This window comes from Xanthomonas sp. WHRI 10204 (assembly GCF_040202875.1).
Taxonomy (GTDB): domain Bacteria; phylum Pseudomonadota; class Gammaproteobacteria; order Xanthomonadales; family Xanthomonadaceae; genus Xanthomonas.
In genome coordinates, this window is sequence record NZ_JBEGDW010000002.1 from 1 (window position 1) to 57671 (window position 57671).

The 57671-nt window shown below is 63.8% G+C and carries 38 protein-coding genes and 2 tRNA genes (1 of these 40 running past the window's edge); 18 read left to right on the plus strand and 22 right to left on the minus strand.

Annotation, left to right across the window (positions count from 1 at the left end):
* A partial coding sequence (locus ABQZ00_RS10780) for a two-partner secretion domain-containing protein (protein ID WP_323538339.1) occupies positions 1-11906 on the minus strand: 11906 nt, incomplete at its 3' end.
* Between the two features lie 70 nt (positions 11907-11976).
* Positions 11977-13677, minus strand: a complete 1701-nt coding sequence (locus tag ABQZ00_RS10785; protein WP_323538338.1) for a ShlB/FhaC/HecB family hemolysin secretion/activation protein — start codon at positions 13675-13677, stop codon at positions 11977-11979.
* A gap of 816 nt (positions 13678-14493) precedes the next feature.
* Here ABQZ00_RS10785 and pgaA point away from each other — a divergent pair.
* Genes pgaA through pgaD form a run of 4 tightly spaced genes read left to right on the plus strand, consistent with a single transcriptional unit; the run spans position 14494 to position 20032 of the window.
* Positions 14494-16452: a poly-beta-1,6 N-acetyl-D-glucosamine export porin PgaA gene (pgaA, locus tag ABQZ00_RS10790; RefSeq protein WP_323538370.1), complete on the plus strand. Its 1959-nt coding sequence runs from the start codon at positions 14494-14496 to the stop codon at positions 16450-16452.
* Positions 16434-18332, plus strand: coding sequence for a poly-beta-1,6-N-acetyl-D-glucosamine N-deacetylase PgaB (gene pgaB, locus ABQZ00_RS10795; protein WP_323538337.1), 1899 nt, complete (start codon positions 16434-16436; stop codon positions 18330-18332). The genes pgaA and pgaB overlap by 19 nt, the downstream gene beginning before the upstream one ends.
* Before the next feature lie 3 nt (positions 18333-18335).
* Entirely contained in the window at positions 18336-19589 is a 1254-nt protein-coding gene (pgaC, locus tag ABQZ00_RS10800) for a poly-beta-1,6-N-acetyl-D-glucosamine synthase (protein ID WP_228325365.1), read from the plus strand.
* Entirely contained in the window at positions 19586-20032 is a 447-nt protein-coding gene (gene pgaD, locus ABQZ00_RS10805) for a poly-beta-1,6-N-acetyl-D-glucosamine biosynthesis protein PgaD (RefSeq protein ID WP_115561893.1), read from the plus strand. The genes pgaC and pgaD overlap by 4 nt, the downstream gene beginning before the upstream one ends.
* Here pgaD and ABQZ00_RS10810 read toward each other — a convergent pair.
* From ABQZ00_RS10810 to ABQZ00_RS10830, 5 genes are all read right to left on the minus strand, one after another.
* Positions 19970-20602, minus strand: coding sequence for a phage portal protein (locus ABQZ00_RS10810; protein WP_323538336.1), 633 nt, complete (start codon positions 20600-20602; stop codon positions 19970-19972). The genes pgaD and ABQZ00_RS10810 overlap by 63 nt on opposite strands.
* Positions 20603-20924: 322 nt before the next feature.
* Complete coding sequence (locus tag ABQZ00_RS10815; protein WP_323538335.1) at positions 20925-22340, minus strand: KAP family P-loop NTPase fold protein; 1416 nt, start codon at positions 22338-22340, stop codon at positions 20925-20927.
* A gap of 39 nt (positions 22341-22379) precedes the next feature.
* Complete coding sequence (locus ABQZ00_RS10820; protein ID WP_323538334.1) at positions 22380-22835, minus strand: hypothetical protein; 456 nt, start codon at positions 22833-22835, stop codon at positions 22380-22382.
* Positions 22817-23938, minus strand: a complete 1122-nt coding sequence (locus tag ABQZ00_RS10825) for a hypothetical protein (protein WP_323538333.1) — start codon at positions 23936-23938, stop codon at positions 22817-22819. Before ABQZ00_RS10825 ends, ABQZ00_RS10820 begins: the two co-directional genes overlap by 19 nt.
* Positions 23939-24479: 541 nt before the next feature.
* Positions 24480-24553: transfer RNA gene (locus tag ABQZ00_RS10830), tRNA-Arg, on the minus strand.
* 135 nt (positions 24554-24688) lie between these two features.
* Here ABQZ00_RS10830 and amaB point away from each other — a divergent pair.
* From amaB to ABQZ00_RS10870, 8 genes are all read left to right on the plus strand, one after another.
* Positions 24689-26221 (plus strand): L-piperidine-6-carboxylate dehydrogenase, encoded by a 1533-nt coding sequence (gene amaB, locus ABQZ00_RS10835; protein WP_323538332.1) that lies wholly within the window; start codon positions 24689-24691, stop codon positions 26219-26221.
* 327 nt (positions 26222-26548) lie between these two features.
* Positions 26549-26833 carry a DUF4190 domain-containing protein gene (locus ABQZ00_RS10840; RefSeq protein WP_055854845.1) on the plus strand — a complete coding sequence of 95 codons (285 nt, stop codon included), beginning with the start codon at positions 26549-26551 and terminating at the stop codon, positions 26831-26833.
* Positions 26834-26835: 2 nt separating this feature from the next.
* Positions 26836-27603: a class I SAM-dependent methyltransferase gene (locus ABQZ00_RS10845; protein ID WP_055854842.1), complete on the plus strand. Its 768-nt coding sequence runs from the start codon at positions 26836-26838 to the stop codon at positions 27601-27603.
* Positions 27604-27607: 4 nt separating this feature from the next.
* Entirely contained in the window at positions 27608-28663 is a 1056-nt protein-coding gene (locus tag ABQZ00_RS10850; protein WP_115553608.1) for a quinone-dependent dihydroorotate dehydrogenase, read from the plus strand.
* Entirely contained in the window at positions 28660-29712 is a 1053-nt protein-coding gene (gene murB / locus ABQZ00_RS10855) for a UDP-N-acetylmuramate dehydrogenase (protein WP_115561889.1), read from the plus strand. Before ABQZ00_RS10850 ends, murB begins: the two co-directional genes overlap by 4 nt.
* Positions 29706-30617, plus strand: coding sequence for a DMT family transporter (locus ABQZ00_RS10860; protein ID WP_055854833.1), 912 nt, complete (start codon positions 29706-29708; stop codon positions 30615-30617). Before murB ends, ABQZ00_RS10860 begins: the two co-directional genes overlap by 7 nt.
* Positions 30618-30816: 199 nt before the next feature.
* Complete coding sequence (locus tag ABQZ00_RS10865) at positions 30817-31494, plus strand: aspartate/glutamate racemase family protein (RefSeq protein WP_503064288.1); 678 nt, start codon at positions 30817-30819, stop codon at positions 31492-31494.
* A gap of 162 nt (positions 31495-31656) precedes the next feature.
* The gene (locus ABQZ00_RS10870; RefSeq protein WP_323538330.1) at positions 31657-32961 is read left to right on the plus strand and encodes an MFS transporter; all 1305 of its coding nucleotides are present in this window, start codon (positions 31657-31659) and stop codon (positions 32959-32961) included.
* Between the two features lie 443 nt (positions 32962-33404).
* Here ABQZ00_RS10870 and ABQZ00_RS10875 read toward each other — a convergent pair whose 3' ends face one another.
* Together ABQZ00_RS10875 and ispG are read right to left on the minus strand one after the other, a co-directional pair.
* Positions 33405-34103, minus strand: coding sequence for a phosphatase PAP2 family protein (locus ABQZ00_RS10875; RefSeq protein WP_115511908.1), 699 nt, complete (start codon positions 34101-34103; stop codon positions 33405-33407).
* Positions 34084-35349 (minus strand): flavodoxin-dependent (E)-4-hydroxy-3-methylbut-2-enyl-diphosphate synthase, encoded by a 1266-nt coding sequence (gene ispG, locus ABQZ00_RS10880; RefSeq protein WP_311239582.1) that lies wholly within the window; start codon positions 35347-35349, stop codon positions 34084-34086. Before ispG ends, ABQZ00_RS10875 begins: the two co-directional genes overlap by 20 nt.
* A gap of 120 nt (positions 35350-35469) precedes the next feature.
* On the opposite strand from ispG, the gene ABQZ00_RS10885 reads away from it, so the two are divergent.
* A complete protein-coding gene (locus ABQZ00_RS10885; protein ID WP_115511910.1) occupies positions 35470-36696 on the plus strand; it encodes an ATP-binding protein in 1227 nt (408 codons plus the stop codon).
* Positions 36693-37259 (plus strand): response regulator transcription factor, encoded by a 567-nt coding sequence (locus ABQZ00_RS10890; RefSeq protein WP_055854817.1) that lies wholly within the window; start codon positions 36693-36695, stop codon positions 37257-37259. Before ABQZ00_RS10885 ends, ABQZ00_RS10890 begins: the two co-directional genes overlap by 4 nt.
* A 53-nt stretch (positions 37260-37312) precedes the next feature.
* Here the strand turns inward: ABQZ00_RS10890 and ABQZ00_RS10895 are convergent, their stop codons facing one another.
* Complete coding sequence (locus ABQZ00_RS10895; RefSeq protein ID WP_323538329.1) at positions 37313-38305, minus strand: glycoside hydrolase family 5 protein; 993 nt, start codon at positions 38303-38305, stop codon at positions 37313-37315.
* A gap of 465 nt (positions 38306-38770) precedes the next feature.
* Between ABQZ00_RS10895 and ABQZ00_RS10900 the strand changes: the two genes are divergently transcribed.
* Entirely contained in the window at positions 38771-40585 is a 1815-nt protein-coding gene (locus tag ABQZ00_RS10900; protein WP_503064273.1) for a putative bifunctional diguanylate cyclase/phosphodiesterase, read from the plus strand.
* Between the two features lie 205 nt (positions 40586-40790).
* On the opposite strand, the gene ABQZ00_RS10905 is transcribed toward ABQZ00_RS10900, so the two are convergent.
* Both ABQZ00_RS10905 and ABQZ00_RS10910 read right to left on the minus strand, forming a co-directional pair.
* Positions 40791-42353 carry a sodium/sugar symporter gene (locus tag ABQZ00_RS10905; protein WP_055854870.1) on the minus strand — a complete coding sequence of 521 codons (1563 nt, stop codon included), beginning with the start codon at positions 42351-42353 and terminating at the stop codon, positions 40791-40793.
* 259 nt (positions 42354-42612) lie between these two features.
* A complete protein-coding gene (locus ABQZ00_RS10910) occupies positions 42613-45225 on the minus strand; it encodes a glycoside hydrolase family 3 protein (protein WP_323538327.1) in 2613 nt (870 codons plus the stop codon).
* Positions 45226-45660: 435 nt separating this feature from the next.
* Between ABQZ00_RS10910 and ABQZ00_RS10915 the strand changes: the two genes are divergently transcribed.
* The gene (locus ABQZ00_RS10915; RefSeq protein ID WP_323538326.1) at positions 45661-47616 is read left to right on the plus strand and encodes a PhoX family protein; all 1956 of its coding nucleotides are present in this window, start codon (positions 45661-45663) and stop codon (positions 47614-47616) included.
* A gap of 75 nt (positions 47617-47691) precedes the next feature.
* Positions 47692-47916, plus strand: coding sequence for a hypothetical protein (locus ABQZ00_RS10920; RefSeq protein ID WP_323538325.1), 225 nt, complete (start codon positions 47692-47694; stop codon positions 47914-47916).
* A 740-nt stretch (positions 47917-48656) separates the two neighbouring features.
* On the opposite strand, the gene ABQZ00_RS10925 is transcribed toward ABQZ00_RS10920, so the two are convergent.
* The 8 genes from ABQZ00_RS10925 to pcnB all read right to left on the minus strand — a co-directional run bounded on the left by ABQZ00_RS10925 (position 48657) and on the right by pcnB (position 55539).
* The gene (locus ABQZ00_RS10925; RefSeq protein ID WP_323538324.1) at positions 48657-49283 is read right to left on the minus strand and encodes an ATPase; all 627 of its coding nucleotides are present in this window, start codon (positions 49281-49283) and stop codon (positions 48657-48659) included.
* Positions 49284-49286: 3 nt separating this feature from the next.
* Positions 49287-49631 carry a type II toxin-antitoxin system prevent-host-death family antitoxin gene (locus ABQZ00_RS10930; RefSeq protein WP_323538323.1) on the minus strand — a complete coding sequence of 115 codons (345 nt, stop codon included), beginning with the start codon at positions 49629-49631 and terminating at the stop codon, positions 49287-49289.
* 279 nt (positions 49632-49910) lie between these two features.
* Entirely contained in the window at positions 49911-51425 is a 1515-nt protein-coding gene (gene pgi / locus ABQZ00_RS10935) for a glucose-6-phosphate isomerase (RefSeq protein ID WP_115561880.1), read from the minus strand.
* Positions 51422-51802 carry an aspartate 1-decarboxylase gene (panD, locus tag ABQZ00_RS10940; protein ID WP_055854797.1) on the minus strand — a complete coding sequence of 127 codons (381 nt, stop codon included), beginning with the start codon at positions 51800-51802 and terminating at the stop codon, positions 51422-51424. The genes pgi and panD overlap by 4 nt, the downstream gene beginning before the upstream one ends.
* Before the next feature lie 190 nt (positions 51803-51992).
* Positions 51993-52835: a pantoate--beta-alanine ligase gene (gene panC / locus ABQZ00_RS10945; protein WP_323538322.1), complete on the minus strand. Its 843-nt coding sequence runs from the start codon at positions 52833-52835 to the stop codon at positions 51993-51995.
* Positions 52832-53647 (minus strand): 3-methyl-2-oxobutanoate hydroxymethyltransferase, encoded by an 816-nt coding sequence (gene panB / locus ABQZ00_RS10950; RefSeq protein WP_115527635.1) that lies wholly within the window; start codon positions 53645-53647, stop codon positions 52832-52834. The genes panC and panB overlap by 4 nt, the downstream gene beginning before the upstream one ends.
* Positions 53648-53682: 35 nt before the next feature.
* A complete protein-coding gene (gene folK, locus ABQZ00_RS10955; protein WP_323538321.1) occupies positions 53683-54168 on the minus strand; it encodes a 2-amino-4-hydroxy-6-hydroxymethyldihydropteridine diphosphokinase in 486 nt (161 codons plus the stop codon).
* A 3-nt stretch (positions 54169-54171) separates the two neighbouring features.
* Entirely contained in the window at positions 54172-55539 is a 1368-nt protein-coding gene (pcnB, locus tag ABQZ00_RS10960) for a polynucleotide adenylyltransferase PcnB (RefSeq protein ID WP_115511921.1), read from the minus strand.
* Positions 55540-55588: 49 nt separating this feature from the next.
* Between pcnB and ABQZ00_RS10965 the strand changes: the two genes are divergently transcribed.
* Positions 55589-55663, plus strand: a tRNA-Glu gene (locus ABQZ00_RS10965).
* A 441-nt stretch (positions 55664-56104) separates the two neighbouring features.
* Here ABQZ00_RS10965 and folE2 read toward each other — a convergent pair.
* Positions 56105-57028, minus strand: coding sequence for a GTP cyclohydrolase FolE2 (gene folE2 / locus ABQZ00_RS10970; protein WP_323538320.1), 924 nt, complete (start codon positions 57026-57028; stop codon positions 56105-56107).
* 36 nt (positions 57029-57064) lie between these two features.
* A protein-coding gene (locus ABQZ00_RS10975; RefSeq protein ID WP_323538319.1) for an N-acetylmuramoyl-L-alanine amidase crosses the window boundary here: on the minus strand, positions 57065-57671 show its 3' portion. It continues 545 nt past the right edge of the window; only the last 607 of its 1152 coding nucleotides appear in the window; its start codon lies beyond the right edge, outside the window; its stop codon occupies positions 57065-57067.

Genomic DNA, 57671 nt, shown 5'->3' on the forward strand with positions numbered 1-57671 from the left:
TGCGCCGCGACATTGCTTGCGGTCAGCGTGATGTCGCCCTGCGTGGTGGTCAGGCTGGCATTGCCGCCCACCGACAATTGCGTGCCGGTGATGGTGTCTGTCTGCCCGTTGCCGGTGCCTTGCTGGTTGTAGTTGCCGTACGGCAAGCCGGCGGCATTGTTGAAGCCCCAGCCCTTGCCGTTACTGGCGTTACCACTGGACTGGGTGTTGTGCGCGACATCGAACACGATGTCCTTGCTGGCGAGCAGCAGCGCATTGCCCTCCGCAGACATTTGCGTGCCCTGGCTGGTGATCGAGCCATCGCTGGCGAGCAGGGTCAGGTTGCCGCCGGCCGCCAACTGGCTGACGCGCGCGTCGCTGGTGCTCTCGTTTTGCGATGCATTGGAGCGGTGGCTGCTGGCCTGGATCACCACTGGGGTGATGGCGGCCATGGTGCCGGCCGCTGCGCCTTCGGCATCACGACTGATCTTGCTCATGGTCGAGCCGGTATCGACCATGTTCTTGGTGGTCGAATCGCGTGCGCTGCGGTACGAGGCACCCGGGTCGTAGGTCACGCCCACCGAGAATCCGCTGGATTTACTCGACTGGCTGGACTGCGACTCGACCGTGTCCTGGCGCGCCAGCAGGGCGATGTCCTTGGCTGCCAGCGTCAGATCCTTGCCGGCACCGATGTCCGAGGCGGCAATGGTCAGTTGGTTGCCCGCGCTGATGACGAGATTGCCATCGGTTGAGCCAACCGAAGATGCAACTTGAGTGACCGATTCAGATGAATTCTCGCTATTGCTGCGCGCTTTGCTGTAACCAATGCTGGCAACACCACCGCCAATGCTGCCGGTCAAGCCGGATCGCTTCTGGCTGAAGCTATGTGCTTCGCTGCTGATGTCCTGCGTCGACTCGATGGTGACATTGTTGCCTGCCGCCAGACGTACATCGCCATTGGCAAGCACGGTTGAGCCGACCACTGCCACATCGTTACCGGCAGAGATATTGACGGACTCGCCGCTCAGCGCCGTACCGATCGCAAACGTGTCCTGCCACTCATCATGCGTCGTCGTGGTCTTGCTGGAGAACGTGCCCTTCTTCTTCTTGGTCATGTCCTGCACGGCATCGTGCTGCTCGCTGGCGGCGAGCAGGTTGACGTCGTTGCCGGCAGCCAGAGTGATGCCACCTTCCTTGGCGGCCGCAGATGCGGCGGTCAGGGTGATGTCGTTACCGGCCTGCATGGCGAGATTGCCGCCGGCACTGAACTCGGTGCCGTAGACGGTTTCGTCGCTCGTCGCGGTGGTCTGCTTGAAGCGCTTGCGCGTTTCCAGGGTGTTGCTGGTGTCCACCGTCGTCAGCGTGCTGGCATTGATGTCGTTGCCGGCGCTGATGCCTAGGCCTTTGCCGGCGTCCAGCTTGGCCGCGACCAGATTGACGTCATTGCCGGCGCTGAGGATGAGGTTGCCGCCGGCCGTCAGTGCTTGCTGATCGATGGTTTGAGTCGTGGTTGTCGTGGTGACGCGGGTTTTGCCGTTGCGTGTCTTATAGCTGTTGGTTTCGCTGTCGTTGAGCACCGACTCGACGTTGAGATTGTTGCCTGCAGCCGCGATCAGATCGCCGCCGGCGCTGACGTTGGCCTGACGGATGGTCAGGTCGTTGCCTGCGGTGAGTTGCAGGCTGTCGCCGGTGCTGATGGTGGTACGCGTGGCAACCTTGCCGTCCAGACCGGTGGTCGGGGTCAGCGAGAGGTCGTTACCCGCCTGCAGCGCGGCGCTGCCGCCGGCCTTGATGGTGACGCCGTGCAGTTGCAGGTCGTTGCCTGCCGAGACGATCAGATCCTTGCCGGTGATGACCGACACGGCATCGCCGCCGCGCAGCAAGCCGTTATCGTCGCGCAACGCGCTTGGGGTAAGGCTGAGGTTGTTGCCTGCGATCAAGGCCGCACTGCCGTCGGCCTGCACGCGGGTACCGGTCAACGTCATGTCGTTGCCGGCAAACAGTTGCAGGGTGTTGCTGGCAGTAATGCCCGACAGGATGCCGACGCCGTTGATGGCCTTGGTTGCTTCGCTAATCAGATTGTTGCCAGCGACCAGCGCCACATCGCGGCCCTGGATCTGGCCCTGATTGAACAGGTCGTTACGTGCTTCCAGCGCCACGCTGCCGGTGCCGCTGATGCGGCCCTGGTTGAGCAGGTTGCCTGCGGTGATGCTGACGTCGGCACCGGCGATCACGCCCTGGTTGCTCATGGCATTGGTGGCGTTGAGCTCGACGTTGCCGCCAGCTATCAAGGCGCCATTACCGCGCAACTGCAGCGAGTTGGAGGCCAGATACACCACCGGTACCAGCACCTTCTGGCCCTGGTAGTCCTGCTCCACCATCCACACGATGTCTTGCGTCAACGCTGCCGCCTGGGCGGCGGTCAAGCCCACGCCCATGCTCAGCTGCAGCTGACCAGCGGCCGCGACACCCGACTCCAGCAAGGCGCGGTACTGCGCCACGCCATCGGCGTAGTTGCCCAGATAGCGGCGGCCGGTGAGCTGGGTGATCTGGTCCAGCACCAGGCGCTGCTCGTAGAAGCCATCGCCCAGACGGGTCTGGGTCCACTCCGGGTCCACGCCCAGCTTGTCCAGCAGGAAATCGCTGCTGATGAAGTTGTCGTAATTGACGAAGCGCGGGTCGGTCTCGATCAGGTAACGACGGCCCGGCCCATTGCTGCGCCAAGCGTTGATGCCGCTGAGGCCGACTGCCGCGCGCCCCATGGCAGTGCGATCGGTGGCGTTGCCATTGGACAAGCGATACAACCCGCCGATGGGCAGATCGATCTGCGTCAGCGAGGTCTGGCCGCCGCCAACGATGTTGGTAACCGGAATGGTGGCCGGATCGATGCGGGTGCGGCTTTCGCCAGCACCTGCAACGACGCCGGTACCGGTAGCGGTGGTCTGCACGTTGGCCTGATCAACGGTGCTGCGCACCAAGCCACTGTCATTGGACATGACCGGTGCGACTGACATGGCGACGATGCCGCCGGATGCCGCAAGCGACGCATCCTGCGTATTCGCACCAACCTGCGCACCCGCGTTGCCGGCGGTGTTGCTCACCACGCTGATGCTGGCTGCGCCGCCATTGGCCCGGCCGATGACGGCCTGACCACCGACATTTGCCGCGGTCTGCCGCGTGCGGCCGCTCAATCCACCTTGTGCGCTGACGCCGTTGAGCGAGGCACCGCTGATGTTACGGCCATCGCTGCCGACGGCGCCGTTGCTGATGTTGGCGCCATTGATGCTGACGCCTTGGCCGCCGGTCATGCTGGCGCCTAGGGCAATATAGCTACTGCTCGTGGTCGAGGAATTCAGCCTCTGGTCTTCTTCCTCGTAATAGCAGACGACCTTCTGCCCCACCGGCTGCATGCAGTCGTTGGTGATCGCAGTAACGATATGTTCGACATCACTCTGGCGAACCGTCTGGTTTAACGCGAGCGCCTGGTTGAACAATTGCTCGCTGCCGGCAATCATGTTGTCCGAGAGCCCACCAAGACCCCGTTGATTTGCTGCGAAAAGCCCAGCAGCGGCGATAGTGGATGCATTATTTGTGACGCTACCGGAGAGCAGGATGTTTCCGCCTGCAGCAATCTTTCCCTCAGCGCTTGCCGATGACAGCTGTTCCTGCTGGATTACTTGGTAGTTGCGATAAATACCCGGCGCGAGCCCCCTGTAAGGGTAAGGCGCACGCGCACCCTGCAGATTCCTGATTGCTTTGCCTTCGATGAGCTCGCCACCCGAATACACATCGTCGCCAGGATCGGTAGAAACGCTGGTCGTATTGATCACCCGCCGCCGATTATTCAGCTGACTAGCCGCAATCAAAATACTTCCATCGGCCTCAATGCTGCCCGACAGGTTATTCACCACACCGGTGCGCGAGACCAAGGTGCCACCACCATCCTGCGCACCACCAATGGCGATATTGCGCAGGCTGAAAATGCGGGCGTCGCGGTTGAGCAGTTGATCGCGCACGATCAGGTTCATGTTGCCGGTGGAACCCAGCAGGGCCGAACCATAGGCGGCGTTGTTGGTCACACCGCCAAAATCCGCGCCGTTGACCAACGTGCCGGTATTCACCGACACATTGCCGCCGACGATGCTGCCGGTGTTGTAGACACTGTTTGCCACCAGCGAGAGCGCGGCGTTGCCGGAAATACTGCCGGCGTTGTCGATGACATTGCCGCCGTTGAGGCGGGTATCGTTGGACAGGATGTTGGCGCCGGCACGGTTGGCGATACTGCTGGCGGTGATGTCCAGGCGGCGCGCTGCCTTGAGCGTGGCCTCGTTGACCAGGTTGCCGCCCACACGCAGGTTGAAATCGCCATTACTGGTGAGATCTGCGCCGGCGCGATGCGTGTAGTCGCTGCGCAAGGTCAGATCCAGCAGGTTCTGCGCCAGAATGCTGCCACCACCGTCGAACCCGACGGTATCGATCACCACATCGCCAGCGCCGCCGGTGATGCTGCCCGCGCCGATCTGGCCACCGGCATTGCTCAGGCTCTGCAGGTTCAGACGAACTGCCTGCTCGGCTTTGATCCTGCCGTTCTGATTGTTCAGCGTGGCGCCTGCGCGCTGCAGCAGGAAGCTTGCGCCGGCATAGATGTTGCCGCCCTGATTGTTCAAGGTGTTGGTATTGGCGATCAGGTCGCCGCCTGCCACAAGCTGCCCGCTGTTATTGGCAATACTGGCGGCATCGATCACCACGCTGCCGCGGCCACCGAGATTCCCACTGGTATTGGTCAGCGCACCGCCGGTGCTGATACGCGTCAGACCGCTGCCATTGTTGACGATGCTGCCCTGCGTATTGTCGATCCGTCCGCCCGATACGGTGAGCGTGTTACCGGCGTCGAGCTGGCCACCGCTGTTGAGCAGCGCGCCTGTCACCGCAACATTGAGATCGCGGCCCGCACTGAGTTTGCCGCTCTGGTGATTGTCCAGCTGGCCGCGTGCGGTGACGCTGAGGTCGCGCCCGGCTTGCAGGCTGCCACCGGAGCTTGCGATGTTTTCCGCAGTGATCACTGCATCGGTACTGGCACCGATGATGCCGGTGCCATTATCCAACCCACGAGTGAGCTCGACGCGCAGACTGCCGCCCGTACCACCGCTGCTCACCGCCTGCAGCGTGCCACCGCTATTGCTGAGGCTATCGGCACGCAACGTCATCGCGCCACCGCTGGCCTGCAATAGGCCGCTACGGTTGTCGACAGCACCACCGCTTTGCACCGTCAAACCGCGTGCAGCGACCGAACCACCAACATTATTGAGGCTGGCCGCAGCAAGCGTTGCATCACCAGCGGCAGCCACCGTGCCACCCTGATTGTTCATGCCGCTGCTGGCGCCGATGTTCAGCGTCCCCTGCGAGACGATGCGACCGTTGGCATTGCCCAATGCGCCACGGCTGGTGACCGACGCAGTGCCGGTACCGGCGTGCTCGATCCGTCCCTGCGCATTCTCAAGGCTTGCGGCAGTGATGGTCAGATCCTGCCCATTGCTGGCCAAGGTTCCCAACGTGTTGTCGATTGCGCCACCAATGCTGACGCGCGTCGCGCCTGCACCACTTTGAACGAGACGGCCGCCGGCATTGTTCAAACTGCCGCCATCGATGCTGAGCTGACTGGCCTGGAGTTGGCCGCCAGTCGTCGTGAGACGGCCGTTATCGATGGTGCCGCCTGCCTGCACAGTCAGCGTGCCGCCGGCGAGCAGATCACCGCCACGATGGTCGAGGCTACCGCCGGTGGTCAGCGCGACATTGCCGGTGGCGCGCGTGCTGGCGCCAGCCAGCTGCAGCTGGGCCCCCTGCGCGAGCAGATTGCCGCCCGCCAACAACTTGCCCGAGGCACTCAACTGGCGATCGGCGACCAGACTCAACGTACTGCCAGTTCCCAGGTTGCCATCGCCGGCAATGCCTGCACCAACCGTACCGGCGATGCTGATTTCGCCCGCACGCAGGCTCAGATTTCCGGCGGCGGTGGTCTGCCCGGCGTTTTCGATACGCGCGCCTTGCAGTCCCACCGTCTCACCACTGGCGACGCCCTGCTGACGCACCACGGCGTCGCTGGCCAGCGTGATCTGCTGGCCGCGCAGCTGACCTGCAACGGTCAGATCGCTTTTCGAGCGCAGGTCGAGCGTGCTGCCTGCACTCAGGGTGCCGCTTTGCGCCAACGCGCCGTCGGCTTGCGCAGAGAACGCGCCCGCCGCCGCCAGGCTGCCGTCGAGCTGCAGGTTGCCACGGCTGATCAAGGCGACATCGCCGCGCTCGCTACCGAGCTGACCAGTGCTGGCGAGCTGCGCGGCCTCCACACGCAGGCCGTTGCCGCCAATCAAATCGCCGCGATTGTCCACCGCACCTGCGGCGGTCAGACCCAAGCGCTGCAAGCCGTACGCCTGACCGGTCTGACGCAGCGAACCGACACCAAGCGTCAATTGATTGCCTGCGCGCATCGCGCCGGCATTGTCGAGCAAGCCGGCGATAGACAGCGTGGTATCGCCTTGCGCCAGCAGCACGCCCGTGGCGGTGTTGCTTGCACTGGCTGCGGTGACGGACAGATTCTGGCCGGCGACAACCTGCGCCGCGTTGGTCAATGCGCCGGCCGCGCTCAGCACGACTGCGCGATCAGCCTGTGCCACTCCGGCCACTGCCAGGTTGCCCGTGCTGCGCAGGCTCAAATCAGTGCCCGCATCCAACGCGCCGCGGCTGTCGATCGCCGCGCCATCAAGACTGATCGCACCGCCGCCTTGCAGGACAGCAGTTTGTCCGGTGGTGACCGTCGCGCCGCGCAGGGTTGCGTTGCCGCCAGTGGCGGCCTGCCCGTTCAACGCCAGCGTGCGCTGCGCCTGCAGGTCGAGGGAGGAAGCCGACTGCAACGTGCCTGCTGCAACCAGATCGCGCCCTGCGTGCAATGCGACCGACTGCGCCTTGAGCGATCCACCTTGCTGCAGGTCACCAGCAGCGGTTGCCTGCAACGTGGTTGCGGCAGCCACAACACCTTGCAACGCGATGTCGCCGCGGCTGACCAGCGTGACGTTGGCTGTTTCACTGCCAAGCTGCCCGCTGCTGCGCAGGGTGCCTGCGTCCACGCTCAACGCGTCCTTGGCGATCAGGTTGCCGCGGTTATCGACCAGCCCGGTCGCCGTGACAGTCAACGCCTTGCCAGCAATCGCGGCACCGCTCTGGTCGATGCTGGTGACGGTCATGCGTAAATCGCCACCGCTTTGCACGCTGCCTGCGTTCTGCAATGTGCCAGTGGTGAGTGTGACGCCACCCTGTGCAGCCAGCGTGCCCGTGGCAGCATTGCTGATAGTGCCTGCCTGCACCGATAGGTCACGGCCTGCGATGACCTGACTGGCGTTGCTCAACGCGCCGTCGGCACTGACTACGACGTCGCGGTTGGCTTGCGCCACGCCTGCCAATGCCAGTGCGCCGGTACTGCGCAGACGCAAGTCGCTGCCGGCGTCGAGCGTGCCGCGGCTGTCGATGGCCGCGCCCTCCAGGGTGATCGAACCAGCGCTTTTCAGCACAGCAGCAGTGCCGGTGGCGATGCTGTTGCCACGCAACGCGGCATCGCTGCCTGCCTGTGCCTGACCATTCAAAACCAGCGCACGCTGCGCCTGCAAGTCCAGTGTGGAAGCTGACTGCAGCGTACCGCCGGCAGTGAGATCGCGCCCCGCTTGCAGGCCAACTGTCTGCGCGGTGAGCGAACCAGATTGCACCAGGTCACCCACTGCAGTGGCCTGCAGCGTGGTGGCGGCAGAGACGAGGCCTTGCAGATCGATCGCATTCTGGCTGATCAGCGTCAGCGCGCCATTCACCGAGCCAAGCTGGCCGGTGCTGGTAATGCTGCCGGCGGCGATGCTCAGATCCTTGCCGGAAACCAGCTGACCACGATTGTCGAATGCGCCAGTCGATGCGATCGAGATCGCATCTCCGCTATAGAGTCGGCCGCGCTGCAACAGCGATCCTGTCGACAGCGCCAGCCCACGCTCGCCGTGCAAGGTACCGCTGTTGTCCAATGCGCCAGCGACCTCGACACGCAGATCGCGCATCGCACCCAGCGTCGCATTCGTCAGGTTTTCGGCGCTGGCCGCCTGCACACTGAGGTCGCGTGCGGCGACAACCTGCGCGCCATTACGCAATGCATTAGTAGCAGTCAGCGCGACGTCGCGTCCGGCCTGGGCGACACCGCCCAATATCAGATCGCCTGCGCTACGCACGCTCAGATCGGTTGCTGCATCGAGCGAGCCACGGCTATCGATCGCCGCGCCATCCAAGGTGATGGTGGCACCGCTCTGCAGGACAGCCGTGCTGCCAGTGGCGATGGTTGCGCCCTTGAGGACGGCGCTGCCCGTGCTAGCTGCCTGACCATTCAAGGCCAGCGTGCGCTGGGCCTGCAGATCCAGGGTGGATGCAGAATTCAGGGTGCCGCCGAGAGTGAGATCGCGGCCAGCCTGCAGTGCAATGGACTGCCCGTTGAGCGCGCCGGCTTGCTCAAGATCACTGCCGGCGATAGCGCGCAGCGCGGTTGCCGCGGCGACCACGCCACCCAGCTGCATGACGTCCTGGCTCGCCAACGTCACATCCGCACGTTCGCTGCCCAACTGCCCGGTGCTGCGCAGCGTGCCTGCATCGATCTGCATCGCATCCTTGGCAACCAGCGTGCCGCGATTGTCCAGCGTGCCCGCTACCGCAACCGTCATTGCCTTGCCTGCAGACACGCTGCCACGCTGGTCCAGCGCTGCCGCGGTGAGCTGCATATCGCCACCGGCCTGCACGCGGCCGGCGGTGTTGAGCTGCGCCGTGGTCGTCAGGGACACATTGCCCTCGCCTGCCAATACGCCAGCGGCGGTGTTGTCCAGTCGTTGCGCCTGCACTGTCAGATTGCGGCCTGCGACGACCTGCGCGGCATTGCTGACGGCGTTGGCCGCGCTCAGACGCACATCACGTCCGCTCTGTGCAATGCCAGCCAGGGACAGATCGCCATCGCTGCGCATTTGCAGATCGCTGCCTGCGTCGAGTGTGCCGCGGCTATCGATTGCGGCGCCGTCCAACGCGATCGCACCGCCAGCCTGCAACACCGCACCCTGGCTGTTAATCACGGTGGCTGCACGCAATGCAGCAGCGCCACCCACCTGGCCTTGTGCGGCAAACGTCAGCGTGCGCTGCGCCTGCACATCCAGCGCGGATGCAGCACGCAAAGTGCCGGCCGCAGTGAGATCGCGTCCGGCAGCGAGGACCATGGTTTGCGCGGTCGCGGAACCTGCTTGTTGCAGATCGCCACCGGCCGTGGCCTGCAGCGACGTCCCCGCAGCGACCATACCCTGCAATGCGATGTCGCCATCGGTGGTCAGGCGCACCTCTGCCGCTTCGCTGCCGAGTTGACCGGTGCTGCGCAAGCTACCTGCCTCGATCTGCAAGGCGTTCTTGGCCACGATGTTGCCGGTGTTGTCGAGCGCACCTGCTACCGACGCCGACAGCGTATTGCCCGAACCGACCCGGCCACTCTGGGTCAGCGTGTCAGCGGCGAGCTGGAGTGCATTGCCGGCATAGAGGCTGCCGGCGTTATCGAACGCACCGGTGGTGCGCAAGCGCATATCGGCATCGGACGAAAACGCAGCGCCCTGCGCATTACGCAGCGACGCCGCATCCACCTGCAGTGCACCTGCTGCAACCACGTTAGCGCGATTGTCCAGCAGCCCATCTGCCTGCAAGGTAGCAGCGCCTGCACTCTGCACTGTGCCGCTCAGAGCCAGATCGTTAGTGCTTGCAATCCGCAGATCGCCGCCTGCATCGATCACGCCATCATGATCGACCGTGGAGCCGCGCAATTGCAGCGCGCCGCCACTGCGCAGCTGCCCACGTTGACGCAATGCACCGTTCGCCTGCAGGTCGAGCACACCAGCCGACTGCACGATGGCATCACTGCTCAGCGCGCCGCCGGTGGCGATGTTCAGTGCACCACGCGTGCTCTGCAACGTGCCGGACACCGCCGCATCGCCGCCGCTGCGAAGGTTCACGCTGGCGGCATTCACCGCACCGGCAATCCGTGCATCCGTGCCGGCATCCAGTGCCAGCGTGCCGCCTGCCACCGTGTTCCCGCTCAAGCTCAAGCCAGCGCGGCTGCGCAGTGTGGCGTCGCCGCGTTGGCTACCGATGTCGCCGCGGCTTTCCAGCTGTGCGGCGTCCACGGTCAATGCATTGCCGGCGACGACGGTCCCGGCGTTGACCAGCCCGCCAACCACGGTTGCCTGCACGTCACGCGCGGCAGACACGCTGCCGGTGGTGGTCAGATTATTGGCTTGGACACGCAAGTCGCGCCCTGCATAGCCGCTGCCGGCATTGCTCAACGCGCCGGCACTGCGCAGATCCAGATCCGTGCCAGCCGAGACGGCGCCGCGTTGCGCAATATCGATCGCAGCGGCGTTGAGCACGAGCGTATCGGCAGCGATCACCCGACCCTGCACATCCAGGCGGCCACCGGCCTGTATCTCTGCAGCCTGCCCGGCCTGGGCCAACCCGCCCATGCGCACATCACCGCTGCCGACCACACGCAGTGCGGACGCTGCATCCAGCGTCCCCAGCGCATCGATGCTGGTTGCGTTCAATGCAATGGTGCTACCGCTCTGCAAGGTGCCGGTCAATGCAACGCGATTCGCGCGCAGCGTTGCACCCGTGCCGCCATAGGCCACACCGCCGCTGCGCAACACGCCGTCAGCGCCAAGCTCCAGCGCACCGGTGGTATGCAGACTGCCATCGGCCGTCAATTCGGAGCCGAACAGACGGATCGCCCCCGCGCTGCTACGCCCGGTATGGCTCAAAGTACCGTCGGCCTGCGCAGTCAACGCGCCAGCGGCCACCAGGTCGCCGGCAAGACGCATGCCTGCGCCGCGTAAGCTGACATCGCCCTGCTGCGAGCCAAGCACGCCACGTTGGTCAAGATCACCGCTTGCCCGCACGTTCAAGCCATCGCGTGCCACGGCGGTGCCGCTCAGACTCACCTGCCCAGCGCTGTCGATCTGCAGATCACCGCTCTGCGCGGCCAGGGTGCCGCGGCTGACCACGCCCACGCCGGCTTCGGTAGCGATCAGACGGATGCGGTCGGCATACATGCCGCCCAGTTGCGCGACATCGATGCCGATCGACGGCGCAGCACCATCGGTACCAGGCAGCACGTCGAGCAACATGCCGTCGTAGTTGACGCGCCCTGCGCCTGCGCTCGCGACCAATTCCTTGGTCCAGATCGACCCATTGACGCTGAGCTGACGCGACAGCAGATCCAGACGATCCACATTGAAGGCGTCAAGACCATTGCTGCCGATGCTGAGCGCACCGCCGGTGATGGTGAAACCAGTCAATGCGCCATCGCCGCCCAGGTTGGGCGTGCCGGTGGTCAGCGTGACGCGCGAGGTATTGAGAAATCCGCAGCCATCGCAGGAAATGCCATTGGGATTGGCAATGACCAATTGCGCCTTGGCGCCGGCGATTTCGGTGTAGCCCTGCAGGCGGCTGCTGGCAGAGGTGACCTCGTTGAGGATCAACGATGCAGCACCACTGCGCTGCAGATTATTGTTGCCGGCCACATAGCCGCCCAGCTCGGTCTTGGAGATCTGCGCGCTGTTGTTGAGGATCAGCCCGTTCGGGCCGACGTTGAAATTGCTGTAGCGATTGTGCGAAATGCCGCGCGCATTGGGGGCGACGATATCCACCACAGGCACACCGTTGGCTGCTACCTGTTGGCGGGGTGTCTGACCACCGGGGTTCGCCGTCGGCGCAACCTGCGCCCACGCCGGAAACGATGTCCAGGTCACGGTGAAGCACAGCAGCAGCGCCAACGCGCGCTTGCTTTGTTCGGCTACGTAACCACGCACGCTCATCGCTTCGGTGTCCATCGTTTCTCTCTCGCCGCCCGCAGGCGTCATCAATCAACAAGCGCGCCGCCGGCTGGCAGCGCGATCCATGTCAAAACTGGTAGATCACACGCGCGCCGTAGGCCGGCTGCGCACTTCCAAATCCATCGGGCCGGTGGATCGCCCAACCGGCAAATGCATCGATGCTGGCGCCGAACCAGCCGCCGCGCAGCCCCACCGCGCCACCGACCAGACTGCGACTGCGCAGCCCGCTGGCGCTGGTGCCATCGATGCGTCCCGCGTCCAAACCCAGGTAAGGCGTGAGCCCGATCTGCTGCACCGGAAAACTCAAGGTATTGCGCCAATACGCGCCTTTTTCGGCACCCAGGGTCGCTTCGCCATCGAAGCCGCGCACGCTGTATCGGCCGCCAATCGTGAAGAATTCCGAGCCAAGCAACAGCTCGCCTGCGGTCTGCGCGCGCAGGCTGCTTTCCCAGGCCATGGGCACCGACCCCAGTTTGAACGGCAGCGCAGTGCTCACATCCAGCGTGGTCACGCCATATCGAAAGCTGGGGAAACCGATCTGCGGGTCATAGCCGGTCCACTGGCTGTTGAACCACGGAGTGCCGCGTCGGTGTGCGATGCGCACGTCCAGCTGCATCGCGCCCAGGTAACGCCGATGCGTGAAATAGAACTCGGCACTACTGGTATCGCGCCGCTGGATACCGATCTCCACGCCGTCCAGATAGCTGCGCGCACGCCGCCGCCCCACTGTTACACCTGCAGAAGTCTTGCTGGTGCCATCGCGATGCAAGACGCGCTGGATGTCCAGCTGGGCATTGCTGGATTCGCCGCTGGACTGGAAGGTCTGCAAGAACCCGTCCACGCGCTGGTGATAGCGGTACGACGACGCCGAGAGCGCAACCGTCCACCAGCCCCACGGCAGGCTGTAGCTCAGACTGTTGCCACGGGTGCCGCGCTCTTCATCGCGTGTCGCCAGATCGTGGCTGTAGCCGACACTTAGCAGGTCGTTGAGCCCCAACGGATTGTCTAGCGACACATCCAGCCCGCCCTGCACGCGGCCGGTGGCTTCCACGCCCGAATCCTCGGCGTTGACCACACCGCGCCAACGCCGCCCATGCTGCAAGGTGATGACCAGATCCGATTCGCCCGGCGCTTCGCCCGGTGCGATATCGATCTTGGCGTCCTGCGATGGCAGGCGCTTGAACTGCTCCACGGCTTGTTCGATCGCGCGCAGATCCAGCAGATCGCCAGTGCGCAATGGCAAGGCGGTCTTCCAGTGCGCACCGTCGGTATCAGACACCACGCGTACCGCACGCAAACGGCCCGGCATCAGTTCGAAGCGCAACTCTCCGCGCGATAAATCCTGCTCGGGCACGCCGATGCGTGTTGTGACAAAACCGCGCGCGACCAGCCGATCCAGTGCGCGACGGCGAATGACATCAATGCCGATGCGGCCGATGCAGCGCCCCTCGTAACGGCGCAGCGATTTCCACAGCCAAGCGAACCGCGCAGCATCCTGGCCCGCGCCCGACAGGCGCACACGCGTGATCGAAAAACACAGCGCTTCTTCGGGAAGCACAGTGCTGCGTACGTCCACGCGCTCGGCATCCTCGCGCGGGCCGGCGAAAGGCGCCTGGCGCTCCTGCTCCTGCCGACGCTGAATCTCTTCGGCCTGGCGCAGTTGCTCCTGCCGGTCCAGGCTGGTCGGTGCCGATTGTTGTGCAGCCGCCAGCCCGGCGACCGCCCATAGGCAAGCCGCCAGCGCCAACGGCGCCGATCGCATCCACATCTGTCATGCCCCCTGTGCACCGGTCAGACCTGGGCCTGCCGTTGCTCACATCGCCGCACCTGGCTGCCAAAACGGCAGCACAACCCTTGGGCACGGCGAATGCGGCGCCACTGTGCTGCAGCGTTAAGAGCAGGTCAACGCAGCGTGTAGGGGTCACCCTGTAAGAAAATGCCGACAAATGCATTTATGTGACAGAAATCACTTAAATACCGGACGCCACCGTAAGACGACCGGCACGCCATCGTGCAGTCAATGCCGCCCAGGGGCGACAAGTTCCGCCAACGCGCATCTATTTATGCAATTACAGGGATGCCTTGATATGCATATGAATGCGCGGTTGGCAGTTTGCTGGGCTCCGGGCTTGCCAGCCCGCTTGCTCCAACGCGGCAATTGCGTCGGACTCAGCGTGAGGCTCCATCTTGCGCTTTAACCATGCGCTCAGCGCCGGATGTACTTTCAACAGGCGAATCTGAGCATTGCGTCGGCTCCGTGCTGCACGCGTGCACCCGCAACCTCCGTTTGTGCCGAACTGCGCATTTATGCCAACCGATCTCAAGTAATCAACATCTCATCAACATAGTGATGACATTAGCTTTACACGGGCATACGCAGTATCGCCGCACTTCATAGCTGGATCGCTTGTGAACTTCTCTTCCCCCCTGTTTGCACATGCACGTGCAGCGCGGTCGTCCTGACCGTACAGGCGCACTCACTCCCCTGATCAGCCTTGCCTTGTTTGCCGCATGTGTGCCCTTGGCGCACAGCGGCGAAGTGCGGTCGACAGATGTGACTGGCGCCTCCATCGCCCTTACGCCCATGCAGCAAGCCGAGCAATTGCGCGGCCAGCAGCGCTATGCGGAAGCGCTCGCCATCTACGAACGCGTGTTGCGTGCAGACCCGCGCGACAAAGGCGCGTACACGCTGCGTGCGCTCACGCTCAGCGATCTGGGCGGCGCGCAGCTTGCCGCAGAAGCGATGTGGCGCCATCCGGACTGGTTTTCGCAGCAGGAGCGCGAGCGCATCGACAACGATCGCGTCGCGCGCATGATCGGCTGGGCCAGCGCCGAGCCGGTCGATGCCGCGCACCGCTATGCCGAGACCGATCAGGCGTTGGTCAATGTGGCGCGCATCGAGCGCGACGCGCCACCACAGGTGGCCTGGGAAGCGACGCGGTTGCGCATCGACAGCCTGGTTGCCCTCAATCAGCGTCAGCGCCATCGCGACGTGGTTGCCAACTATCAAGCATTGCGTGCGCAAGGCATTGAGGTGCCCAGCTACGTGCTGCCGACCGTTGGCGATTCGCTGATGGGGCTGCGTCGCCCTGCCGAAGCCGAAACCGTGCTGCGGCAAGCGCTGCAACACAGCCCGGACGACTTCAACACACAACTACTGCTCGGCTACGCGTTGCTGGAGCAAGAACGCTTCGATCAGGCGATGCCGTTGTTCGAACAACTTGCGGCCACGCAAGCGCCTTGGCCACGTCGCGCCGGCGCAACCAGCGGCTACGAAAACTGGGACCGCTTCAGCGCCGATGTCGCACTGGCGACTGCGCGCTCTGCAGCCAACGACAACCGCGGTGCGGACCAGGTATTGCGCGAGCGCATCGCGATTGGGCCCGATAATGCCGAGCTGCAAGCGGCACTGGCATCGATCGAATCGCGCCGCGGACACACCACGCAAGCCCTGCAACGCAATCAGATCGCGCTGACGCTGGACCCGCATCAAAAACAGGCACGCAGCGGCGTGGTCGAAAACCAGCGCGATCTCGATCGCCTTGATCTGGCCGATGCGCAGTTCAAGACCTTGCGCACCGAGTACCCCGATGATGTCGGCCTGCAACGGCTGGGTGCGTCGCTGGAGCGCCAACGCGGCTGGCAGGTGCATCTGAGCCATGCCTGGGGACGCAGCGACAACGACAACAGCGCCAACGCAACCTCGCCGCTCGGCAATCATTTCGGCAGCTCGCTGCTGGAAGCCGAATCGCCGCTGCTGGGCGAGCGCTGGCGCGTGGGCTTGCGCGCGCGCGACGACTGGGCCGATTTTCAGGACACCCGCGTGCGCTATCGCAGCTTCTGGCTGGGCACGCACTACCGCTACGACCGGCTGGATTTGAGCGCCTACGGTGGCCGCGCACTCGATGATTTCGATCGCGATGGCGCCGCCTGGGCACTGGATGCGGGCTGGCGATTCTCCGATGCGTGGTACGGCAGCGTTGCCTGGCGCACACGCGACCCGGAGGCATCGTTGCAAGCGCGTCGGTTGGGCATCACCGGCGACAGCATCGGCGCAACGCTGCGCTGGACACCCAGCGATGAAACGCGCTGGGACCTGCAGGCACGCCAGCTGCGTTACAGCGATGGCAATCGGCGCAACCAGCTCGATCTATCGGGCAGCCAACGCCTGTGGGCACGCCCGCATGTGCTGATCGATGGGCTGGTGTCTGCATCCGCCGGGCGTGCAGAAGACGATCGCGTGGTCGATTACTTCAACCCACGCCGCAGCGCAGGCGTGGCTGCGGGTGTGCGGATCGAACAGATCGGCTGGCGGCGTTACGACTACGCCTTTCGGCAGCGTCTGGAAGTCACCGCCGGCCCGACCTACCAATCCGGCTTTGGCAGCCAATGGGTGCCTGCGCTTGCGTATCGGCATCTGTGGTCGCTGGGCGATGGCAGCGCGTTGACGTATGGCGTGAGCTGGTCGCGCCCGGTCTACGACGGCCGGCGCGAACAACAACTTGGATTGGACCTGGATTTCCGATGGGGAGGTACGCCTTGATCCGCCTGCCGCTGTTGCTGCTCGCACTGCTGCTGATGACCTTCGCGTCGTCGGCGCATGCGGGTCTGCTGGTGCTCAGCTACCACGATATTCGCGACGACGTCGCCGCAAAAGGCGACCCGGATCGCTATGCGGTGTCCACCAGCAACTTCGCCGCGCATCTGGATTGGCTGCGCTCGCACGCGTATCACCCGGTGAGCGTGCAGCAGGTGCTGGATGCACGCGCCGGCCGGCGTGCCCTGCCCTCGCGGCCGGTGTTGCTCACCTTCGATGACGGCTTGCGCAGCGTCTATACGCGGGTATTTCCGCTGTTGCAGGCCTACGGCTACCCCGCCCTGGTCGCGCCGGTAACCAGCTGGGTCGAACTGCCTGCGGGCAAGGTGGTGCCGTACGGCCCACGCGATTTCACCCGCGACGACTTCGTCACCTGGGCGCAACTGCGCGAGATGCAGGACAGCGGCCTGGTCGAGATCGGCTCGCATAGCGACGACCTGCATAAGGGCATTGCCGGCAATCCGTTCGGTAATCAGACCCCTGCGGCAGTCACCCGGCTGTGGGATGCGAGCAGCGGCTACGAAAACGAAGCCGACTATCGCCAGCGCATCGAAACCGATCTGCGGCATAGCCGCGATGCCATCGTGGCGCATCTGGGCAAGCCGCCGCGCACGATGGTGTGGCCGTATGCCGCCTACAACCGCGCCAGCAACGCCATTGCCGCGCAACTGGGCATGACGCTCAGTTTCGATCTGGAAGGCCGCTCGCACGAAGCCGATATCGGCCAGCAAGGCCGCGACCGCGTGGATGGGCAATCGCTGGCCAGCCTCGGCCGCTTGTTGTTGTTCAACAACCCCGACGTGCGCGATCTGGCCGGCGAACTGCGCCGCGATCTGTCGCGCGATGGGCTGCGCGCCATCCAGATCGACCTGGATTACGTCTACGACCCAGACCCGGCACAGCTGGCGCGCAATCTCGACATCCTGGTTCAGCGCGTCAAGGACATCGGCCCCAGCCACGTCTTCCTGCAGGCCTTTGCCGACCCGGATGGCGATGGCGCGGCCGATGCGCTGTATTTCCCCAACCGCCATCTGCCGATGCGCGCCGACCTGTTCGGACGCGTGGCATGGCAGTTGCGTACCCGCGCCGGTGTGCGCGTATTCGCCTGGTTGCCGGTGCTCGGCTTCCATCTGCCCGACGCGCAGCAACAGGCCGCATTGCAGATCCGTGCAAACGACCCGAAGGATGTGCCGCGTCTGGACCCGGGCAACCCGCGTACCCGCCAATTGGTCGCCGACGTCTACGAAGACCTCGCTGCGAATGCCTACTTCGAAGGCCTGCTGTTCCATGACGATGCCTACCTGCGCGACGACGAAGTGCCGGCGTACGGCGGCGGCGATCCGGCCAGGCGCACGCAGGCGCTGATCGGCTTCACCCAGCAGCTCAAGGTCGCCGCAGAGCGCTGGCGTCCCAAGCTGGTCACGGTGCGCAATTTGTTCGCGCAGCCGGTGCTGGAGCCGCACAGCGAAGCGTGGTTTGCGCAGCGCCTGGACGCTTTTTCTGCCGCCTACGACTACACCGCGCTGATGGCGATGCCATACATGGAAAAGGCCGACGACCCGCAGCAGTGGCTCACGCAACTGGCCACGCGCGTCGGTCAGCAGCCACATGGTTTCGACAAGACCATCTTCGAACTGCAGACCGTGGATTGGCGCACCGGCAAGCCGCTACCTGAGGGCGTGCTACTGGCACATTCCAAGTTGCTGCTGGCGGCCGGCGTGCGTCATCTGGCGTATTACCCCGACGATTTCATTGGCGGCCATCCGTCCCTGCCCGAAGCGCGCGAAGCCATCTCGGCCCGCCAATTCCCCTATATCGAGCGATGACCGATGACGACCAGCCTCTTACTGGCCGCCCTGTTCAACTTCGCGTTTTACTACCCGATCATCATGGCGTTTTTCTGGATGATCGGCGGCATCTACTACTACCTGCGGCGCGAACGCGGCACGCCAGGGCCGTCCAAGCCGCCGCCGATGGCCAGCGAGCCGTTCGTGTCGTTGCTGATGCCTTGCTACAACGAGGCCAAGCATGTCGCCGAAACCATCGCAGCGATGAGTGCGCAGCACTACGCGGACTTCGAGATCATTGCCATCAACGACGGCAGTACCGACCGCACCGCCGAAGTCCTCGACGACCTCACGCATCACCATCCGCGCTTGCGCGTGGTGCATCTTGAGCAGAACCACGGCAAGGCCAACGCCTTGCGCGTAGGCACGCTTGCGGCGCGGTCCGATTATCTTGTGTGCGTGGATGCCGACGCGATTCTCGATCCGCATGCAACGCGCTGGATGGTGGGTCACCTGATTTCCGGCCCGCGCGTCGGCGGCGTTACCGGCAACCCGCGCGTGCGCAATCGCACCACGCTGATGGGCCGCATGCAGGTCGGCGAGTTCTCCGCGATCGTGGGCCTGATCAAGCGCGCCCAACGCGTGTACGGCCGCCTGTTCACCGTGTCCGGTGTGATCTGCGCGTTTCGTCGCTCGGCCCTGCACCACGTCGGCTTTTGGTCCGACAACATGGTCACTGAAGACATCGACATCTCCTGGCGCCTGCAGCTCGACGGCTGGGATATCCGTTACGAGCCCAACGCGCTGTGCTGGATCCTGATGCCCGAAACCTTTGGCGGCCTGTGGATGCAGCGCCTGCGCTGGGCGCGCGGTGGCGTCGAGGTCTTACTGAGCCATGGCCGCCGCGCACTGGCCTGGCGCAGCCGACGCATGTGGGCAGTGCTGCTGGAATACACGCTGAGCCTGATCTGGGCCTACGTGATGTTGTTCATCATCGTGCTGTGGGTGCTCGGCAAGTTCATCGCGATGCCGCCTGCGTTGTATATCGACACCATCCTGCCGCGTTGGCATGGCCTGGTGCTGGCAGTGGTCTGCCTGCTGCAGTTCGGCACCAGCCTGATCATCGAACGTCGCTACGAAAAAGGCCTGGCACGCCAGTTTTTCTGGGTGATCTGGTACCCCGCTGCCTTCTGGATGATCGGCATGCTCACTGCCGTCATCGCCTTCCCCCGCGCCCTCATCGCACGCCGCAACAAACGCGCGCGATGGAAAAGCCCCGACCGAGGAATTCAATGACCCCGCCCATCATCAACCTACCGCAACGCCTCGGCCGCTCGCGCCGTCTCGCCTACGGCGCCGCCACCGCCGGCGCCTGGATGGTCTATTTCTATCTCTGGGCACCGCTGGCCACGCTGATTGCCTGGTTCTTCGGCCTGCGCAGCGCGTACACCGAGCTCTATCTACAGCACAACGCCATCGACCCGTTCGCCCTCGGCGCACTGCCGGTTATCGCCCTGATGGCCGCCATCACCACGGTCGGCTGGGCCGAATACAACCGCCTACGCTTCGCCAATGCCGACAAGCGCAAGCGCCCCCGCACCGTGGCCGAACTCGAAGTCGACCAACGCCTGGGCGCCACCGAACAACTCGGCACCTTGCTCCGCCACACCCGCATTTCATCGGTGTCGATGGACAAGTCCGCTCGGCCGGTGGGGGTGCGGGTGGTGCGGCATCGGTGAGTGATGCTGCTTGAGTACAAATAGATCACTGTCGGCTTTGGCCAACATTGAAACGCAAAACGTATCGCCGCTCGCCATAGACGAAATCAGCAAGCGCCTGCAATCCATAAGATCGGGCGCCGCCTCGGCATCACTCTCGGCCGAGTCCTCAGCCCAGCGCTCCCAGCTGGCGCGCAGGCGCGTACTGATCAGCTCCGCCTCGTCGCTATTGATGCCCAGCGCTTCATGGTCCACGGCCGGGCGGCACACCAAGCCTGTCCCGACGATACTGGTACGGCAACGCATCAACGCGCTTCGCGCGATCGGCGCGTTGCGCATCGCGTCACGGCTGCGCGCACGCAGCGTGGTCAGCTCGTAGCGTTCCAGGTCTGCAGTGGCGCTGCCCACCGGCGCCAGCCAGTTCTGCAGGCTCCGTAACGTGCGCGAGGCCCCACGCCAGCGCGTTCCCTGGATGTCGTCGGCGCTGGCTAACGGGGCTTGCGGGACTGCGGCCAACGCGGCACGCACAGCGCGGTCCTGGGCGACAGCGTCCTTGAGGCGATCAGCAGCAAGTACTGCGGTACTCGTCAACGCGGCACCACGTAACTGATCCGCGCACGGCGCGCCGCCCTGCCAGCAATCGTACGGCGTAGCTCGGCGATGTAGGCATCCAACGCAGGCAGCTCTGCCTTGGTGTAGCTAACCGAACGCGAGCGACACCGTCGCCTTCCCCAGCAACAGCTGGTGGCGAACGGCGAGCGCTTCATCGAGGTTTTGTTGCGGTGTGTGCATGGGCATCCATCGGCAAGTACCGGGGCCCAAAACGACGAAGCCCCGCACGATGGCGGGGCTTGCTGATCGCGGCACCTCGCCGCTAACCAATTGTTGTCATGAAATGTCTAGACACAACACCTCAATATTTCGTTTCCTCAGAAATAACGCTCATTAATGAAAAAACGTCGCTATAGGAACGATACAGAAAATTTTGCCATTTATCTGGAGCACTTCCGAGGCGGCGAAGAAGATATCTATTGGTATCGCGGCGATCGGAAGTCAGATGTCTCTCCACGCTACGCCCCTCAACACTTAAGGCATTTAGATAAACCTCAAGATACTCCCCGACATCGTGATCGACAGCCTGCACCCCGGAATAATATTTTGTATTAACGGGAAGCCCACCATATTTTAAAGACTTCCTCCACTTCTCATACGCTTCGTAATCATAGTACCGAAGACATACAATAAACGCAGCCGCGATGGGCAAAAAACCGACACGCCCTCCCTGAGCCGAAACGCAATAATTTAGTCTTGCGAAAGCCTGTGCCTGATCGCGCAACTTCAGCCCATAGGCCTGCGCTATCACTTCGAAATCACGACTGGCCTCTAAAAATGCACCCCGGCGTCGAGATGCATCGTCTGCGCCGAAATTTGTGTACGCCTCAGCCCACGTTTGGGACCATTCTTCATCACTTAAATTAGCCTCATCGACAATGCCAAAATCTCTTCTCAACAGCTTATTAAACTGTTTTGTGCTAGGAGAAGGCAGATACATTTCCAGATCAAAGAACCTTCGCAGATATTCCTCGCCATCCACGGAGGCACCGTAAAGCGACTTTACGGCATCATGCAAATTCCTGTCATCCGTCGCGATAACAAAAACGTACCCTCTGATATCAAAGAAATGTTTAACTCGCTCTAGTAGCTTGACGGCATAGCTTGGCCGACATCGATCAAGCTCATCTATAAGAACTACGACCTTTCTTCCTTTGAGATTACCTGTCGAATCTTGCCCCAACAGCAAGTCTCTTGCCTCCTCAAGCTTTTTCAATAGCTCGGTATAAGCATTTTTCTTTTCTTTATTCGCAGCTAGAAGGGCACCGCCCAACTCACCCATACCTTCGTACACAGTGGAGGCGCCACCTGCTGTCACCGTCTCTGCAAGTCCGCCCGCGATCTTACCAAGAGGAGCCAGCATCTTAGATGCGTTTTCAAACATAGAGGCCGACAAAGATTTATTTGCATTCTCCTTCGACAGTCGATCGTCGATAGCAGACACAAGCGCAAATATTGGATCCTCGTAGTAATCGTATTTCCAAGCATCAATACTAATAACAGGAATACGTGGCGCCCGGCTTTCAAAATGAGCTTCAAGACGGCGAAGAAACACGCTTTTACCGCTTCCCCACCCGCCTTTAAGCGATATCACGAAAGGCTCCACTATCCCATCAATAAGCTGGGCCACCATCTCGCCGAACGGCCGCCGCTCCAAGATGTCATCATCCCAAGGAGCATGACTATCAATTGCTGGGGACCTGAATTTTCTAGCCATTATCAACCCTTCTCTTCAGTCACTGTCTCCACGATAAAATCATTTTATTTTCATGGAATACATATTAGCTGCTGCAATTCCAGCAGACTTATCCAGGTAGATAATGGTGAATGGCACAGGGTCGCCAGGCAGGCAGGTTCCCGGTGAACTGGGAATGCTGGGCAGGGTGGCCATACCACTCGCCGTCACGTTCAAACAAGCCTTCGGCCGATAAAGCAATTTCGACGAGCCAGTCACGTCCGTCTCAACACCGGCAGGATTGACTATTTTTACTTCGAGTTGAAATGAACTGCCGCGATTAACTTCCACTTGCGCTGAGGTTGCTGCTTGAAGTAATTCGTCTTGCGATTTTATCTTCGACAGTTCCCACTCGCCAACCAGTTGTTTGCCAGGAATTGATGCGCGGATAGTCCAGGTAGGTGGGGCGTCGTTTTGTGCGCTCACACCAACTGGAATCGCACCAAAAAGCAAAAAAATTAAGGTCCGACTTGGCATACTTTTCCTCCGAATCCAGAGTTGATATCAATTGGTAGGCCGCGTGCGTTTCGATTACTAAGGCACTGCGACCGTACTCTTTCACGAGCCAAACGGACGAATACACCTCCGAACTCATAGTACTGGTTGGGGTATCCGGGATCAGTGGTTAGGAGGCACGGGGCGATTTGCTCCCCTACCAAATCCCAATCCTGCTGGGTTCCACATCCATGTACCTCAAGCGCGTTTTTTAGATCCACTTGAACGTGATACCAGCCCATGCTGGAGAAGCATTCTCTGTCCGCGATCCACTCACCTCCCGGCACTGCAATCAGCAAACCCTGCATTGCACCGCAGTTCGCCTCGACTATAGGCCAGCTACCATCACCATCTAGATAGGGCTTTGCGAACGCTGGGATTACCAAGTCCATCCATTGGCAATTATCCATCTGACAACGCAATTCACAGGATTTTTTCGCGAGACATGTCTGTTGCGCATGGAAAAGGCGACGAGGATCAACTAGATTTTTTTGAGTTGCCTGAAGTTCCGCCACACTCTCGCCACAACCGAAGGTACTATTTTCTGGATAGCCAGGGCAGGCATTTGGGACACGCCCGCACTCGCCTGTCTCGTAATCTTTTACAACAAATCCGGGCCTACAAACTGCCCGAATCATGATACTCCGAACGTAAGGCAGAGGCTCAGATGGAGGCGACAAGCCATCAGGCCTATATGTATAGCACTGATGTGTGAAGTCTACGCGCCCCCACCACTGCTGCGGGAAAGGGTAATAAATCACGGGAAACGTTTCTACTTCAGCTCTCTCACACCGCCTTCGCCAAAAATCTGATTCCGGTACGTCCCAACCATCTATTTCCAGATAATCGGCAATAGCTTTTGTTTTCGCCTCACTCTCAGCACCAAACATCTCGCTACGATATCCATAGGGATCACGCTCGCCGCCTTTGTAGATATCGCACGGCCCGGTTTGGCACTGCGCGAAATATTGGAGGTTCTGCCTTGGATTTTGCGCTTGGGCTCTATCTGTAATTACTAAAGCCATGAAGAAGCAAATCGCAAGAAAAAAATTCCACACTGGCTTTTCGGGAACAGTCCGTTGCATGCCTCGTCAATCCTCTCGTTAGGTCGGCCAATCCCCATTGATTTGCCGGCTAGCCACCCTTGTAAGGCTTTGCAGACGCACCATGCAAGCACTAGAGGGCAAGTCTACATAAACCTGCACTAGCTAGGCATTCGCGGGCAGATTAGCGATGCTCAAGCAACCTCGCTGACTCTGGAAAAAGCTAGCGCACCTGCCACGAATGCGTGAGCCGACGACGACGCCCCCCGATTTTTGAGTAGCGCCTCAGTTTAGAGTCAAGTCCCCTAGCCCAAGGGAATTGGACGTCGGAGTGCCACCGCGTTGATCGGTACATCGATGCCGCAGGTAGTCCTCCACGTGCCGCACAGGTACTCACCTGGCGCCGAGGAGGTTTCGAGAACCGTTGGTGTTGGTGACTTGGACGCTGGATAACAGACTAAGCTGGATCGGCAATGCCAAGCACCGAGCTGGAGAGATCAATTTGATCAATTAGGTGGCAACTGAATCTTCCGAGCCCGCGGAAAAGGCATGGACAATGGCGTCGCTGGGTTACCGCCAATTGTGACCCCGGCCCGATTCGAACGGGCGACCTTCCCCTTAGGAGGGGGACGCTCTATCCAGCTGAGCTACGGGGCCAAGGGCGGCATTGTCGCATGTTCAGCCAGCTTGCCAAGCCGGCCGGGGGTGGGTGGAGCCTGCTAAAATCGGCGGCTACCCGTGTCGCTGCCGGCCTTGGCTGCCGCGCGACCGCCACTGTTTCCAGGAGATTCCATGTCCGCTGACCTGCTCAAGGCGCTCGACCTCGCTGCGTCCAATTCCGGCACTTACCTCGGCGAGGCGACCTGGTCGCAGGCCACCGGCGCCGGCGTGCTGCAGCCGCTCAATCCGACCACCAACGCGGTCATCGCCGATGTGCAGGCGACCACGTCGGACGACTACGAGCTGATCGTGGCGCGCGCGCAGGCCGCCTTCAAGGTGTGGCGCACCACCCCGGCGCCGCGTCGCGGTGAGGCAGTGCGGTTGTGTGGCGAGGCACTGCGCAAGCACAAGGATGCGCTCGGTTCGCTGGTGGCCTTGGAAATGGGCAAGAGCAAGCCCGAAGGCGATGGCGAGGTGCAGGAGATGATCGACATCGCCGACTTTGCCGTGGGCCAGAGCCGCATGCTCTATGGCTACACCATGCATTCGGAGCGTCCCGGTCACCGCATGTATGAGCAGTACCAGCCGCTGGGGCTGGTGGGCATCATCAGCGCGTTCAACTTCCCGGTGGCGGTGTGGGCGTGGAATGCGTTCTTGGCGGCGATTTGCGGCGATATCTGCATCTGGAAGCCGTCCAACAAGACCCCGCTGACCGCGATCGCGACGATGAAGATCTGCAACGCAGCGCTCAAGGATGCCGGCTTTCCGGACATCTTCTTCCTGATCAACGATGCCGGCACTTCCTTGTCGGAAAAGCTGGTCGAAGACAGCCGCATCCCGCTGATCAGCTTCACCGGCTCGACCCAGATCGGTCGTGTGGTGGCCGAGAAGGTTGCGCACCGCCTGGGCCGTTGCCTGCTGGAGCTGGGCGGCAACAACGCCATCATCCTGGACGACACCGCCGACCTGAAGCTGGCGATCCCCGGCATCGTGTTCGGCGCGGTCGGTACCGCCGGGCAGCGCTGCACCACCACGCGCCGCCTGATCGTGCATGCCTCCATCTACGACAACGTGCTGGCGACGCTGGTCAAGGCGTACAAGCAGCTCGACAGCAAGATCGGCGACCCCACCGACCCGGCAAACCTGATGGGCCCACTCAACAGCCGCGGTGCGGTGGAGCAGTTCCTGGCCTCGATCGCCAAGGCCAAGGCGGCCGGCGGCACGGTGGAAGTGGGCGGCACCGCGATCGATCGCCCGGGCAACTTCGTGCTGCCGGCGATTGTCACCGGGCTGCAGAACAGCGACGCGGTGGTGCAGCACGAGACCTTCGCACCCATCCTGTACGTGATGAAGTACAGCACGCTGGATGAGGCGATCGACCTGCAGAACGGCGTGCCGCAGGGCCTGTCGTCGTCGATCTTTACCCAGGACCTGAAAGCGGCCGAGAAGTTTCTGTCCGCTGCGGGCAGCGATTGCGGCATTGCCAACGTCAACATCGGCACCTCCGGTGCGGAGATCGGCGGCGCGTTCGGTGGCGAGAAGGAAACCGGCGGCGGTCGCGAGTCCGGCTCGGATGCGTGGAAGGTCTACATGCGTCGCCAGACCAACACCATCAATTACTCCGACTCGCTGCCGCTGGCGCAGGGCATCAAGTTCGATCTGTAATCGATGGCATCGCAGCGCGCCCGGCCATGGCCGGCGCGCTGCAGCTGTCGCATGGCCACCCTGCTACGGGCGGCCCGCAATCGCGATAGAGAGAACGGCACGCGCCACGCAGCGGTTTGCCGAGAGCCGATGACGTCTCGGCCGGGACCGGAGCCCATCGGTAACGCCTCCCTGCCCCACGCAATCAGACAGTTCTGGCCTCTCTCACCGGCCACTGATGGCCCGACGATCGCGTTTCCGCCGCAGACGGCACGCCATTCGGGCGGCCGCTCTGGGATAATCGGGCCACGCCAGCCCTCTGCTGCCGCCAATCTCTAGGAGTTCATGATGAACGTTGTCGTTCGACAGACCAGTGCCATGGCGATCGTCAGCCTGGTCGCAGGCATTCTCGGCTGGACGCTGATCCCGTTCCTCGGCAGCGTGTGCGCCATCATCACCGGCCACCTGGCGCGCGCAGAAATCCGCCGCAACCCGCAGGGGCTGGAAGGCGACGGCTTGGCGATCGGCGGGCTGATCCTCGGCTGGCTGGCAGCGGCCATGTGGCTGATCGGCATTGCGATCTTCGTCCTGTTCTTTGGCGGCATGGCCTGGCTTGCGGCCGCAAACAGTTGAGCATGGCCGCGCCCTCCTCGGCCCAGCGTTTCAACGACCGCGTGGCGGCCTATGTGCGCTACCGGCCCAGTTATCCGCCGCAGTTGCTGCGCTGGTTGCATGACGAACTTGGCATCACCCCAGCGACCGCGGTGGCCGATATCGGCGCCGGCACCGGCATTTCCAGCCGGCTGTTTCTGGAAGCCGGCTATGCGGTCACGGCAGTGGAGCCGAATCCGGCCATGCGTGAGGCCGCGCAGCAATGGCTGGCGGGTTTCCCCAAGTTTCAGGCCATCGATGGCACGGCCGAAGCCACCGGGCTGGCCGATGCCAGCATGGGTCTGGTGTCTGCCGCGCAGGCCTTCCACTGGTTCGACACCCAGGCCATCCGTGCCGAATGGGCGCGCGTGCTGCGGCCCGATGGGCTGGCGGTGATCTACTGGAACTCGCGCGAACTGGACACCACCGCCTTCTTGCGCGGCTACGAGCAACTATTGCTGGACTACGGCACCGACTACTCGGCAGTGGCAGAGCGCTATCAGGACGATGCGACCATGCAGGCCTGGTTCGGTGATGGGTTCCGTGCGATGGCGCGCTTTCCCAATGTGCAACGACTGGATTTCGACGCACTGCGCGGCCGTCTGTTGTCGTCTTCGTACGCGCCGCTCGCACACGACCCACGCCATGCGCCGATGCTCGCCGCGCTGCGCACGCTGTTCGACGCGCACGCACAGGACGGGCAGATCGACTTCCAATACCAGACCCGCGTGTTCGCAGGAAAATTGAACTGACCCCATGTATTCGCTTGCCCGCCCCCTGCTGTTCACCCTCGATGCCGAGCGCGCGCATGCGCTGGCGCTGCGCTCCATCGACATCGCCTACCGCACCGGCACCACGTCGCTGCTGGCCAAGCAACCGGTCCCGCTGCCGACACCGGCATTCGGGCTGATGTTTCCCAACCCGGTCGGCCTTGGCGCCGGCCTGGACAAGAACGGCGAACACATCGATGCACTGCTGGCGTTGGGCTTCGGCTTCATCGAGATCGGCACGGTGACCCCGCGGCCACAGGAAGGCAATCCCAAGCCGCGCATGTTCCGGTTGCCGGAATATCAGGCGGTGATCAACCGCATGGGCTTCAACAATCTGGGCGTGGATGCGCTGGTGGCCAATGTGCAGCGTGCGCGCCGACGCGGCGGGCTGCTCGGCATCAACATCGGCAAGAACAAGGACACGCCCAACGAAGACGCGACCAGCGACTACCGCTATTGCATGGAGCGCGTGTATCCGCTGGCCGACTACATCACCGTCAACATTTCATCGCCCAATACCGCCGGCTTGCGCGAGCTGCAGGAAGAACAGGCGCTGCGTCGGCTGATTTCCGATCTGCGCGAAACCCAGGAAGCCTTGGCTGCGCAACATGGCAAGCGCGTGCCGATGCTGGTGAAGGTGGCGCCGGATCTCAACGACCGCGACATCGATGCCGCCGCGCGTGTGTTGGCCGACCTGGCCGTAGATGGCGTAATCGCTACCAACACCACGGTGACGCGCACCTTGATCGCCAATCATCCATTGGCTGGCGAGGCCGGCGGGTTGTCCGGTGCGCCGTTGCTGGGGCAATCCACCTTGGTGCTACGACGCCTGCGCGCACGCCTGCCCGAGTCGATTCCGTTGATCGGCGTGGGTGGCATCAATTCCGGCGCCGATGCGTTAGCCAAAATGGCGGCCGGTGCGAGCCTGGTGCAGTGCTATAGCGGCCTGGTGTATCGCGGTCCGCCGCTGATCGGCGAGTGCGTCGACGCCATCCGTCGTCGTCGCGAAGCGCCCAGCGGTGGCGCGGTTTCGCCGCTATGAGCGATGCAGTGCAGACCGGCTGGAGCTTGAGCGCGCATGCGCCGCTGCGTGCGCTCAACACGTTTCATGTCGAGGCAACGGCGCGCTGGTTGCTGAGCATCCACACGCCCGAGGCATTGCCGCAGGCGCTGGCCGCGCCGGAGGTTGCCGAGCTTCCATTGCTGGTGCTTGGCAGCGGCAGCAATGTGCTGTTGGCCGGCGACCCGCAAGGTTACGTGCTGTGTTTCGAAAATCGCGAGATCGCCATCATCGCGCACCATGCCGACCACGCCATCGTGCGCGCCGGGGCCGGTGTGAACTGGCATGCGTTGGTGCTGTATTCGTTGCAGCAAGGCTTGTCGGGTCTGGAAAACCTGGCGTTGATCCCCGGCACTGTCGGCGCCAGCCCGATCCAAAATATCGGTGCCTACGGCGCGCAGGTGGGCGACTTCATCCACGTGGTGGAAGCGTTCGATCGGCTTAGCCAGCAGTTTGTGCGGATGACCGCGGCCGAGTGTGCATTCGCCTACCGCGACAGCGTGTTCAAGCAGCAGCCAGAGCGTTATCTGATTGTGGCGGTGGAATTCAATCTGCCGTTGCTGCATGAGCTACGCCTGGATTACGCAGGCATTCGCGAAGAATTGGCCAGCATGGGTGCCGAGCTGGCAGGCGCGGCCGACGTGGCGCAGGCGGTGATCAACATCCGTCGACGCAAGCTGCCGGACCCCGATGTACTGGGCAATGCCGGCAGTTTCTTCAAGAACCCGCTGCTGCCCAGCGAACAGATCGCCGCGTTGCAGGCCACCTTCGCCGACATGCCGGTGTATCCCGGCGAGCAGCCAGGCCAGGGCAAGTTATCGGCCGCGTGGTTGATCGAGCAATGCGGCTGGAAGGGCCAGCGCGAAGGCGATGCCGGCGTGTCCCCCGACCACGCATTGGTGCTGGTCAACTACGGCACTGCCAGCGGCGCGCAGTTGCTCGACTTTGCGCGGCGCATCGCCGAATCGGTGCGCGAGCGCTACTCGGTGATCCTGGAACCGGAGCCGCGCATCATCGGAGCGCATTGGTGACTGCTGCATCGGCGCCCGTGCGCGCCGCCGTCTGGATGCTGATCAGCACACTCGCGTTCGGCCTGATGGCCATCACCATCCGGCTGGCATCAAAGAATATCGCCACTACCGAGATTGCATTCTTCCGCAATGCATTCGGGTTGCTGGCATTGCTGCCGTTGCTCATCGGCCCCGGCAAGACGCTGCCGCGTACACGCCAGCTGCCGCAGTATCTGGCACGCACGTTGATTGGCCTGGCCTCGATGTTGTGCGGGTTCTGGGCCATCGGGCATCTGCCGCTGTCGCAGGCGATTTCGCTGTCCTATTCCACGCCCTTGTTCGTCACCGTGCTGGCGGTGGTGTGGCTGCACGAGCAGGTGCGCATGCGGCGCTGGCTGGCGGTGGCGGCCGGGTTTATCGGTGTGCTGGTGATTTTGCGCCCGGGCTCATCCACCTTCAGTCCTGGGCTGTTGATTGCATTGCTGGCGGCAGTGATCAGCGCCATCGTCGCGATCCAGATCAAGCAACTGTCGCGTAGCGACGACTCGGATACGGTGGTGTTCTACACCTATGTGTTCTGGGTGCCGATGTCGCTGATTCCGGCGCTATTTCAGTGGACCTTGCCGCACGGCATCGACTGGTTGTGGCTGGTGGCGACCGGCATCTTCGGCACTGTCGGGCAGTTGTTCTGGACGCGTGCGCTGAAGATGGGCGAAGTGTCCGCACTGCAGCCGATCAGCTTCATGCAGCTACCGCTGGTGGCCTTGCTGGGCTGGTGGTTGTTTGGCGAGGCCATCGAGCGTCACACCTTGATTGGCGCGGCCATCATCATCGGTGCCAACGTCTACATCGCCCATCGCGAAGCGGTGCTGGCACGTCGTGCTGCCACGCATGCCCCGGTGGAGGGCGCAAAGCCGGGCGAGTGACGCGACAGCGATGGGCAGTACGCGCGCAGTGCGCTTGGTCTCACGCGTCATCATGCGCACCACACTCAAGGCAGTGACGTCGCGGCACACGAGCAGGTCCCGGCGGCCATCTGGCACTGCTGTCACGCGACTGAGGTCGTATGCGACCATGCGGGAGAACACGGTTGCGCCCAGGAGACCGCTCGTGAAAACCATCGGGATGATCGGCGGCATGAGCTGGGAGTCCACCCTGCCCTACTACCGACATATCAATCAGGCCATTCGCCGCGAACGTGGCGGGCTGCATTCGGCGCGATTGTTGCTGTACAGCGTCGACTTCCACGACATCGAACGCTTGCAGCACGCCGGCGACTGGGAAGGCGCCGGACGCGAGATGGCGGCCGCCGCGCGTGCGCTGCACGCTGGCGGCGCGGACTTCATCGTGCTGTGCACCAACACCATGCACTGCGTTGCCGATGCGATCACCGCCGCAACGCCACTACCGTTGCTGCACATCGCCGATGCCACCGCCGATGCTTTGCTCGCGGCAGGCATCACCCAGGTCGGCCTGCTCGGCACGCGCTTCACCATGGAGCAGCCGTTCTATCGTCAGCGTCTGGAAGCACGTGGGCTGACAGTCGTCATACCGCCTGCCGATGCACGCGTGGAACTGCATCGGGTGATTTACGAGGAGCTGTGCCAGGGCGTGATTAATGCCGGGTCGCGCACGTATTTTCGTCAGGTCATGGCCGACCTCGACCGGCAAGGCGCGCAAGCGATCGTGCTTGGCTGCACCGAGATTTCATTGCTGGTGGATGCCAGCGATGCAGCGCGGCCGCTGTTCGATACCACCGTGCTGCATGCCGAAGCAGCGGCGTTGGCAAGCCTGCGCGCTTGATGCGTTACCACGGGCGCAGGCACCACTCGCTTACCGAAGCCCGCATACGTGCCATCCAATACAAGCATGCAAGCTGGACTCTCTTGGCGCGCTAGCATTGCTACCTGCACTTGTACTGCTGCCCACACGCATGCGCCATCACCCGCTACAGGATGTCACGCCTTGAAGACCCAGCCATCCACAGGCATTGCACCGAAGCCGCACCTGAAACGCGGCGACTACAAAACGCTGGCCTTGTCTGCGCTGGGCGGCGCGCTGGAGCTGTACGACTTCATCATCTTCATCTTTTTTGCCGCGGTGCTGGGCGAATTGTTCTTCCCTCCCGGCATCCCGGAGTGGATGCGGCAGTTGCAGACCTTCGGCATCTTTGCCGCCGGTTACCTGGTGCGTCCGCTCGGCGGCATGGTGATGGCCCATTTCGGCGACCTGCTCGGTCGCAAACGCATGTTCGGCCTCAGCCTGCTGCTGATGGCGCTGCCAACGCTGTGCATCGGCCTGTTGCCGACCTACGCGCAGATCGGCATCGCTGCGCCACTGCTGCTGTTGGGCGCGCGCCTGTTGCAGGGCGCCGCGATCGGCGGTGAGGTGCCCAGCGCCTGGGTGTTCGTCGCCGAGCATGTCCCCGCGCACCGCACCGGACTCGCCTGCGGCACCCTGACCGCCGGCCTGGCCGGTGGCGTGTTGCTCGGCTCGCTGGGCGCCGGCGCCCTCAACCGCCACTTCAGCCCTGCCGAGATCGCAGACTATGCCTGGCGGCTGCCGTTCCTGGCGGGCGGCGTGTTCGGGCTGGTATCGGTCTACCTGCGGCGCTGGCTGCACGAGACGCCGGTGTTTGCAGAACTGGTCGCCATGCGTGCGCTGGCGCGCGAAACCCCGCTCAAGCTGGTGCTGCGCGATCATCGGCCTGGCGTGCTGCTGTCGTTGGCATTGACCTGGATGGTGGCCGGCGGCGTGCTGGTGGTGTCGTTGATGACACCCGGCCTGTTGCAGAGCAGTTACCACTACCCGGCGGCAGTAGCGCTGCAGGCAAATAGTCTGGCGATTGTGCTGCAGGCTGCGGGGTCGGTGGTGGCCGGTGCGTTGGCCGACCGTTACGGCAATGGGCGTGTCTTGCTCATCGGCAGCGTTTTGCTGGGCGTTTCGGCATGGTTGTTCTACCGCCTGGCTGGCGATCCACAGCTGGTGTTTCCGCTGTATTCGCTGCTGGGCGCCGCACTGGGCGTGCTTGGGGTGATCCCGCGCATCATGGTTGGGGTGTTCCCCCCGGAAGTGCGCCTGTCCGGCGTGTCGTTCGCCTACAACCTGGGCTATGCCGTGTTTGGTGGGCTGACACCGCTGCTGGTGGTGATGCTGGCCAAGCAACATCCCATGGGACCAGGCTATTACATGGTGTTACTGGCAGTGATCGGCACGACGGTTGGATTGCAGCTATGGCGCCGGGAACGTGCCGGCCATTCCTCTGCGTAGAACGGCGTCTGATCGACATCTCCACTATCAGCTGCTGACAACCCTTCGGCGCGCAACTGACAGGCGCGCTGCTGTTCCGGCTGCAGAGACCACCCGCCGCCACAACGCGGAGCAACTCGCGGGCCAACCACGTTAATGCCTGGCAGCCGTCGGGCATCGGCGCGAAGACCCAATCCGCGCGACGAAATTGCCGAGCCTAATCGACCGTTTATCGAGCACCGGCGCCTGTTTGAGGAGGCAAGCAGGTGCCGCGCTCGGCAATCTCCCTAAGCACATCGGCTTGAGCAAACGCCACAGCCGCATGCTTGGAGAGGATAAGAAACAGAACGAGCAATCGTTGACCGGGGCGGCCAGCGCGGAGCAACCGAATGCAACGTGCACATGCCCCACCGAACATCAGCCGCGCATGCCTGCCCATTGTGCAGTCGCCCGGTTACCCTCGCTTAGCCCGACACGACCGGGCGACGCCAATGCGGTCGCCGTGCGCCGCGGAACATCACCAGATACAGCCCCACCACCCATACCAACGCCGCCGACCAACCGCCGAGGATGTCGGAGGGGTAATGCACGCCCAGATAGATGCGCGAAATGCCCACCAACGCGGCGAACAGACTGGCGGCGATGGTCACCGGCCAACGCCAGCGCGTGCGCCATGCCAGCGCGATGACCACGGCGGCGAGCGTCATCGAGCCCATCGCGTGACCACTGGGAAAGCTGAATGTGCTTTCCGGCGCGATCGACTCCCACAAACTGGGCCGATCGCGTTGGAAGAACTGCTTGGCGCCCATGTTCAACAACGCCGAACCAGCAAATCCCAGCGCCGCAAAGGTGCCCTCGCGCCAGCGCCGTAGCGCCAACAACACCACCACGATCGCGATATCGATCGGGATCACGCCGTACTGATAACCCACCTTGGAAATCACGCCAAAGAACGCATCCAGCCCGGGCGTGGCGATGCTGCGCATGCTCCACAGCAAGGGCTCGTCGAAATAGAAGTTTTCCAGCTCATGCACTTCATCGGCCAGGTCCACGAACAGACCCAGCGGCAGCAGGACCCCGGCAAACAACAGCGCCATGCGCCATGCATTGTTGCGCAGCCAGACGCTGAAACCGGCCGGCGATTCAGCCGGCGCGGCGGACATACGTGCGTTCGACGTACTGATCGATCAGATCGATGAATTCATACGCGATGTTTTCGCCACGCAAGGTGACGCTTTTTTCGCCATCGATAAACACCGGCGCCGACGGCGCTTCGCCCGTGCCCGGCAACGAGATGCCGATATTGGCGTGGCGCGATTCGCCCGGGCCGTTGACCACGCAGCCCATCACCGCCAGGGTCATATTCTCGGCGCCGGGGTTGGAAATCTTCCACTCCGGCATCTTGGCGCGCACATGGTTCTGCACCACGCCGGCCAACTCCTGGAAGAACTCGGAGGTGGTACGGCCGCAGCCCGGGCACGCAGTGACCATCGGGGTGAAGGCGCGTTGGCCGGTGGTCTGCAGCAGTTCCTGTGCGACCACCACTTCCTGGGTGCGCGACTGGCCCGGCTCCGGCGTCAGCGAAATGCGGATGGTGTCGCCGATGCCTTCCTGCAGCAGCACGCTCAACGCCGCGGCCGAGGCCACGATGCCCTTGCTGCCGATGCCGGCCTCGGTCAGGCCCAGGTGCAGCGCAAAATCGCAGCGCGTCGCCATGTCGCGATACACCGCGATCAGTTCCTGCACGCCAGACACCTTGGCCGACAAGATAATGCGCTCGCGCGACAAGCCCAGCTCCACCGCACGCTCGGCCGAATCCACCGCCGAACGGATCAGCGCCTCACGCAATACGCGGCTGGCGTCCCACGGCGTCTCGCGCTTGGAATTTTCGTCCATCAGCTGCGCGGCCAGCGACTGGTCCAGCGAGCCCCAGTTGGCGCCGATGCGCACTGGCTTGTCGTATTTGATTGCGAATTCGATCAGCTGCGCGAATTGCAGATCCTTCTTCTTGCCGAACCCGACGTTGCCTGGATTGATGCGGTACTTGGCCAACGCTTCGGCACAGGCCGGCTCGGCAGTGAGCAGCTGGTGGCCGTTGTAATGGAAGTCGCCGATCAGCGGCACTTCGATCCCCATCATGCGCAGCTTGTCGACGATGCGCGGGATGGCGGCGGCGGACTCGGCGTTGTTGACGGTCAGACGTACCATCTCCGAGCCGGCGCGCCAGAGTTCGGACACCTGTTTGACGCTACCGGCGATGTCGGCGGTATCGGTGTTGGTCATCGACTGGACGACCACCGGGTGGCCGCCGCCCACGATCACGCTGCCGATCTTGACGGCCTGGGTGATGCGGCGCGGCCAGGCGGTGGCGTCGGCGGGAGGGGTTGGGCGGGTCACGGCGTCATACATGGCGCTATTTTAGCCTGTCCGTCGTCCGCTCACAGCTGAAGCGTCGTGCGGGCCGCCATCCCGGCCGATGCGACGGTTTGTCGCAGGCCATCACGTCCCTGAGCGCATAGCATTGCCCAGATGAACAGCTCCGACGCTTCCTTCCTGCGGACCCTGTGCAGCCTGCGCTGGCTCGCCACCGCCGGCCAGGCCGCCACCATCCTGGTCGCCTCCGGCCTGATGGGCTTGCACCTGCCGCAACAACCGCTGTGGGCCGGCGTTGCCGCGCTGGCGGTGTTCAACCTGTATGCGCAGCTGCGCGTAGCGCATCGCGGCGCGGTGAGCCCGGCCACCGAGTTCGGCCACATCCTGGTCGATGTGACGGTGCTGACCTGGATGGTCGGCTGGAGCGGCGGCATCGCCAACCCGTTCGGCTCATTGTTCCTGGTGCTGATCGCGCTGGCGGCGCTGGCCTTGCCGCTGAGCTGGGCGATGGCCGTGGCGGCGTCGTGCGTGGCCGGCTATGTGATCAGCGCCGCGTTCGGCCTGCCGCTGCCGTACGGCAGCTTCGACCCGCTCAGCTTGCACATGTGGGGCATGGCGGCCAACTTCCTGCTGTCCACGGTGGTGGTGCTGGCCTTCGCCACCCGGCTGGCGTTGTCGATGCGCGAACGCGAGCGCGAAATCTCCACCCTGCGCGAGCGCTTCGCACGCAACGAAGGGATCGTCGCGCTGGCCACGCATGCGGCGTCGGTGGCGCACGAACTCAACACGCCGCTGGCCACGATGACCCTGCTGGTGGACGACATTGCCGACCAGTGCGATCAGAACGAACTGCGCGAAGATCTGGACACCTTGCGCGAGCTGTTGGTGCAATGCCACGAGCGCGTATTGGCGCTGGCCGCGCCGGCCGACAACGGCCATTTGAGCCGCGAAGTGGCAGTCAAGGATGTGCTGGAGCAATGGCGGCTGGTGCGCCCTACCATCGAACTGCGTCGCAACGACGACGCACCGATGCGGCTGATGCTGCAGCCCGGCGTCAGCCATCTGCTGATGGTGCTGCTCAACAACGCCGCCGATGCCGGCGAACGCGCAGGACGCCCGCAGATCGATCTGACCTTGCGGGTGGAACACGACCATCTCAGTGGCGAAGTCCGCGATTACGGGCCCGGCTTCGACACCGCGCAAGCCATGTTGCCGGGTACCTTGTTCAACAGCGGCAAGCACGACGGCATGGGTGTCGGTCTGGCGCTGTCGCACGCCACCGTCGAGCGTTTGCAGGGCGAGTTGTGGATGCTGCCCGCCGAAGGCAGCGGCGCCCGCGTCGGTTTCCGCCTGCCGCTTTCCGAACACGAGGCTTTGGCATGACAAGCACTCCGATCCGCACCGGTCTGTTGATCGACGACGACACCTTGTACCTGCGCACCTTGCAACGCAGCCTGGCGCGACGCGGCGTGGAAACCCTGACCGCCACCGACGCGGCAAGCGCGCTATCGATCGCGCGCAGCGCGTTGCCGGATTTCGCGCTGGTCGATCTCAAGCTCGGCCACGATTCCGGCCTGAGCCTGATCCAGCCGCTGCGCGAGATCCGCGCCGACATGCGCATCCTGCTGGTGACCGGCTACGCCAGCATCGCCACTGCAGTGGAAGCGATCAAACTCGGCGCCGACGACTACCTGCCCAAGCCGGCCAATATCCCCACCATCATGCGGGCGCTGGGCGAAGAAGACGACGACCTGCCCGAGCCGAACGAAGAAGAAACCGCGCAGGAAATGATGACTCCGCTCAGCCGCCTGCAGTGGGAACACATCCAGCAGGCGCTGCACGAAACCGGCGGCAACGTCTCCGCTGCCGCACGCTTGCTGGGCATGCATCGGCGCTCGCTGCAGCGCAAGCTGACCAAGCGGCCCAGCCCGGGACCATTACGCTGACCGGGCGCTGATGCCGCCCGGGCAAAGCGCACACGGTCGCCGCGACCAGTGAGTCAGCGCTGCCTTGCTCCGAACACGCTGGCCCTGCGCGACGTTGCACGGATGCCGTCGGGGCCTTGAATCAGCGTGCGCCCCCAGCTACTGAGCCGCGTCGGGTCCCAGCCCAGCACGATATCCAGCGATTGTGTGCTGCTGTCGTTGCCCGACCACGACCAACCCATGTAGCCGACGTTGTACTCACGCGCACGGCGCATGATCGCCGCTTCATCGACCTGCGCGCCGCGATGGTCGGCGCCGAATTCACCGACCACCAAGGCCAGTCCATTGCTGCGAAACGCACGCAGATAGCTGTCCACGGTCGCATCGTTGGCGAACACTTCGTACATGTGCACGCTGAAGACCAGATTGCGGCGGCTATCGAGCGCCAGCAACGCCGCAGCGTTGTCGCGCATGTAGAACTGCCAGTCCTGGCCCCAGTTGGGGGCATCCACCATCAACGCGTGGGTGAGGCCGGCATTGCGCAGCGTGGCGATCGCACGCGCATGGCTGGTGACCCATTCGCTGGCACTGAGGCGGTTGCCGAACGGTTCGTTGCCGATATTGAGGATGACGTAGTTCTCCTGCCCCACCAGCGCGCCACGCACGCTGGTCCAGTAGTTGGCGGCATCGGCCAGGGTGCCTGCCGCGCCGTCTTCGCCGTAGCCGGTGGTGTCGTGCACTTCCAGGACGGCGATCAGGCCCAGTGCCTTGCAGCGCGCGATGATGCGCGCCACCTCCGCCTCCGGCGTGCGGTTCCAGCGGTGGCCGCTGCTGAGCACCACGCGCACGCTGTTGGCACCGGTGGCAGCAATCTGCGCCAGCGCCGCATCGGTGCGATCGGCAAACCAGGCATGCGGCAGGTTGATGCCACGCAAGACCAGCGTGTTGCCGTTGGTCTCTCGCAACTGTGTACCGGACACGGACAGGCCGGCGTGCGCAGCCGAGGCCAGCGCAAGACCGGCGACCAGCAGCACCAGGCGCTGCGCCAGACGATTAAAGATCTTCATGATCGGCTCCAGGAGTGGGTAGCGCGGGCGCGCCGACACGCACTCGCATGCCCGGCCCACGTGCGCCCAACCGTGCCGGTGGCCGGCGGGCGCGATCTGCGGCTGGTTCACAGATCCGAAAAAATTGCGGGATGCAGACCGAGCGCGCAGACCAGGCACCAGCCCGCTGGTAACGTTAACTTCCGTGTGTTCAAGCGCGTTGCGGTGTCGGCATGACGACGCGCCAAGCCTGACAGCGCAACGCACAGGTGACACGCGGCAGTGCGCACTCGCGTGCTGCAGCGCGAAAACCGGATCTGCCGCGTGAGCAGCAGCAACAGCGCGCGTGCTCCATCCGCCGCGTTGCAACATGCCATTGCGCTGCTGGCAGCTGAATAAGCCAGCACGGTCACGTCAAGTGGATACGGCCGAGGCCGATAGAGCCACATGCAATCCCTGCCTACCTCCGATACTGAAGCGACCTCCATGTCCGACGAAGCCACCCGTCTGGCCGTTCTACGCGGCCTGTGCCTGCTGGATTCGCCGCCGGACCCGATGTTCGAAACCATTGCCGCGATGGCGGCGCGCAGCCTGGGCGCGGAGATCGCACTGGTGTCGCTGGTGGACGAACATCGCCAGTGGTTCAAGGCGCGTGTCGGTCTGGATGCACCGGAAACTCCGCGCGACCAGGCGTTTTGCGCGCATGCGATCCGCTCGGACGAGGTAATGGTGGTACCGGATGCGCAGCTGGATCCGCGTTTCTGCGACAACCCGCTGGTGCTGGGCCCGCCCTTCATCCGCTTCTACGCAGGCGCGCCGTTGCGGCTGCGCGACGGTCACCGCATCGGCACCCTGTGCGTGATCGGCACCAGCCCGCGCGAAGGTCTGGATGCGGACGCCTTGACGCATCTGCAGGACTTGCGTGATCTGGCCGTGCTGCGGGTGGAAAACCTACGCAGCACCACCTATCGCGACGGGTCGACCGGGCTGCCGAATCGTTCGCGCTTTGGCGAAGATCTGGATGCCTGGCTGTTGCAGCGCGATACCGCATCGACGACTACTGCGGTGGCGGTGGACATCTGCGGCAGCGACTATTTCCGCGACATGGTCAAGGCGCTGGGCTGGGACTACGCCGACGGGTATGTCGCGCTGGCGCAGCGTCGCCTGGCCGCGTATCTGCCTGCCACCACGGTGCTGTACCGGCTGGACCCGACCACCTTCGGCTTCCTCACCCAGGCCGAAACCCAACGCCTGTCCAGCCTGTGCAACAAGGTGTCCAAGGCGTTTGCCGAGCCGCTGGATCACCAGGGCATCCCGCATACCGCGGTAGCCTCGATCGGTGCGGTGTCGCTGCAGACCAGCTACGGCGCGGCCGACACCATCCGCTCGCTGACCACTGCGGTGGACGTGTCGCGCGAACGCTGCTTGGCGTGGAGCATGTACGAGCGCAAGCACGATGTGGCACAGCGCAACACCTTTCGCCTGCTTGCCGCCCTGCCCGCCGCGCTGGACAGCGCCAGCCAGCTGCGCCTGCACTACCAGCCGCGCGTGGACTTGAACGATCACCGCTGTGTGGCGGTGGAAGCGCTGCTGCGCTGGCAGCACCCGATGATCGGCCCGGTGATGCCATCGGACTTCATACCGATGGCCGAAAAGACCGCGCTGATCAACCGCATCACCGCCTGGGTCATCGATAACGGCATCGCCCAGGCCGCGCGCTGGCAGCAGCAGGGCCTGGACTTCAACCTGGCCTTGAATGTGTCGGCGGCCGATCTGGACCGTCCCGGCTTTGCCGGCATGCTGCGACGCGGGCTGGAACGTCACAAGCTCGACCCGCGCCGGCTGGAAATAGAATTCACCGAAAGCGCGATGATCCGCCACCCCGATCATCTGGCCGAACAGCTGGCCGATGTGGCCGCGTTGGGCGTACACATCGCCATCGACGATTTCGGCACCGGCTACAGCAATTTCAGCTATCTCAAGCAGCTGCCGGCCAGCTCGCTGAAGATCGATCAATCCTTCATCCGCTCGCTGCCGGACAACCGCACCGACCGCACCTTGGTGCCGGCGATGATCCAGCTCGGCCACAGCCTGGGCCAGCGCGTGGTGGCCGAAGGCATCGAGTCGGCCGAGGCGTATGCGCAGTTGCGCGCCTGGGGCTGCGACGAAGGCCAGGGTTACTGGATCGCCAAGCCGATGTCGGCCGCCGCCCTGGAAACCTGGCTGCAGACGCCGTGGCACGCGCAATTCAACGCGCCGGCAACGTTGCTTGCAGCAAGCCTGGCTGCGGCGCGGGTCTAAGCAAGCGCACCCGATGCCTGCGCCATCGCGCGCTGCCGCTACGCAGCCGCTCGCCCTGCAAGCAACGTGACTGTCACTGGTTGCCACGCCAGCGACCAACGCTATAACGCAACGCGGCGCGACACCGAAGTGTCGCGCCGCGTTGTTTTTCAGCCATGCAGCAGCCGACAGACGATGCGTCGGCAACTCCAAACAACTTCCTGACTTACCAGAACACCGTGTACAGCACGATCAGGATCGCGATCACGCCAGCTGCGCCGATCTTGAAACCCAGCGTGGTGCCGTAGGCCACATCGTCGGTACGGATCAGGTCACGTGCCTGGGTGGGTGCGGTCATCAGCGACACCACCACCGCCAGCACCAGTGCGGCCAGGAACACCACGCCGATGCGGTCCATAAACGGCAGTTCCGGCCAGGCGAATTTCAGCGCGAACGACAGCACCACCGAGCCGATCGCTGCGGTCAACGCGCCGGCTTCGTTGGCGCGCTTCCAGAACAGGCCGAGCATGAAGATCACCACCACGCCCGGCGTAAAGAAGCCGGTGAATTCCTGGATGAACTGAAAGCCCTGATCGAAGTTGCCCAGCAATGGACGCGCGGTGAGGATGCCGATCAGCACCGACACTGCAGCCACGATCCGGCCCACGCGTACCAGTTGCTTCTGCTCGGTCTGCGGGCGGAACTTGGCGTAGAAATCCAGGGTGAAGATGGTTGCCACCGAATTGATCTTCGATGCCAGCGACGCCACGATCGCCGCGACCAACGCCGCAAACACCAGACCCAGGATGCCGGTCGGCAGCAACTGCATCATGGTCGGATAGGCCTGATCGGGCTTGGCCAGATCCGGCGCCAGCACCACCGCGGCAATGCCCGGCACCACGATCACCAGCGGCATCAACAGCTTCAAAAACGCCGCAAACACCATGCCCTTCTGCGCTTCGCCGATGTTCTTGGCGGCCAGCGCGCGCTGGATGATGTACTGGTTGAAGCCCCAGTAGCTGATGTTCATCACCCACAGCCCGCCGAGCAGCACGCTCAGGCCCGGCAGATCCTTGTAGAACGGGTTGTCCTTGGTCAGGATCATGTGGAAGTGCTCGGGGTGCGCGGCCCACAACTGCTTGAAGCCAGCCAGCACGCCGGCGCCATCGCCGATCCGCGCCAGCGTCAGCCCGGCCACCAGCAGCCCGCCCAGCACCAGCAGGGTGACCTGCACGATATCGGTCAGGGCAACCGCCTTCAGCCCGCCATACAGCTGGTAGACCAGCGCAAACACGCCGATCAGCGTCAGCGCCAGGGTCTGGTCCATGCCGGTGACCTGGCTGACGGCGATCGACCCCAGCCACAGGATCGAGGTGAGATTGACGAACACGTACAGCAGCAGCCAGAACACCGCCATCAGCGTGCGTATCCACTTGCCGTAACGCTGCTCCAGGAACTGCGGCATGGTGTAGATGCCGTTGCGCAGGAAGATCGGCAGGAAGAACTTGCCGACGATCAGCAGCGTCAACGCCGCCATCCATTCGTAGGACGCAATCGCCAAGCCGATCGCATAGCCGGAGCCGGCCATGCCGATGATCTGTTCGGCAGAAATATTTGCGGCAATCAGCGAAGCGCCGATCGCCCACCACGGCAATGACTTGCTGGCCAGGAAGTAATCCTCGGCGCTCTTGCTGTGGCCTGCCTTCTCGCGCGACACCCACTGCGCGAGCACGAAGATGCCGGTCAGGTAGACCAGCACAATCACGATATCCAACGTCGCCAAACCCACTGCACTCTCCTGTCTGGCTCTGGGGTATGCGCCGACGATCAGGCAGGGCTGCAGAATGCCGCCGCAGCGCACCAGGTGCGCAATGGCAGCGCGGCGAACCGCGTCTGCAGGCCATCCCGGCCGATCGACAACACCGCCCCCGCGGCGGCTGATGGCACCACCGCGATCGGTGGCCGCTTTGAGACGTCGCCGGAAACGGCGACGCACCTGTTTCGCTTGACCTGCACCGTGCCCGGAAGCGTGCCTCCGGGCATGGGGATTACTTGACCGCGCAGTCCACCGCGACGTCGGCTTCGTTGAGCGCGCCCAGCGCGATCTTCGACACCGCCAGATCCAGTGCCGCACCGCTTTCGATGCTGGCGACCTGGGTCAGTTTGGTGACGTCGGCACCTGCCTTGGCAAAGCACTTGAGCGGGATTCCGACCACCTTCCACTGGCCTTGCGGCAGTGCGGCCAGGGTCTTCTGCGCATCGACGCGACCGCCGCACTTGTCGCCGCAGCCCACGCCCAGCCACACCGGCGCGGTCACTGCGCTGTCGCGGCGCATGGTCAGCTGCAGCTGCACATCGCCGTTGCTCTCACGCGAGACATCCACCGGCTTGCCGGACACCAGCAGCACGCTGGCAGCCTTGGCACCGGACCACACCAAACGCCGCGCGTCTTCCTGCGCCTTGTGGTCGACCGCGCTCATCTTCAGGCTGCCGTCGGACAGGCCCACCGGCAGCGTGGTCGCCGGCATGTTGGCCTGGCCCGCGTTGGACAGCTGCATCGCAATGCCGAGCGCCGGCTTGCCGCGCACGAAGTACACCCCGCCCACCGACTGCTCGCCGGACACGCCGGAGTCTTCCGGCAGTGCGGCCAGGTCGCCCTTGTCGGCGTAGGTCAGGCCGAAACCGAACTTGAACTGCGGGTCGTAATCCTTCTGGCCCACGTTGTTGGCGAACTGCACTGCGGTCTTGGGCCAGGAGAAGCTCAGCTTGCCCTTGAAGTCGTTCTGCACCGTGCCATCGGCCTTTCGCAGCAGCACGTCAGCCAGGCCTTCGCCTTCCGAACCCGGCAGCCACGCAGCGACGAACGCATCGGCCACGTTGATGTACTGGTTCATCCACAGCGGACGGCCGCTCAGGAACACCGCCACCACCGGAATGCCGTCGGCCTTGAACTTCTTCAGCAAGGCCAGCTCGCTGTCGTCGCCCGGCTTGTACAGCAACGTGGCGATGTCGCCCTGGAATTCGGCGTATGGGTTTTCGCCGAACACCACCACCGCCACATCCGGCTTGGTCTTGTAGGCGCCATCCACGGCCAGCTCGGCAGTGCCGCCGGCGGCCTTGATCTGCTTGTCCAGACCTTCCCAGATGGTGTTGCCGTTGGGGTAGTCGCTGCGCTTGGTGCCGGTGCCCTGCCAGTTCAGCGTCCAACCACCGGACTGCTTGCCCATGTCGTTGGCGCCATCGCCGACCACCAGCACGCGCTTCTTCGGATCCAGCGGCAGGATGCCGGCCTGGTTCTTCAGCAGCACCAGCGACTCGCGCACCGCCTGACGGGCGATGGCGCGATGTTCCGGCGCGCCCAGCAATTCGTACTTGCCGCCGAGCGGGCGCTTGGACGGCTTGCCGGCTTCGAACAGGCCCAGGCGCAGTTTGACGCGCAGGATGCGGCGCACCGCATCGTCCAGGCGCTCGGCCGAAATCTGGCCGGACTTCACTGCCGCCAGTTCGGTGTCGTAGATGCCCTTCCAGCTGTCGGCAGCCATCGCCATGTCGACACCGGCAATGAACGAGGCCGGGCAGTTGTCGTTGGTGCAGCCCTTGACCTGGCCCTGGCCGTTCCAGTCGCCAACCACGAAGCCACCGAAGTTCATGCGGCCCTTCAGCACGTCGGTCAGCATGACCTTGTTGCCGTGCATCTTTTCGCCGTTGAAGCTGTTGAACGAGGCCATCACCGTCTGCGCGCCGGCCGCAATCGCCGGCGGATAACCGGCGGCGTGGATGTCGCGCATGGTGGCTTCGGACACCTTGGTGTCGCCCTGATCCTTGCCGTCGGTGGTGCCGCCGTCGCCGACGAAGTGCTTCACCGACGAAATCACGTGGCTGCCGTCCAGAAACTGCGGAGTGCCCGGAATGCCCTGCACGCCTTCGACCATCTTGCCGGCGAAGCTGGCCACCACATCCGGCGACTCAGAATAGCCTTCGTAACTGCGGCCCCAGCGGTCGTCCTGCGGTACCGCGACGGTGGGCGCGAAGGTCCACTCCATGCCGGTGACGCGGGTTTCGGCAGCGGTGACTTCGCCGATCTTCTTGATCAGTTCCGGATTGCGCGTTGCCCCTAAGCCGATGTTGTGCGGGAACAGCGTGGCGCCGACGATGTTGCTCTGGCCGTGCACCGCATCGATCCCGAAGATGATCGGAATCGCGTTGCCGCCCTTGGAGGTGTCCATCGACGCCTCATAAAAGGCGTCGGCCAGCTTCAGCCACTCGGCCGGGCTGGCGTTGTACTTGCCGCCGGGATCGGAGTTGCCGCCGGCCAGCACCGAGCCGAGGCGATACTTGCGCACATCGTCCGGGGTCAGGCTGGCGATGTCGCCCTGGATGGTCTGGGCGACCTTCTCTTCCACGCTCATCTTGGCCATCACGTCGGTGACGCGCTGCTCCAGCGCCGCATCCTGCGCAAACGGCCACTTCGGCGACGGCCACTGGTCCGGATGGATGGTGGTAGACGCTTCGGCAGGCACTGCGGCCGGCGCGGTCTTGCTGGCCTCGGCGGTGGAGTCCTTGCCTTGGCAGGCAGCCAGCATCAGCACCGCCGCAACGGTAGCCAGAGAGAGGGCGCGGCGCGCGACGGGCGCGGTGGTACGGCGAAGCAGCATGTCCAAGATCCGGGTCTCCAGGGTGGTTCTCCCACGGCGATGCGTTGCGCCGCAGGCCATTAGGCGGCGTACGCTTGCGTGATTCCCCTACCCTGTCAACCACGCTCGCCCGTATGCCGAATGACGGCCAACTTATTGGCCGGGGCTATAGCCTTGGAATACCGACAGCACCTGTCAAACCACGGAAAATCGCCAAATCCGGCGCGCCGCTTGGCCTTGGCCCATCTCGTACTTTGCTGCATCGCACCACCGGGCGCGGGCCGCACTGCGCAGGCGCCGCACCTCGCAGCGGACTGGCCGCACCCGCTTTGCGCGCGGCATCCGAACCGACGCCAACGGGTGAGCTCGCCGTCAAACAACTGTCATATCCCGGGCCTAGCGTGACCCGCTTGCCGATGCGCCACCGGCCATCGTTGATCGTTGTCTTTGCCTGGAGTTCCGATGTCTGCCTCCCCTGACCCCTCCCGTCGCCGCCTCATGCAACTGCTGGCGGCCGTTCCCCTGTTGCCGCTCGGCAGCGCCAGCGCCGCCGCGCTCCAGCAACTTGGCGGTGCCGCCATGGCCGCGCGTGGGTTGCGGCCATCGGAAAACCCCACCCATCTGGTCTCGGCCACCTTCCATGGCATGCCTGCGCCCAGCCTGGCCAACCCGGCCGCGATGGCCACCACCACGGTGGGTTCGGCGCTGACCGTGGCCCGCAGCGACGGCAGCACCCAGCGCTACGCATTGGCCTACCACCCGTTCTTCGTCACCGGCGATCAAGTGCCCGACGGCAAGGGCGGCACCGTGCTGGCCGGCGGCTATTACGACATCCAGCATCGCCCCATCATCGACCGTTCCAAACCCGGCGCCGAGCGCCCGTTCTTTTCCGACTGCCCGGACGGCTCGTCGCTGCTGACCCTGCCCAATGCCAAGGTGACCGGAGTCAAGGGCAATCACGTGTTTGCGGTGGTGCAGTTCGAATACACCACCCGCGACCAGGCCGGCAACGACACCAATCGCCATCTACCCGCGCCGATCGCGGTGCTGACGCTGGACCAGGACCCAGCCACCGGCAAGCTGTCGCTGGTGAAGTACCACAACGTCGACACCGCCCCGGTGCACGGGCTATGGACCACCTGCGGCGCCAGCCTGTCGCCGTGGAATACCCACCTGTCCAGCGAAGAGTACGAACCCGACGCCACCGCGCTGGCCAGCAATACCCAGTTCCGCAGCTACAGCACGCATCTCTACGGCGACCCGACCAAGGCCAACCCGTATCACTACGGCCACCTGCCGGAGATCACCGTGCACCCGGATGGCACCGGGAGCGTGCGCAAGCACTACTGCCTGGGCCGCATCTCGCACGAACTGGTGCAGGTAATGCCAGACCAACGCACCGTGCTGATGGGCGACGACGCCACCAATGGCGGGCTTTTCATGTTCATCGCCGACCGCAAGGCCGACCTGTCGGCTGGCACCTTGTATGTCGGCAAGTGGCACCAGACCTCGGGCATCGGCCCGGGTGCGGCCACGCTGAGCTGGATCAAGTTGGGCCACGCCACCAGCGCCGAGATCCAGGCAATGGCCGACCGCCTTACCGCCGACGACATTCTCGATGTGCACCTGAGCGACCCGGGCGATGCCAGCTTCACCAAGATCCCGTTCAACGGCACCTTCAACTGGATCCGCATCAAGCCCGGCATGGAAAAGGCAGCCACGTATCTGGAAACCCACCGCTACGCGGCATTGGCCGGCGGCAGTCTGGGCTTTACCAAGCTCGAAGGCACCACCGTCAATGCAAAGGACAAGGTCGCCTACATGGCGATGTCCTACATCGTCACCAGCATGCTCAACGGCTCGGGCGACGTGAAAGTGCAAGGCCCGGAATCCGGCGCGGTGTACGCATTGAATCTACGCGGCGGGCAGCGCGACAGCCACGGTGCGACGATCCACAGCGACTGGGTACCGATCGACATGGCCGCCCCGGCCGCGCTCACCGGCCATGACCTGGCCAGCGCCGACGCGCTGGGCAATCTCGCCGACTCGGAACGCCTGGCCAACCCGGACAATCTCAAGTTTTCCGAAGCGCTGCGCACCTTGTTCATCGGCGAAGACAGCAGCCTGCACGTCAATAACTTCCTGTGGGCCTACAACGTGGACAGCGGCGCACTGACACGCGTGCTGTCGGTGCCGGCAGGCGCCGAATCCACCGGTCTGCATGCGGTCGACCAGATCCACGGTTGGACCTACGTGATGAGCAACTTCCAGCACCCCGGCGATTGGGAAACCCCGCTGCACGACACCGTCAAGGCCACCCTGGACCCGCTGGTGTGCGCCAATTACAAGGACCGCTTTGGCGCTGCAGTGGGGTATCTCACCGGCGACCCGGTGGCAGTGCAATTGAGCAAGGCGTAAGCGCAGGTTGCAGTCGCTCGCAGTGCTGGCAAAGCGCTGCGAGCGGCACCGTCTTTCTGTCGTTTCAACTGGGCGATGGACGACGGACGCTTGCGCGAGGGCGCGCTGGTGTACGGCTATCTCATGCAAACAACGCAAGACGTCGAATCCAATCCATCTGCATTTTTGCAATTCGGCAAGCTGCATTTCTGCAATTCGGCAACGCGTTTGTTCTGCAACACCGATGCCTGCCGAGGCTCGGAGATCGGCGCCCGTCTGTGCAATCGCGGTCTGCCTGCGGCACAGATGTTGAGCGACTGACACAACGTAGCGAGCACTCGCCTAGTACTGAATGCAGTGGTGTTGCACGCTGCAGATCATTCGCTCTGTTTTTTGATCCATCCGACTGTCTCATTCCATCCAGACACAAGATGAAAAAGCAGCCACGGATCCAAGTGGTAGAGGCGTCTAGATACAGTCAAAAGCTGAGTGAGTCGAGGGCACGGTGCCCTCACCGCTCGCGGGACACGCCGTGAATCCGTCCGTGGAGGCTCGGTGGCGGCATCCATGCCGCCACACGGTCCCGCAAGCGGTGAGGACACCGCACCAGAACGTTAGTCGGTTGCTTCTTTGAAAGGTTATTGGTGGCTCGGCTTGTGTTGGAAAGCTAACCGAAACCACGGTTATCCAAACAACATACATCGCGCATTGCTTGCACCATGCGGACCGACATTCCCGACTGGTCCTTGCCCGCCCACCGTCGCGGGACCTTACGCGGCATGGATGCCGCGTAAGAGCCTCCAGGGACGGATTCACGGCGTGTCCCGCGAGGGTGGGCGGGCAAGGGCCCTGCAGCCACGCTGTAAATCATTCGCTCTGCATGTGATCTATCCGAAATATCTAATTCCATCCAGACACAAGATGCAAAAGCAGCAAAGGATTTGAGTCGTAGAGGCGTTTGGATACAGTCAGAAGCTGAGTGAGTCGGGCGCGCGGCGCCATCACCGCTCGCTGGACCGAGTGCACGCTTCAAGAACCACTCGCAGGACCGGATGCACGCTTCAAGACACTCGGCGCGTTTCCAGTGCTGCCATCACGATGGGCTTGGCCCATTCCGGTACCTGTGCCAGCTCTGCGGGCGTCTGCGGGTAATGCAGACCGGCCCGATCCAGTTCCAGTACCAGCAGCGGCTCGGCCTGCCCCGATGCATCGGCAGCGGCGCTGTTGTCGTAGACGTGCAGCACCGACAGGTGCGGCAGCAAGGCGATCAGATTGGCGCGCGAGGCATCGAAGCGCTCGCGGATCTTGTGCTCGGCGATCGCATGACCGCCGCCGGCAACCCGCGCCGCAACGCGTTCGATATGCAACTCCACCGTCGACAAGCCACAGAACCAGACTGCCACTGTGTGCCGTTCGCAGGCCTCGCGCAGCAAGCGCGGGATGGTGGTCGCGCCCAACGTGGTTTCGAAGGCGTAATCGCTGCCGTCGGCCATTGCCTGGCGCAATCGTCGCACGCCTTCCTGCCAAGCCTGGGCATTGGCATCTTCCAGCAGCCAGCCCTGCTCCACCAGTTGCCGGGTGAAGGCATCCGGGTTGAACCAGGTGGCGCCGTCTTCCTGCAGCAAGGTGCCCAGCAGCGAACTCTTGCCGGCGCCGTTGACGCCGGCCAGTACCAGAATATGTCCCATCGATCAGAGCGACGGACCCAAGGGAATCTTGCGGCCACGGCCTGCGGGCTTGGCGATCACCGGTCCCAGCACCGCACCATCGGCGACCGCGGCAAGATGCGCGTCGAATCTGACCTGCAAGGCCTGCAGCGACTGCGCACGCGTGGCCGCATCGGCAAGCGCGCTGGCCTGCCGCACCAGATGCCGGTATTCCTCCGCATCCACCACCACCGCTTCGGGGTGATTGTGATTGGTGATAACCACCGCGCCGTGGGTGCGCACCTTGCGCATCAGGCTGGGCCAGCCCTTGATCTTGATGTCGGCCGCTGGCGCTTTTTCGAGCTCGGGCAAGTCCTGATGACGGGACATGGGGCGGTCCTGCGAAGTGAGTGACCCCAGGCTACGCCAAAATACCCATTTTGGGAAATTTGTCCATTTTGGACTATTCCATGCCAAAGCCTACACGAGAGCGGTTAAAAGCCGTAGTGGGCAATCATCAGGTGGGTGCAAACGGCGCACTCAGCACTAAGACAGACGAGCACCCAGAACCGGCCGCGCCCGCCTGGCGGCGAGCGCCGTCGTCTTGTTAGCCGCCCAAACTGAAACGGGGCCCGTAGGCCCCGCTTGACGCTACAACTGTGCGGCCGCTCAGCCGCGCAACTTGCTCAGCAGCTCGCGCGTCACCGGGTCGGCGACGTCAGCCGACTCGCCCTTCAATGCCGGCAACAGCTGGCTGGCCAGCTGCTTGCCCAGCTCCACACCGAACTGGTCGAACGCGTTGATGCCCCACATCACCGATTGCACGTAGACGCTGTGCTCGTACATCGAGATCAATGCGCCCAGCGCCTGCGGAGTGAGCGCATCGAGCAGGATTACCGTGCTCGGACGGCCTCCCGGATAGCTACGGTGCGGGTCGCTGCTGTCCTGACCATTGGCCAACGCCTCGGTCTGCGCCAACACATTGGCCATCAGGGCCACGTGGTTCTCGGCATACGGGTCGTCGTTGTGCACAGTGCCGATGAAATCGGCCGGCACCACGCTGGTGCCCTGATGCAGCGCCTGGAAAAAGCTGTGCTGCACATCGGTACCCGCACCGCCCCACCACACCGCCACGGTGTCGCTGTCGACCGCCGAGCCATCGAGCTTGACCCGCTTGCCCAGGCTCTCCATCACCAGCTGTTGCAGATACGCCGGCAGCAAGGCCAGGCGCTGGTCGTAGGTCATCACCGCATGCGTGGCGCTGCCGAGCAGGTTGCGGTTCCACACCGCAGTCAGGCCGTGCAGTACCGCGACGTTTTCTTCCAGCGGCGTGTTGAGCGCATGCGCGTCGAACTGCGCGGCGCCTTCGAGCAGCTGTTCGAAACGTTCGAAGCCGATCGCCAGCGCAATCGGGAAACCGACCGCCGACCACAACGAATAGCGCCCGCCGACCCAATCCCACATCGGCAGCACGCGGCTCGGTGCGATGTCGAAGGCCTTGGCCGCACGCTCGGGGTTGGCGCTCACTGCAAACAGGCGCTCGCTGCCGCCCAACCAGGCATGCAGGATGCCGCCGTTGAGCAGGGTTTCCTGAGTGCCGAAGGTCTTGGAAATCAGGATGCCGGCGGTGCGTGCCGGATCCAGCGTGGCCAGCGTGCGCTGCATGGCGGCGCCATCGACGTTGGACACGAAATGCACGCGGAAGCGCGCACCGGTCACCGGACGCAATGCATCGGCGACCAGACGCGGGCCCAGGTCCGACCCACCAATGCCGACACTGACGATATCGGTGACGTCGGTGGCTTCGAGTTGCTCGATCAACGCACCCATGCGCTGGCGCACTTCTGCAGCGGTGGCATAAGCCTCAGAGGCCACCGGCGCGTCGGTCAGATCGCCACGCAACGCGGTGTGCAATGCAGCGCGCTGTTCGGTGACATTGACCTGCTCGCCACGAAACAGGCGCTGGAATGCACCGGCCAGATCGCGCTCGCGCGCGATAGCAAACAGTGCATCCAACGCGGCGCGGTCGTACTTCTGGCGCGCGAAATTGAAATACAACGGACCGACTTGCCTGGCGTACTGCGTCGGCCGTTCCGGCTCGGCGGCAAGCAATGCGGGGATGGCAGCGCCGCGCAGGCGCTGGGCGTGGGCGTGAAGCGCGTCGAATCCGTTGGTCTGTGTCATGCGGCCTGCGTGGGGATGCTGTGGTTGGTGTGGGAGATTGCGTTGTGCGCGTCCACATATACCAGATTGGGCTTGAAGGTCTTGGCTTCGTCTTCGCTCATGCTGGCGAACGCAGCCACGATGATCAGATCGCCCACTTGCACATGACGCGCAGCACCGCCGTTGAGCGACAGGATGCCGCTGCCTTCTTCGGCACGGATGGCGTAGGTGCTGAAGCGCGCACCGTTGGTGACGTCCCAGATGTGGACCTGTTCGAATTCGCGGATGCCGGTCGCTTCCAGCAGCAGGCCGTCGATGGCGATCGAGCCTTCGTAATTGAGCTCGGAGTGAGTGACGGTGGCGCGGTGGATCTTGGCTTTGAGCAAGGACAGGTGCATGGACGCAGGCAACAACGAAAGGAAAGATGGCATTTTAGCGGAAAGCGCCCGCGCTCACCCGGGTGCCGCGCGGCCGCTGGTGAGGGCTTCAGGCGGCGGTGAGACAAGACCTTTGGCCCTGACCTTTGGCCCTGGATCGCGCGCGTGCCGCCACCGCTCAGCGCGGCAGCACGCGGCGATCCGGGCAGTCTCAGAATTCCAGGTTGTCGATCAGCCGCGTCGCGCCCAGACGCGCGGCGACCAAGGCCACACGAGCACCGGCATTGCTGTCGTCCGGCTCGTTCAGATCGGGCAGGCGCACCACCGCGTAATCGACCTGGAAACCGGCCTGTTCCAGCGCCTGCACGGCGCTTTCTTCAACCTGCGCGCGTGGCGTGCCGGCGGTGTACCTGTCGCGCATCTGCAGCAGCACCTTGCGGATCTGTGCCGACACGGGCCGATCCTCGGCCGACAGATACTGGTTACGCGAGCTCATCGCCAGGCCGTCGGCTTCACGCACGATGCTGCCGCCCAGGATCTCGATCGGAAATGCGAGGTCTGCCGCCATCTGCCGGATCACCGCCAGCTGTTGGTAGTCCTTCTTGCCGAATGCGGCTACATCCGGCTGCACCTGGTTGAACAGACGCGCCACCACCGTGCATACGCCATCGAAATGCCCCGGCCGGCACACGCCTTCCAGCACATCGCTGACGCCCGGTGCGTGGACCGGCGTGGCCAACGCAGTGCCGAGCGGATACATGGTGTCCACGTCCGGCAGCCACAGCGCATCGCAACCGGCGTCTTCCAACCCACGTAGGTCGGCTTCGGGCGTGCGCGGGTAACGGGCGAAGTCTTCATTCGGCCCGAACTGGGTCGGGTTGACGAACACGCTCGACACCACGCGGTCGGCATACTGGCGCGCCAGCATCACCAGCGAATAATGCCCGGCGTGCAGGTTGCCCATGGTCGGCACCAGCGCCACGCGCAGGCCCTCGCGCTTCCAGCCGGTGACCAGGGCGCGCAAGGTGAAAAGATCGGTAATGGTCTGGATCATGCGGCGTACGCGTGCTCTGCATCGGGGAAGCTGCCATCGCGCACAGCCTGCGCATAGGCACGCACCGCGCCGGCCACCGAGCCGCCTTCGGCCAGGAAATCCTTGACGAACTTCGGCCGGCGATGGCCGCTGTCCAGACCCAGCATGTCGTGCATCACCAGCACCTGGCCATCGCAGCCCGGGCCGGCACCGATGCCGATGGTGGGCACGCTGAGGTCGGCGCTGATCTGCGCGGCGATCGGCGTGGGCACGCACTCCAGCACCACCAGGCTGGCTCCTGCATCGACCACCGCCTGCGCATCGCGGCGCAATTGCTCGCCGGCTTCACCGCGGCCCTGCACCTTGTAGCCGCCAAACCGCAGCACCGATTGCGGGGTGAGCCCCAGGTGCGAACACACCGGGATCTCGCGCTCCACCAGGTAACGGATGACGTCGAGCTTGTGCCCAGCGCCTTCGATCTTGACCATCTCCGCACCGGCTTGCAGCAGCTGGGTGGCGGCATCGAGCGCACGCTCGGGCGTGGCATCAGCCTGAAACGACAGATCGGCCACCAGCAAGGCCCGCTCCAGCACGCGCGCGACCGCAGCGGTGTGGTAGACCATGTCGGCGGTGGTGACCGGCAAGGTGGAATCGTGCCCCTGCACCACCATGCCGAGCGAGTCGCCGACCAGGATCAGGTCCACGCCATTGGCGTCGAAGCTGCGCGCAAACCCGGCGTCGTAGGCGGTCAACATCACCAGTTTTCGACCCTCGCGCTTGGCCTGCGCCAAGGCGGGCACGGTCCAGGGCTTGCTGTCGGCGTGGCTGCTCATGAAGTCATTACGTGGGGTGATAAGCCGGCCATTATCTACCCAATCGGCTCCAGCCCGCAGACATCGATCGCCTGCAATGCGTGCCGCACTGTTCCATGACCTGGAATGATGGCCTCCGGTGCCAGCTCGGACAACGGCAGCAGTGCGAAGCCGCGTGCGTGCAGATGCGGGTGCGGCACCTGCAGCTGCGGCAGATCGATCACTTGATCAGCGTAGAGCAGCAGGTCCAGATCCAGCGTGCGCGGGCCCCAGCGCTCGCCGGCGCGGCGCTCACGGCCGAACGACTGCTCGATGCCGAGCAAGCCCTCCAGCAGCGGCAGCGGCGCCAGCTCGGTGCGCAGCTGCGCCACGGCATTGATGAAATCGGGCTGGTCTTCGTGGCCCCAGGCCGGCGTGCGGTACAGGCGCGAAGCCGCAATCAGCGTGGACTGCGGCAGCGCGCCGAGCGCAGCGATGGCTGCACGCACGCTGGCCTCGGCCGGGCCCAGGTTGGCACCCAGGCCGACAAAGGCGACATGCATGCCTTACTCGCCTGCCGACGCGCCGGTGCGACGACGACGGCGGCGACGCTTGCGCGGTGCACCCTCGTCGCCATCGTGATCGGCCTGCGCCGATTCGATCGCATCGACCAGCTCCTGGCCGGACGACTTTTGCGCCTCGCGCCAGAACTCCACATCGGCCGCATGATCGGCCGACGCGAACTGACGCAACACCAGAAAATCGAACGCCGCGCGGAAGCGCGGATGCGACAAGGTACGGAACACGCGCTTGCGTTGACGCGACGAGAAGCGCGTCTGCAGCAACCAGATTTCCTGCATCGGCAGCGAGAAGCGGCGCGGCAACGCCACCCGCTCAAGCTGGTGCAAGGTGACCCGGTCGGCGGCGCGCCGCTGCGCATCTTCCGGCTGCACGCCCTGCGCCTGCAGCCCCATCAAGGTGCGGCAGAACGCCGGCCACAGCAGCAACGCGAACAGGAAGGCCGGCGACACCGGCTCGTCGTTGGCCACGCGCGCATCGGTATTGCGCAAACCTTCCAGCACCATCGCGCGCAACGCGCCGCTACGGTTGGATTTGAGCGCCGCCGCACTCTCGGGGAACAACGCGCCGAGCAGGCCGTAACGCTCCAGGCCTTCGAAACTGGCCACGCCGTGCCCGGACAGGAACAGCTTGAGAATTTCTTCGAACAGGCGTGCCGGCGCAGCTTCGGACAACAGCCCGGCCAGACGCGGGATCGGTTCGGCACTGCCGGCTTCGATCTCGAAGTTCAACTTGGCCGCCAGGCGCACTGCACGCAGCATACGCACCGGATCTTCCTGGTAACGCAGCTCCGGGTCGCCGATCAACTTCATCAGACGTGCCTGCACGTCTTCGAAGCCGCCGCAGTAATCGCGCACCGAAAAATCTTCGATCGCGTAGTACAAGGCGTTGCAGGTGAAGTCGCGGCGGATCGCGTCGTCTTCGATGCTGCCGTAGACGTTGTCGCGCACCAGGCGGCCGTTATCCAGCTCGCGGTCGCCGCTGCCATCGTCGATGTTGGCGCGGAACGTGGCCACTTCGATGATCTCGCGGCCGAACACCACGTGCGCCAGACGAAAGCGACGGCCGATCAACCGGCAATTGCGGAACAGCGCCTTGACTTCTTCCGGCGTGGCGCTGGTCGCAACGTCGAAATCCTTGGGGTGGCCACCGACCAGCAGGTCGCGGACTGCGCCACCGACCAGGTAGGCGCCAAAGCCGGACTCGCGCAGGCGATACAGCACGCGCAGCGCGTTGGGGCTGATGTCCTTACGCGAAATGGTGTGCTGATCGCGTGGGATGACGCGCAGCGTGAACGGGGATGTAACTGAGGGTTCGATGATGGCGCTTCCGTCTTGTGTTGCAGGATTGCCCAACGGCTATTACCTCACTATACTAGCGCGCTGCACAAGACGCGACAAAAACGCTCCCTTCGTCTAATGGTTAGGACGTGGCCCTCTCAAGGCTAAAACAGGGGTTCGAGTCCCCTAGGGAGCACCACGTTCGTCCTGCTGCAGACCACGCCGAAGCCCCGCATTGCGGGGTTTTTGCATTGTGGCGCATGTGTTTTTAATGGGCGGTGCCGCTGCAGCGGCGGGCAGCGAGACCGCACAGGCCGTGACGTTCGGCAGTCCCCGTCACAGCACTCTTAGGCCAATCGAGTCATCTGGCCGAGTCCGGTTGAGCGCCACACCATTGGCCGACCTGGAAGCAATCGAGATCGCACCCTGCCGAGCGATCTGCTGCACTGCCCCGCGTGCGCGGCGTGATCGACAGGCTTGTCGATCACAGCAACACGATGAGTGCCAGCAGCACAGACAGATCGATCCCTGGCGCGCAGCGCATGTTGTATCGCCCCTGCCCCATCGCGATAGCCGACATGCCGTACTTGCGCGCCATCCGCGCGACACGCCTTGGATATTTGCAGTGCATGGCTTCTCCTCAACTGGCAAACGGGGATGTGCGATCTTCATCGCTGCCGGTTTCGGCAACGGCGTCATGGGCATGCAAACTTTCCAGGTGGCGCACTGCCACGTCGAAGGACGTGTAGCGCTCGGCCAACGCCATGCGCAAACGCCGCGCGGCATCTTCCACGTACATCAGGTTGGCGCCGTTCAAACGTGCAAATGCCTGCTCGTCGATCCGCCGCACCGCCGCCTGCACCGGCGTCGCCAATGCCTGTTCGCAGACGCCGATCAATGCACGGATATCCAGCCGCTGCAGGCAGGCCAACAGATCCACGCGCACCCGTGCCAGGCTGCGCTGACTGTGCGGTGTGGCATATGAGCCGTGCACCTGCAGCCACTGCGCAATGTCGTCCAACGGCACCGCAGCGCGACCGGCGTGCTGCTGCACAAATGCCTCGCTCAACAACTGCCGCGACAGTGCCGCCGAACACGGGCAGGTCGAGGCATACAGCACGTCGATCTGCAGCTGGACCTGGCTGCGCCCTGCCCTGCACTGCGCATCGATGCGCACCGGGTACGCGCGCCAGCCGGCCAGGCCTTCGCTGAGCAAAGCCGGCGTGCGCAGCATCACCTCGAACGACAGCGTCACCCGCGCCGCCCGGCTGCCGCAGTCGGCATGGCTGTCGATCAAGGCCTGCAACAACTGCGACAACATCGCTGGGGAGACCGGCTGCTCCAGATACCGGTCCAAGAGGCGATACAGCCGCGACATATGGATGCCCTTGATCTCGGGGCGCGGCAGATCGACCTGCACGCTGGCGCGAGCCGCGACGGTACCGCTGGGCTCCGCCTCATCCAGGCGTACGGGGATGGCAATATCGTGCATGCCCACCCAGCGCAGTGGTGCGCTCAACGCGGGCGGTTCGGTAACGGCAACATCGGGAAGCGTGGCGGACATCGGGAACTCGTTGATGATGAAGATGACAGCCGCGTATCAGGCGCGGCCAGGAAATGCCTGGAAGTAATCGTCGATGCCCGCATGCAGGGTATGCGCGAGCTCGTCTTGATGCGCATCGCCGCATAAGCGATAGCAATCGTCGCGGTTGCTCATGAAGCCGGTTTCCACCAGCAGCGAGGGAATGTCGGGCGACTTCAGTACGGCAAAACCGGCCTGCCCCACCTGAAGCTGATGCAGCCGGGTCACGTGCTGCAGGCGGCCCAGCATCAAGTTGCCGAACGCAACGCTGCTGGCGATGGTTCCGCTCAGCGACAGATCGGCCAGTACCTGCGACAGCACCGGATTGCTCGGCACGCGTAGCCGGCGTGCGTTGTCGCCCATGTCGTCTGCGGCGTTCTCGCTGTCGGCAATCCAACGCGCCAACGCCGAGCTGGCACCATTTTCGGACAAGGCAAACACCGATGCGCCGCTGGCCTGCGTGTTGGGCGCGGCGTCGGCATGGATGGACACGAACAGATCGGCATTGTGGCGATGGGCGATCAACACCCGTTCGTGCAGCGGCACGAAACGGTCGTCGCTGCGGATCATGGTCGGTCGGTAGCGCGTGTCGGCGGCGAGCCGCTGATGCAGACGCCCGGCCACT

Excerpts from the sequence above, each read along its gene's own strand:
- ABQZ00_RS10785 (WP_323538338.1), bottom strand. The coding sequence starts at position 13,677 with ATGTGGATGCGATCGGCGCCGTTGGCGCTGGCGGCTTGCCTATGGGCG.
- pgaA (WP_323538370.1), top strand. The coding sequence starts at position 14,494 with ATGCAGCAAGCCGAGCAATTGCGCGGCCAGCAGCGCTATGCGGAAGCG.
- pgaB (WP_323538337.1), top strand. The coding sequence starts at position 16,434 with ATGGGGAGGTACGCCTTGATCCGCCTGCCGCTGTTGCTGCTCGCACTG.
- pgaC (WP_228325365.1), top strand. The coding sequence starts at position 18,336 with ATGACGACCAGCCTCTTACTGGCCGCCCTGTTCAACTTCGCGTTTTAC.
- pgaD (WP_115561893.1), top strand. The coding sequence starts at position 19,586 with ATGACCCCGCCCATCATCAACCTACCGCAACGCCTCGGCCGCTCGCGC.
- ABQZ00_RS10815 (WP_323538335.1), bottom strand. The coding sequence starts at position 22,340 with ATGGCTAGAAAATTCAGGTCCCCAGCAATTGATAGTCATGCTCCTTGG.
- ABQZ00_RS10820 (WP_323538334.1), bottom strand. The coding sequence starts at position 22,835 with ATGCCAAGTCGGACCTTAATTTTTTTGCTTTTTGGTGCGATTCCAGTT.
- ABQZ00_RS10825 (WP_323538333.1), bottom strand. The coding sequence starts at position 23,938 with ATGCAACGGACTGTTCCCGAAAAGCCAGTGTGGAATTTTTTTCTTGCG.
- amaB (WP_323538332.1), top strand. The coding sequence starts at position 24,689 with ATGTCCGCTGACCTGCTCAAGGCGCTCGACCTCGCTGCGTCCAATTCC.
- ABQZ00_RS10840 (WP_055854845.1), top strand. The coding sequence starts at position 26,549 with ATGAACGTTGTCGTTCGACAGACCAGTGCCATGGCGATCGTCAGCCTG.
- ABQZ00_RS10845 (WP_055854842.1), top strand. The coding sequence starts at position 26,836 with ATGGCCGCGCCCTCCTCGGCCCAGCGTTTCAACGACCGCGTGGCGGCC.
- ABQZ00_RS10850 (WP_115553608.1), top strand. The coding sequence starts at position 27,608 with ATGTATTCGCTTGCCCGCCCCCTGCTGTTCACCCTCGATGCCGAGCGC.
- murB (WP_115561889.1), top strand. The coding sequence starts at position 28,660 with ATGAGCGATGCAGTGCAGACCGGCTGGAGCTTGAGCGCGCATGCGCCG.
- ABQZ00_RS10865 (WP_503064288.1), top strand. The coding sequence starts at position 30,817 with ATGATCGGCGGCATGAGCTGGGAGTCCACCCTGCCCTACTACCGACAT.
- ABQZ00_RS10875 (WP_115511908.1), bottom strand. The coding sequence starts at position 34,103 with ATGTCCGCCGCGCCGGCTGAATCGCCGGCCGGTTTCAGCGTCTGGCTG.
- ispG (WP_311239582.1), bottom strand. The coding sequence starts at position 35,349 with ATGTATGACGCCGTGACCCGCCCAACCCCTCCCGCCGACGCCACCGCC.
- ABQZ00_RS10885 (WP_115511910.1), top strand. The coding sequence starts at position 35,470 with ATGAACAGCTCCGACGCTTCCTTCCTGCGGACCCTGTGCAGCCTGCGC.
- ABQZ00_RS10890 (WP_055854817.1), top strand. The coding sequence starts at position 36,693 with ATGACAAGCACTCCGATCCGCACCGGTCTGTTGATCGACGACGACACC.
- ABQZ00_RS10895 (WP_323538329.1), bottom strand. The coding sequence starts at position 38,305 with ATGAAGATCTTTAATCGTCTGGCGCAGCGCCTGGTGCTGCTGGTCGCC.
- ABQZ00_RS10900 (WP_503064273.1), top strand. The coding sequence starts at position 38,771 with ATGTCCGACGAAGCCACCCGTCTGGCCGTTCTACGCGGCCTGTGCCTG.
- ABQZ00_RS10915 (WP_323538326.1), top strand. The coding sequence starts at position 45,661 with ATGTCTGCCTCCCCTGACCCCTCCCGTCGCCGCCTCATGCAACTGCTG.
- ABQZ00_RS10920 (WP_323538325.1), top strand. The coding sequence starts at position 47,692 with ATGGACGACGGACGCTTGCGCGAGGGCGCGCTGGTGTACGGCTATCTC.
- ABQZ00_RS10925 (WP_323538324.1), bottom strand. The coding sequence starts at position 49,283 with ATGGGACATATTCTGGTACTGGCCGGCGTCAACGGCGCCGGCAAGAGT.
- ABQZ00_RS10930 (WP_323538323.1), bottom strand. The coding sequence starts at position 49,631 with ATGTCCCGTCATCAGGACTTGCCCGAGCTCGAAAAAGCGCCAGCGGCC.
- pgi (WP_115561880.1), bottom strand. The coding sequence starts at position 51,425 with ATGACACAGACCAACGGATTCGACGCGCTTCACGCCCACGCCCAGCGC.
- panD (WP_055854797.1), bottom strand. The coding sequence starts at position 51,802 with ATGCACCTGTCCTTGCTCAAAGCCAAGATCCACCGCGCCACCGTCACT.
- panC (WP_323538322.1), bottom strand. The coding sequence starts at position 52,835 with ATGATCCAGACCATTACCGATCTTTTCACCTTGCGCGCCCTGGTCACC.
- panB (WP_115527635.1), bottom strand. The coding sequence starts at position 53,647 with ATGAGCAGCCACGCCGACAGCAAGCCCTGGACCGTGCCCGCCTTGGCG.
- folK (WP_323538321.1), bottom strand. The coding sequence starts at position 54,168 with ATGCATGTCGCCTTTGTCGGCCTGGGTGCCAACCTGGGCCCGGCCGAG.
- folE2 (WP_323538320.1), bottom strand. The coding sequence starts at position 57,028 with ATGTCCGCCACGCTTCCCGATGTTGCCGTTACCGAACCGCCCGCGTTG.